Origin of the sequence: Paenibacillus polymyxa (assembly GCF_001719045.1) — a bacterium.
Lineage (GTDB): Bacteria > Bacillota > Bacilli > Paenibacillales > Paenibacillaceae > Paenibacillus > Paenibacillus polymyxa_B.
Map to the genome: position 1 here is coordinate 4,887,970 of NZ_CP015423.1, position 57,671 is coordinate 4,945,640.

Annotated in this window: 49 protein-coding genes (2 of these 49 only partly in view); 29 read left to right on the top strand and 20 right to left on the bottom strand. The window is 44.6% G+C overall.

The genetic code is table 11. The features are described from left to right. Together AOU00_RS22145 and AOU00_RS22150 are read left to right on the top strand one after the other, a co-directional pair. A protein-coding gene (locus AOU00_RS22145; protein WP_069291666.1) for an ABC transporter substrate-binding protein crosses the window boundary here: on the top strand, nucleotides 1-831 show its 3' portion. The gene continues 444 nt to the left of window position 1, outside the view; 831 of the gene's 1,275 nt are visible here — the last part of the coding sequence; the start codon falls outside the window, past its left edge; the stop codon is at nucleotides 829-831. A 33-nt stretch (nucleotides 832-864) separates the two neighbouring features. Continuing rightward, the gene (locus AOU00_RS22150; RefSeq protein WP_069291667.1) at nucleotides 865-2,568 is read left to right on the top strand and encodes a methyl-accepting chemotaxis protein; all 1,704 of its coding nucleotides are present in this window, start codon (nucleotides 865-867) and stop codon (nucleotides 2,566-2,568) included. 94 nt (nucleotides 2,569-2,662) lie between these two features. On the opposite strand, the gene AOU00_RS22155 is transcribed toward AOU00_RS22150, so the two are convergent. Beyond that, nucleotides 2,663-3,937, bottom strand: a complete 1,275-nt coding sequence (locus AOU00_RS22155) for an oligosaccharide MFS transporter (RefSeq protein ID WP_069291668.1) — start codon at nucleotides 3,935-3,937, stop codon at nucleotides 2,663-2,665. Between the two features lie 484 nt (nucleotides 3,938-4,421). Between AOU00_RS22155 and brnQ the strand changes: the two genes are divergently transcribed. Further along, nucleotides 4,422-5,780, top strand: a complete 1,359-nt coding sequence (brnQ, locus tag AOU00_RS22160; RefSeq protein ID WP_061831307.1) for a branched-chain amino acid transport system II carrier protein — start codon at nucleotides 4,422-4,424, stop codon at nucleotides 5,778-5,780. Nucleotides 5,781-5,796: 16 nt separating this feature from the next. Here the strand turns inward: brnQ and AOU00_RS22165 are convergent, their stop codons facing one another. Then, nucleotides 5,797-6,717 carry an AraC family transcriptional regulator gene (locus tag AOU00_RS22165; RefSeq protein WP_069291669.1) on the bottom strand — a complete coding sequence of 307 codons (921 nt, stop codon included), beginning with the start codon at nucleotides 6,715-6,717 and terminating at the stop codon, nucleotides 5,797-5,799. Nucleotides 6,718-6,897: 180 nt separating this feature from the next. Here AOU00_RS22165 and yicI point away from each other — a divergent pair, with 180 nt between their 5' ends. Continuing rightward, complete coding sequence (yicI, locus tag AOU00_RS22170) at nucleotides 6,898-9,222, top strand: alpha-xylosidase (protein ID WP_069291670.1); 2,325 nt, start codon at nucleotides 6,898-6,900, stop codon at nucleotides 9,220-9,222. Between the two features lie 125 nt (nucleotides 9,223-9,347). Here the strand turns inward: yicI and AOU00_RS22175 are convergent, their stop codons facing one another. Continuing rightward, on the bottom strand, nucleotides 9,348-10,319 hold the full coding sequence (locus tag AOU00_RS22175) for a serine hydrolase domain-containing protein (protein WP_069291671.1): 972 nt from the start codon (nucleotides 10,317-10,319) through the stop codon (nucleotides 9,348-9,350). Nucleotides 10,320-10,590: 271 nt separating this feature from the next. Between AOU00_RS22175 and AOU00_RS22180 the strand changes: the two genes are divergently transcribed. After that, the gene (locus AOU00_RS22180; protein WP_069291672.1) at nucleotides 10,591-12,309 is read left to right on the top strand and encodes a methyl-accepting chemotaxis protein; all 1,719 of its coding nucleotides are present in this window, start codon (nucleotides 10,591-10,593) and stop codon (nucleotides 12,307-12,309) included. Nucleotides 12,310-12,399: 90 nt separating this feature from the next. Beyond that, entirely contained in the window at nucleotides 12,400-13,710 is a 1,311-nt protein-coding gene (locus tag AOU00_RS22185; protein WP_069291673.1) for an MFS transporter, read from the top strand. Between the two features lie 91 nt (nucleotides 13,711-13,801). Here the strand turns inward: AOU00_RS22185 and AOU00_RS22190 are convergent, their stop codons facing one another. The 3 genes from AOU00_RS22190 to fsa all read right to left on the bottom strand — a co-directional run bounded on the left by AOU00_RS22190 (nucleotide 13,802) and on the right by fsa (nucleotide 16,309). Then, nucleotides 13,802-15,001 carry an MFS transporter gene (locus AOU00_RS22190; RefSeq protein ID WP_069291674.1) on the bottom strand — a complete coding sequence of 400 codons (1,200 nt, stop codon included), beginning with the start codon at nucleotides 14,999-15,001 and terminating at the stop codon, nucleotides 13,802-13,804. 1 nt (nucleotide 15,002) lies between these two features. Further along, the gene (locus tag AOU00_RS22195; protein ID WP_069291675.1) at nucleotides 15,003-15,458 is read right to left on the bottom strand and encodes a MarR family winged helix-turn-helix transcriptional regulator; all 456 of its coding nucleotides are present in this window, start codon (nucleotides 15,456-15,458) and stop codon (nucleotides 15,003-15,005) included. Between the two features lie 203 nt (nucleotides 15,459-15,661). After that, nucleotides 15,662-16,309: a fructose-6-phosphate aldolase gene (fsa, locus tag AOU00_RS22200; protein ID WP_013309811.1), complete on the bottom strand. Its 648-nt coding sequence runs from the start codon at nucleotides 16,307-16,309 to the stop codon at nucleotides 15,662-15,664. Between the two features lie 218 nt (nucleotides 16,310-16,527). Between fsa and AOU00_RS22205 the strand changes: the two genes are divergently transcribed. Both AOU00_RS22205 and AOU00_RS22210 read left to right on the top strand, forming a co-directional pair. Continuing rightward, nucleotides 16,528-17,205 carry a CBS domain-containing protein gene (locus AOU00_RS22205; RefSeq protein ID WP_069291676.1) on the top strand — a complete coding sequence of 226 codons (678 nt, stop codon included), beginning with the start codon at nucleotides 16,528-16,530 and terminating at the stop codon, nucleotides 17,203-17,205. 23 nt (nucleotides 17,206-17,228) lie between these two features. Beyond that, nucleotides 17,229-17,849, top strand: a complete 621-nt coding sequence (locus tag AOU00_RS22210) for a TraX family protein (protein WP_069291677.1) — start codon at nucleotides 17,229-17,231, stop codon at nucleotides 17,847-17,849. A 90-nt stretch (nucleotides 17,850-17,939) separates the two neighbouring features. Here the strand turns inward: AOU00_RS22210 and AOU00_RS22215 are convergent, their stop codons facing one another. The 3 genes from AOU00_RS22215 to AOU00_RS22225 form a co-directional block, all read right to left on the bottom strand. Next, nucleotides 17,940-18,938: a polysaccharide deacetylase family protein gene (locus AOU00_RS22215; protein ID WP_069291678.1), complete on the bottom strand. Its 999-nt coding sequence runs from the start codon at nucleotides 18,936-18,938 to the stop codon at nucleotides 17,940-17,942. Between the two features lie 119 nt (nucleotides 18,939-19,057). After that, a complete protein-coding gene (locus tag AOU00_RS22220) occupies nucleotides 19,058-22,753 on the bottom strand; it encodes a non-ribosomal peptide synthetase family protein (protein WP_069291679.1) in 3,696 nt (1,231 codons plus the stop codon). A 138-nt stretch (nucleotides 22,754-22,891) separates the two neighbouring features. Next, complete coding sequence (locus AOU00_RS22225) at nucleotides 22,892-24,661, bottom strand: methyl-accepting chemotaxis protein (RefSeq protein WP_061831317.1); 1,770 nt, start codon at nucleotides 24,659-24,661, stop codon at nucleotides 22,892-22,894. Nucleotides 24,662-25,128: 467 nt separating this feature from the next. Here AOU00_RS22225 and AOU00_RS22230 point away from each other — a divergent pair, with 467 nt between their 5' ends. The 10 genes from AOU00_RS22230 to AOU00_RS22275 all read left to right on the top strand — a co-directional run bounded on the left by AOU00_RS22230 (nucleotide 25,129) and on the right by AOU00_RS22275 (nucleotide 33,518). Continuing rightward, nucleotides 25,129-25,599: a GNAT family N-acetyltransferase gene (locus AOU00_RS22230; protein ID WP_061831318.1), complete on the top strand. Its 471-nt coding sequence runs from the start codon at nucleotides 25,129-25,131 to the stop codon at nucleotides 25,597-25,599. Between the two features lie 60 nt (nucleotides 25,600-25,659). Then, nucleotides 25,660-26,328 (top strand): ribose-5-phosphate isomerase RpiA, encoded by a 669-nt coding sequence (gene rpiA / locus AOU00_RS22235; protein WP_069291680.1) that lies wholly within the window; start codon nucleotides 25,660-25,662, stop codon nucleotides 26,326-26,328. Beyond that, nucleotides 26,328-26,777: a VanZ family protein gene (locus AOU00_RS22240; RefSeq protein ID WP_069291681.1), complete on the top strand. Its 450-nt coding sequence runs from the start codon at nucleotides 26,328-26,330 to the stop codon at nucleotides 26,775-26,777. Before rpiA ends, AOU00_RS22240 begins: the two co-directional genes overlap by 1 nt. A 200-nt stretch (nucleotides 26,778-26,977) precedes the next feature. Continuing rightward, nucleotides 26,978-27,439, top strand: a complete 462-nt coding sequence (locus AOU00_RS22245; protein ID WP_013309820.1) for a MarR family winged helix-turn-helix transcriptional regulator — start codon at nucleotides 26,978-26,980, stop codon at nucleotides 27,437-27,439. A gap of 192 nt (nucleotides 27,440-27,631) precedes the next feature. Then, the gene (locus AOU00_RS22250) at nucleotides 27,632-28,696 is read left to right on the top strand and encodes a cobalamin B12-binding domain-containing protein (protein WP_069291682.1); all 1,065 of its coding nucleotides are present in this window, start codon (nucleotides 27,632-27,634) and stop codon (nucleotides 28,694-28,696) included. A gap of 48 nt (nucleotides 28,697-28,744) precedes the next feature. Then, a complete protein-coding gene (locus tag AOU00_RS22255) occupies nucleotides 28,745-30,460 on the top strand; it encodes an ATP-binding protein (protein WP_069291683.1) in 1,716 nt (571 codons plus the stop codon). A 54-nt stretch (nucleotides 30,461-30,514) separates the two neighbouring features. Continuing rightward, complete coding sequence (locus AOU00_RS22260; protein ID WP_069291684.1) at nucleotides 30,515-31,768, top strand: MDR family MFS transporter; 1,254 nt, start codon at nucleotides 30,515-30,517, stop codon at nucleotides 31,766-31,768. Nucleotides 31,769-31,787: 19 nt separating this feature from the next. Beyond that, nucleotides 31,788-32,342 carry a nucleotidyltransferase family protein gene (locus AOU00_RS22265; protein WP_069291685.1) on the top strand — a complete coding sequence of 185 codons (555 nt, stop codon included), beginning with the start codon at nucleotides 31,788-31,790 and terminating at the stop codon, nucleotides 32,340-32,342. A 43-nt stretch (nucleotides 32,343-32,385) separates the two neighbouring features. Further along, complete coding sequence (locus AOU00_RS22270) at nucleotides 32,386-32,808, top strand: GNAT family N-acetyltransferase (RefSeq protein WP_069291686.1); 423 nt, start codon at nucleotides 32,386-32,388, stop codon at nucleotides 32,806-32,808. Between the two features lie 71 nt (nucleotides 32,809-32,879). Beyond that, nucleotides 32,880-33,518 (top strand): GDSL-type esterase/lipase family protein, encoded by a 639-nt coding sequence (locus tag AOU00_RS22275; RefSeq protein ID WP_069291687.1) that lies wholly within the window; start codon nucleotides 32,880-32,882, stop codon nucleotides 33,516-33,518. A 104-nt stretch (nucleotides 33,519-33,622) separates the two neighbouring features. Here the strand turns inward: AOU00_RS22275 and AOU00_RS22280 are convergent, their stop codons facing one another. From AOU00_RS22280 to AOU00_RS22310, 7 genes are all read right to left on the bottom strand, one after another. After that, a complete protein-coding gene (locus AOU00_RS22280; RefSeq protein ID WP_069291688.1) occupies nucleotides 33,623-34,504 on the bottom strand; it encodes a TetR/AcrR family transcriptional regulator in 882 nt (293 codons plus the stop codon). Continuing rightward, nucleotides 34,501-37,581: an efflux RND transporter permease subunit gene (locus AOU00_RS22285; RefSeq protein ID WP_069291689.1), complete on the bottom strand. Its 3,081-nt coding sequence runs from the start codon at nucleotides 37,579-37,581 to the stop codon at nucleotides 34,501-34,503. Before AOU00_RS22285 ends, AOU00_RS22280 begins: the two co-directional genes overlap by 4 nt. Continuing rightward, nucleotides 37,578-38,990, bottom strand: coding sequence for an efflux RND transporter periplasmic adaptor subunit (locus AOU00_RS22290; protein WP_069291690.1), 1,413 nt, complete (start codon nucleotides 38,988-38,990; stop codon nucleotides 37,578-37,580). The genes AOU00_RS22285 and AOU00_RS22290 overlap by 4 nt, the downstream gene beginning before the upstream one ends. Nucleotides 38,991-39,216: 226 nt before the next feature. Then, nucleotides 39,217-39,894, bottom strand: coding sequence for a tetratricopeptide repeat protein (locus tag AOU00_RS22295; RefSeq protein WP_069291691.1), 678 nt, complete (start codon nucleotides 39,892-39,894; stop codon nucleotides 39,217-39,219). A gap of 170 nt (nucleotides 39,895-40,064) precedes the next feature. After that, nucleotides 40,065-40,436, bottom strand: coding sequence for an iron chaperone (locus AOU00_RS22300; protein ID WP_069291692.1), 372 nt, complete (start codon nucleotides 40,434-40,436; stop codon nucleotides 40,065-40,067). A gap of 242 nt (nucleotides 40,437-40,678) precedes the next feature. Beyond that, nucleotides 40,679-41,209, bottom strand: coding sequence for a GNAT family N-acetyltransferase (locus AOU00_RS22305; protein ID WP_069291693.1), 531 nt, complete (start codon nucleotides 41,207-41,209; stop codon nucleotides 40,679-40,681). Nucleotides 41,210-41,443: 234 nt separating this feature from the next. Continuing rightward, nucleotides 41,444-42,478 (bottom strand): C40 family peptidase, encoded by a 1,035-nt coding sequence (locus tag AOU00_RS22310; protein WP_069291694.1) that lies wholly within the window; start codon nucleotides 42,476-42,478, stop codon nucleotides 41,444-41,446. A gap of 251 nt (nucleotides 42,479-42,729) precedes the next feature. On the opposite strand from AOU00_RS22310, the gene AOU00_RS22315 reads away from it, so the two are divergent. Beyond that, a complete protein-coding gene (locus AOU00_RS22315) occupies nucleotides 42,730-43,881 on the top strand; it encodes an iron-containing alcohol dehydrogenase (RefSeq protein WP_069291695.1) in 1,152 nt (383 codons plus the stop codon). A gap of 95 nt (nucleotides 43,882-43,976) precedes the next feature. On the opposite strand, the gene AOU00_RS22320 is transcribed toward AOU00_RS22315, so the two are convergent. Further along, nucleotides 43,977-44,639 carry a TetR/AcrR family transcriptional regulator C-terminal domain-containing protein gene (locus tag AOU00_RS22320; protein WP_081330745.1) on the bottom strand — a complete coding sequence of 221 codons (663 nt, stop codon included), beginning with the start codon at nucleotides 44,637-44,639 and terminating at the stop codon, nucleotides 43,977-43,979. Between the two features lie 180 nt (nucleotides 44,640-44,819). On the opposite strand from AOU00_RS22320, the gene AOU00_RS22325 reads away from it, so the two are divergent. The 5 genes from AOU00_RS22325 (at nucleotide 44,820) to AOU00_RS22345 (ending at nucleotide 48,917) form a co-directional block, all read left to right on the top strand. Then, the gene (locus AOU00_RS22325) at nucleotides 44,820-45,941 is read left to right on the top strand and encodes an NADH:flavin oxidoreductase (RefSeq protein ID WP_061831336.1); all 1,122 of its coding nucleotides are present in this window, start codon (nucleotides 44,820-44,822) and stop codon (nucleotides 45,939-45,941) included. A 262-nt stretch (nucleotides 45,942-46,203) separates the two neighbouring features. After that, the gene (locus AOU00_RS22330) at nucleotides 46,204-46,626 is read left to right on the top strand and encodes a MarR family winged helix-turn-helix transcriptional regulator (protein WP_061831337.1); all 423 of its coding nucleotides are present in this window, start codon (nucleotides 46,204-46,206) and stop codon (nucleotides 46,624-46,626) included. Nucleotides 46,627-46,698: 72 nt separating this feature from the next. Then, nucleotides 46,699-47,280 carry an NAD(P)H-dependent oxidoreductase gene (locus AOU00_RS22335; protein WP_061831338.1) on the top strand — a complete coding sequence of 194 codons (582 nt, stop codon included), beginning with the start codon at nucleotides 46,699-46,701 and terminating at the stop codon, nucleotides 47,278-47,280. Nucleotides 47,281-47,627: 347 nt separating this feature from the next. Continuing rightward, the gene (locus tag AOU00_RS22340; RefSeq protein ID WP_061831339.1) at nucleotides 47,628-48,065 is read left to right on the top strand and encodes a MarR family winged helix-turn-helix transcriptional regulator; all 438 of its coding nucleotides are present in this window, start codon (nucleotides 47,628-47,630) and stop codon (nucleotides 48,063-48,065) included. 21 nt (nucleotides 48,066-48,086) lie between these two features. Then, nucleotides 48,087-48,917, top strand: coding sequence for a DegV family protein (locus AOU00_RS22345; protein ID WP_025718529.1), 831 nt, complete (start codon nucleotides 48,087-48,089; stop codon nucleotides 48,915-48,917). A gap of 73 nt (nucleotides 48,918-48,990) precedes the next feature. On the opposite strand, the gene AOU00_RS22350 is transcribed toward AOU00_RS22345, so the two are convergent. The 3 genes from AOU00_RS22350 to AOU00_RS22360 all read right to left on the bottom strand — a co-directional run bounded on the left by AOU00_RS22350 (nucleotide 48,991) and on the right by AOU00_RS22360 (nucleotide 53,159). Further along, on the bottom strand, nucleotides 48,991-49,626 hold the full coding sequence (locus AOU00_RS22350) for a hypothetical protein (protein ID WP_069291696.1): 636 nt from the start codon (nucleotides 49,624-49,626) through the stop codon (nucleotides 48,991-48,993). A gap of 210 nt (nucleotides 49,627-49,836) precedes the next feature. Next, nucleotides 49,837-51,063 (bottom strand): MFS transporter, encoded by a 1,227-nt coding sequence (locus AOU00_RS22355; RefSeq protein WP_069291697.1) that lies wholly within the window; start codon nucleotides 51,061-51,063, stop codon nucleotides 49,837-49,839. A 68-nt stretch (nucleotides 51,064-51,131) separates the two neighbouring features. Then, the gene (locus AOU00_RS22360; protein ID WP_069291698.1) at nucleotides 51,132-53,159 is read right to left on the bottom strand and encodes a beta-galactosidase; all 2,028 of its coding nucleotides are present in this window, start codon (nucleotides 53,157-53,159) and stop codon (nucleotides 51,132-51,134) included. 138 nt (nucleotides 53,160-53,297) lie between these two features. Between AOU00_RS22360 and AOU00_RS22365 the strand changes: the two genes are divergently transcribed. The 5 genes from AOU00_RS22365 to AOU00_RS22380 form a co-directional block, all read left to right on the top strand. Next, nucleotides 53,298-54,134: an AraC family transcriptional regulator gene (locus AOU00_RS22365; protein ID WP_069291699.1), complete on the top strand. Its 837-nt coding sequence runs from the start codon at nucleotides 53,298-53,300 to the stop codon at nucleotides 54,132-54,134. A gap of 193 nt (nucleotides 54,135-54,327) precedes the next feature. Beyond that, nucleotides 54,328-56,145, top strand: a complete 1,818-nt coding sequence (locus AOU00_RS22370) for an APC family permease (protein WP_061831344.1) — start codon at nucleotides 54,328-54,330, stop codon at nucleotides 56,143-56,145. 139 nt (nucleotides 56,146-56,284) lie between these two features. After that, complete coding sequence (locus AOU00_RS27765) at nucleotides 56,285-56,356, top strand: hypothetical protein (protein ID WP_367987578.1); 72 nt, start codon at nucleotides 56,285-56,287, stop codon at nucleotides 56,354-56,356. Further along, the gene (locus AOU00_RS22375; RefSeq protein ID WP_069291700.1) at nucleotides 56,325-57,443 is read left to right on the top strand and encodes an acyltransferase family protein; all 1,119 of its coding nucleotides are present in this window, start codon (nucleotides 56,325-56,327) and stop codon (nucleotides 57,441-57,443) included. Before AOU00_RS27765 ends, AOU00_RS22375 begins: the two co-directional genes overlap by 32 nt. A gap of 171 nt (nucleotides 57,444-57,614) precedes the next feature. Continuing rightward, on the top strand, nucleotides 57,615-57,671 hold the 5' end (the start) of the coding sequence (locus tag AOU00_RS22380; protein WP_061831346.1) for a hypothetical protein. Its footprint extends 576 nt past the window's final position; the window shows 57 of its 633 coding nt (coding positions 1-57); the start codon lies at nucleotides 57,615-57,617; its stop codon lies off the right edge, out of view.

Consider the following 57,671-nt stretch of genomic DNA (forward strand, 5'->3'; position numbering starts at 1 on the left):
GACAAGGCAACAGGGGGTTCTTTTGATCCTTCTTCGGTGAAAAGTAGAAGCAACCTGAACTCATTAATGGCTAAGATTCAGAAGACGGGAGTAGCACCGGTCATGCTTTCACCAATGGACTGGTCTCTCGGCTCTCATCTTTTAGCTCTGTCTTATTCTGTTCAACCTGTGGGTTTTCCAGAGTTTGTTAAAGGTATGCAGGATAACTCCATAGACATGTCCCAAAATAATGTAATGTCTGGATGGGTACAAACTTTAGATCTGCTCAAGAATAACAGCATCAATAAGAATTCACCTTTGGACAGCACGTATGACGATGGAGTCAAAGCATTAGGAGAGGGAAAAGTGGGGCTTTGGTTTATGGGCAACTGGGCTTGGGCTGGGATTAAGAGCAATGATACAGCAAATGAGGAATACGGTTTTTTGCCCCTTCCGTTAAGCGATAATACGGATGACCCTAACAATGCTAAGATTACAGTCGGTGTAACAAAGTATATTTTCATTGACTCCACAGCTACCACACCTCAGGAGCAAGAGGAAGCAAAGAAATTTCTGAACTGGATGGTATACGACAAGTCCGGACAAGATTTTCTGGTAAACAAGGCTAATATGGTACCTGCGTTCAAAAATATTGATTTAGAGCCTGCCGATCCTTTGGGACGATCAATCAAGTCGTATATCTCGACCGGAAAGACACTGCCGTTTATGGCAACCCTTCCACCTGATCATGGGGGTATCACAGGAGCATCTATCCAAAGCTATATCAGTGGAAAGATAGATAAGACTGAGCTGTTGCGCCAAATACGCATATACTGGAAAGCTCAGCAGTGATGATACGAGACCAGTTACGGGAGGAAGATAAAGATGTTTAAATTAACGTTAAAGAAAAAAATAATTAGTGCAGCGCTCATACTGGTTATCGTACTGTCCCTTTCAAGTGTTATAGGCGTCATTAAGATGTCGGAAATGGGTGAGGCTTCTAACAAGGTAAATAACAGGTCTTTACCCGCGGTTATTCTTCTTCAAGGTATGGATAAGCAGATTACAGAAATTGATAGACTCACCGTTCGATTGATACTTGAAGAGGATGCGGCTGTTCGCAGTACTTATCAAGAAGAACTAACCAAAGCTACAGCTTCAATGGATAAGAGTGTAAATGAATATCAAAGTTTAGCCTCTACGGCAGAGGAAAAAGAACTGTTCACCAACTTTTATGGTCAGTGGGCAATGTATCTTCGCCATCTAAAAGTGGTTTCCGCTGCCATGGAAGAAAACGACAAAGTGATGGCCTACATGATCATTCATGGAAATTCTTCTATTTATAAGGCAGCATTAGAAGATGTAAATAAACTGAAGCTACTTAATGAGCAATACGCAACGGATGCGGCTAATCAATCGAGTCAATCTTACCATTCAGGTAGAATTTTGATGATTTCTCTGACTATCATATGTACGATCCTTGGCATTATCGGTTCTTTTTTACTGGCTCAATCGTTCACTAAGCCCATATTAAAGATAGCGGAACAGATGAAGCTGGTAACCAGGGGGAATCTGCAAGTGGAACCCCTCAGGGTCAGATCAAAAGATGAGGTCGGGGAACTGGCGTCCGATTTTAATGAAATGTGCGATTCACTGCGCAACCTTTTAAAGGAAGTTGTGGATAATTCCTTACTGGTTGCCTCTACGGCTGAACAGTTAACGGCCAGTGCGGAACAGACAAGCATCGCTACCGAGCAGATAGCTATAAGTGCCACTCAAGTCGCAGAGGGATCTCAGACACAGCTTGCAGATATAGCTGAAACGCTGAATTACACGGTGGACGTTTCTAAAAGTGTAGACAACATAACCAATCGCTTTGTTCATGTGGCTAATCTCACAACCCAAGCACAAGAAAAAGCAAACAACGGGAAAACCCAAATGTCTTCGACTGTCTTCCAAATAAGAGATGTGCATACCAAGGTAACTCAATCCGCTGAAGTGGTAAATATTCTAGGAGAAAAGTCTGCGGAGATTAAACAGATCACAGCTATGATCAGCGATATAGCAGCCCGAACCAACTTGCTTTCACTAAATGCGAGTATAGAAGCTGCAAGAGCGGGAGAGCAGGGAAAAGGGTTTGCGGTTGTCGCTTATGAAGTACGCAATCTGTCGGCACAAGCAAGTGAAGCAACAGGCAAGATCTCTTCGCTTGTCAACGAAATTACCTTAAGAACAGATGAAGTTGTGATTTCAATGAATGAAGGTGTTCAATCTCTGAATGAAGGCATGATGCTTGTCGAAGGTGTAGGTAACGTTTTTTCTGAGATTGTAGGTGCCGTTGAAGAAGTGAGCGGTGAGGTGGACACGGCGGCTTTAGAAGCAAGATCCGTAAATGAAGGAACCGTTTCTATGGTGGAATCGATGAAGAAAATTGCTGAAATCTCCGAACGTGCAGCAGATTCTACTCAAACAGTCGCAAGCGTAGTCGAGGAAACTACCGCATCCATGCAGGAAGTGTCTGCAGGTGCTAACATGCTTGCCAAGAGAGCGGAAGAGATGAATCAAACGGTGTCGGTATTCAAGATTTAAAATAAGCTTCAAACCAACTGGAGTTAAGAGCGGCAGCCTTGGACGAGAAAAAAGTCCTAGACTGCCGCTGTTTTGTTAAGCTCAAACCATTAGATTACGAATGAACGGCTTCTGCTTTTTTGGCTGCTCTTTTCAGATCCTGTTTACGACGTTCCTCCAGATACCGCTCCCCATTCTTCTTGTCTGCTGTCAGTGTAAAGCAGGATATGATGGTGAACAGGCCTGCAATGGAACCCAGAATTACATAAGTTATCGGGAAATTCAATACTTCATACATATGTCCCACAATGGGTGAGAAAATGGAAACCACCAGGGAGCCCATAAACAAATACAGCAGGTACATGGTGGAGGACAAGCGCTGGTCAAAGTTAACGGTAATGTATTTGAAGATGGCTACCAGAATAAGCGGTTTCTCCAGGGAGTGAATCATCTTCATTGCAGCTACCCATATGGAACCGAACGGCAATGAAGAGCCGATAATACGCAGAGACATAATCGACCCGGCAATAATTAATGCCCATTTGGCGGTCGTTTTGTTCACAAACCAAGGGGTAACGAAAAGGAACACAAATTCCAGAAAAACCTGCACAGCGCTTAAATCACCGAGGAATTGATTTCCTTCCGCTTTGGAACTGAACTGCGATACGAAGTATGTGGCAAACTGCTGGTCATATACCTCATAGATTTGGGTCACGCCAACCATGAATAGCATAAGAAACCAGAACTTTTTGGTACGCACGAGATGCAGCACATCGATTAGCTTCAACGATTCTGTTTTCTGCTGCTCCTGTCCGGAAATTTCGACTTTGGTCAGAAAGATGCAGATCATGGCAACAACGGCAGATACCGAGGCAATCCAGAAGGTCAGGTTTACATTGATATTGATGACCCGTCCTGCAACAAAAGTAGCCGCCGCCCACCCAAGTGAACCCCACATACGAACCCGTCCGTATTCAAAGCCGTATTTACGCGAAACTTTGTCCATATACGAATCGACGACACCGTTACCTGCATTAAATACCAGGCCGATAAATAGCGCACCAACAATGGCACCAATGACGAACTGCGTTTGTAGTAATGGACCGTACACATAAATAAAAAAGGGTCCGACGAGCAAAAGAATCGTAAAGAGTATGTACAGCAGATGTTTTCTCAGACCCAGCTTATCGGATAAGTAACCGAACAGGGGCTGCATGATCAAGGCCACGATTGAGTTAGCCGCATATAGAAATCCCGTGTAGGTTTCTGAAATTCCCAAGCTTTGTCCCAGCCAAATGACAAAAAAAGACATGGCAGCAGACCATGTAAACAGATAAGCGAAGTTAAAAATACTCAGAGACCAATAGTTGCGTTTTGCCAAATTCATCATGTTTAAGCACCCCTTCAAATTGTAGCCGCTCAATGTGTTGCCAACGTCAATATGTATTGTCTTGTACTATTAATTGTAAGGATTATTCACTCGCTTCCATAGGGCATTTTCCCAAGATTTCCTGTGCTTATTTCAATCAGTTGAGAATTCGGATAAAACAGCAGATCCTGATATGGATTAAATGGGGGCTCAAACTATTTTAAATATGTTGAAGAAGAATAGTACTATATCTACATCTTGTAAGAAATAAGTCCTAAGTGTAAAATTCTCTTATAGTTCATTAAGCTCACTAATTTCATTCTGCAAGTACAAAGTTACTTGAAATACTGATCGTATATAGAGTATTGTGTAACGATGAGTTAAGACGAAACCCACTCATCCTAAAGGCACAGGTTATCACTAGGCTCTATTAACATATATTTTATAAATTAAAAAGAAAACGAATAAAACAAAATGTTGTGAGTTCGTAGTTGGAGGATTTATTATGTCGAAAAGTGTTTCTTCGTCCTTTATTATCATTATAGGCTCAATGCTATTTGCCTTATTTTTTGGTGCAGGGAATCTAATCTTTCCACCTATGCTTGGGCAAATGGCTGGAAAGAATGTATGGGTAGCCAATGCGGGTTTCTTGGTTACCGGAGTTGGCTTACCATTACTAGCCGTCACAGCCTTTGTTTTTTCAGGCAAAAGCAATTTGCAAACTTTAGCGAGTCGTGTACATCCTGTATTCGGTCTAGTCTTTACAACAATTCTTTATCTGGCCATCGGGCCTTTATATGCAATTCCTAGAACCGGTAGTGTGTCATTTGAAATTGGAGTAAAACCTTTTTTTTCTAACAATGCAGATCATCCTGTCGCACTTGTTGTATTTACTATTCTTTTTTTTGGAGTTGCATGCTTGTTATCACTTAATCCTACAAAAATTATTGATGTTATCGGAAAGTTCTTAACACCCATTAAATTGACATTCATTGGATTACTTGTGATTGTAGCTATTATTCACCCAATAGGAAAATTCCAAGAACCTGCGGAAGGTTATACATCGAATGTCTTTTTCAAAGGCTTTCAAGAGGGTTATTTAACATTGGACGCTCTTGTAGCCTTTATTTTTGGAATTATCATTGTGAATGCAATTAAGGATAGAGGAGTCACTACAAAAAAAGAGTTGATGATCATTTGTGCCAAAGCGATAGCAATTGCGGTTATACTCTTAGCTTTTATCTATACGTCTCTTTCATACATGGGAGCTTCTAGCGTTGAAAAATTGGGTGTTTTGGGAAATGGCGCTGAGGTGCTAGCTAAGGTTTCCTCCTATTATTTTGGATCTTATGGTTCTATTCTATTAGGCTTAATGATTACAGTAGCGTGTTTAACGACAAGTGTGGGGCTTATTACTTCCTGCTCTTCTTTTTTTCATGGATTATTTCCGAAAGTCTCATACAAAAGAGTTGCTCTCATGTTATCTATATTTAGTGCTCTTGTAGCCAACATAGGTTTAACACAGCTTATTAAGGTTTCAACGCCAGTATTAATGGCAATATATCCTATTGCTATTTCTCTTATATTTTTAACTTTTTTACATCCCGTATTTAAAGGAAAATCAGAAGTATATCAAGGCAGTTTGATATTAACCTTTATCGTTAGTTTATTTGATGGCTTGAATGCTGCTGGAATAAAAATTAATGTAATTAATGACTTTTTCAATCATCTTCTTCCATTATATAATGTAGGGTTAGGGTGGTTAATTCCCTCTGTTTTAGGAGGTGTAGCTGGCTACATATTTACTAAGTTAAGAGGAAGAAAAATAATTTTAGTACTTATGAAGCCCAAAAAAAATAAATGATTTATCCTATGGCATATTAGTCTGTTATATAAGGGACAGCAAGCGCCTGATCTGCTTCGTGCTGCTTACGGTACTGCGAAGGGGTCAGGCCGTTCCATTTTTTAAAGGTCGCAATAAAATAGCTTAAATTGTCAAAACCAACATCCAGCGCAATATCAACCACTTTGCGATCACTTTGCTCCAGCAACCTGCAAGCCTTCTGAATCCGATGATAGTTGATATATTCTACCGGGCTTTTCTGAACCATCTGCTTAAAAAAACGGCAAAAATGCCCCTCACTCATTCCAATCTCATCTGCGATCTCCCGTAAACGTATAGGTTCATGAGCATGACTGTTGATATACGCCAGCGCTTTTTTGATCCGTTCAACTTTGTTGCGTTGCCCCGCCATAATCACATCCTCTCCGTTAGCAGGGGTCATGTGTGGATACAGGCAGGCAATCATGCTATAGAGCTGCGCCTTGGTCGCCAATTCACGGGCAGGCGTATTCTGCTCATGGCTGGTGATAATGTGTCGCAATGCAGCCAGCACCTCTTGCTCCCAGGGCTGCACGCCTCGAATGTGAGGGGGAGGGACAAGCTTTTTACTGATAAATGGGTCAATAAACTGCGTCTGCACCGTATCCTGCGTGCGGCTGTACAGCATGTCTGGATGAAACACCACCGCAGAAAATATGCAGCGAGGGCTTTTTTGTAAATAACCGGCGTGAAGCTCGCCGCTGTTGACAAAAAGGGCTTCACCTTTGTTAACCTCCGTATAGACCATATCCGTCTGAAAAATGGCGCTTCCCTGCTCCACTACGATAAACTCCATCTCTTCATGCCAATGAGATTCCAGTATACTATTTCCGTTCAACTGCTCTACGCTCGGATATACGCTGACTGGGTACATGGGATTGCCGTGAATGCGGTTTTCCCGCAACATTTCCCTTTGCATTTCAACGACTCCTCTTCTGCAAACTGATTTATATAGAAAACATCAAAATATTGATACAATACGTCAAAATAAACGAAGTAAACCCTTACATAAATCAATATTATTATAGTAAGGATTTCGCAAAAATCCAACAAGCGATTTGGGATCAAGAAATAAAGATTGAAGCGGAGGAAGTAACAGATGAAATTTACTGATGGCTATTGGATGGTTCGCAAGGGCTATGAAATACAAAATCCTGCTGATATCCGTGATATTGTGACGGACGATGCTTCCATGACGGTATATGCAGCGACCCACCGGATCGAGCACAAAGGAGATACACTGAACGGAGCGTTGCTGAAAGCGACCTACAGCTCGCCCATGCCGAATGTCATTCGGGTGCGTCTGAACCACCATAAGGGACGGGTGCATCAGGGTCCGAATTTTGAAATTCACACCTTGCCAACAGAGGTAGATATTACAGTGGATGAGGACGCAGCGGTACTGAAAAGTGGCGATCTGAGTGTGCGAGTCGGTCGTGGGAAGAGCTGGGATGTAGGATTTTATGTCGAGGATCGTAAAGTCACAGGCAGCGGACATCGGGGACCAGGCTATATTACAGACCCGCAGGATCAGCCTTTTTTCCGAGAACAGCTGGAGTTGGGCATCGGTGAGTACGTATACGGACTCGGAGAGCGTTTCACCCCGTTCGTAAAAAATGGCCAAGTGGTCGATATCTGGAATGAAGATGGCGGGACTAGCAGTGAGCAGGCCTATAAAAACATTCCATTTTATCTATCGAATAAAGGGTATGGTGTGTTCGTCAACCATCCGGAAAAGGTATCCTATGAGATTGCATCGGAAAATGTATCAAAGGTTCAGTTTAGCGTCTCCGGCGAATCGTTAGAGTATTTTATTATTGGTGGAGCTAACCCTAAAGAGGTACTGGACAATTACACCAAGCTGACGGGTAAGCCTGCATTACCACCAGCCTGGACCTTTGGTTTGTGGCTGACCACTTCGTTCACAACAGATTATGATGAAGCGACCGTGAACCATTTTGTGGACGGGATGGCTGAGCGGGATCTACCACTCTCGGTATTCCATTTTGACTGCTTCTGGATGAAGGAATACCAATGGTGTGATTTCCAGTGGGATCAAGATATGTTCCCAGATCCAGAAGGCATGCTGCGGAGATTGAAGGCTAAGGGCCTCAAAATCTGCGCATGGATCAACCCGTATATTGCAGAAAAGTCCATTTTGTTCGATGAAGGCATGGAGAATGGCTACCTGGTCAAAACAGCTGATGGCAGCGTTTGGCAATGGGACCTGTGGCAGGCAGGAATGGGGCTGGTTGACTTCACAAATCCGGCTGCTGTCGCATGGTATCAGGATAAGCTGAAGGTGCTGATCGATCAGGGCGTGGACTGTTTCAAAACCGACTTTGGTGAGCGTATTCCAACACATGTAGTTTATCATGATGGCTCTGACCCAATGAAAATGCATAATTATTATACGCATTTGTATAACAAGGCAGTGTTTGAAGTGCTGGAGGAAAAGCTGGGTAAAAATGAAGCAGCGTTATTTGCACGTTCTGCTACGGCTGGGGGGCAACAGTTCCCGGTTCACTGGGGCGGAGACTGCTCGTCGACGTATGAGTCGATGGCAGAATCATTGCGGGGCGGATTATCACTTGGCTTGAGTGGGTTTGGCTTTTGGAGCCATGATATTAGCGGCTTTGAACTAACGGCTGCGCCGGACTTATACAAACGGTGGGTGCAGTTTGGACTTTTATCCTCCCATAGCCGACTACACGGAAACGTGTCGTACCGTGTTCCTTGGCTGTTTGACGAAGAGTCAGTCGACGTGGTACGCAGCTTTACCAAACTCAAATGCTCGCTGATGCCACACCTGTATGCTTCTGCTGTGGAATCCTCGGTGAAGGGACTGCCGATGATGCGGGCTATGGTGTTGGAATTCCCGCAGGACCCAACCTGTGCAACGCTCGATCGACAATACATGCTAGGAGATTCCATTTTGGTAGCTCCGATCTTTAATAAAGAAGGCAGTGTACAGTATTATGTACCAGAGGGTCAGTGGACGAATTTACTTACGAATGAGAGAGTGTCAGGTGGTCGTTGGGTTAACGAGCATCATGATTTTGCAACTTTGCCTGTGCTCGTGAAGCCGAACACACTGTTGGCAATCGGTCATGAGGACAGTCGTCCGGATTATGATTATGCTGATCAAGTGGCGCTTCATTTGTTTGAGCTTGGAGAGGGGCAACAAGCTCGAACGGTAATCGTGAATACGTCAGGTGAAGAAGAGCTAACGGTTACTGCCAGCCGCAAGGATTCTGTTATTACGGTGAAGGCTGAAGGTGCTGTTAAACCATGGTCGATAGTCCTGCGCGGTATCCATGAGGCTGTTCAAGTGGAGGAAGGCAGCAGCCAGTCGGGAGAACAGGGTGTAATCATTACACCAGCTTCCAGCGGACAGCAAGAGCTTACGATTCACTTGGGCTAGGTAAGGCTCTAGATAGTGGATGAAGTATGTCATAATGTAGCGATTATATGCAAAAAAAGGGCTTGCCTGATCCAACAGGCAAGCCCTTTTTGATGCAGATTTTTGTTAGAGACCAGTTGCAACTTTTAGCTTCTGTATCTATTCCTACCATTCTGCTGGAGTAGCAGCGGTACAATATACTGCCGGAAAATATCCACAGGAGCCCGTTTCTTTTTGAATTTATCAGCGGTAACGACAACAACCATGTCATACGACGGGACGACAACAATGTATTGCCCACCGAAGCCGAGAGCGTAAAAATATTCTCTTTCATTTCCTGTCTCTGTTTCATCTGAAAAGGAAGAAGTCCACCAGTGCCAGCCGTAAAATGCTTTTTGTGGTTTGGCAGCAGGAAGAAACGGACGGGTTGAATATCGGACTGTCTCTGTTTGGATGATCTGCCGTCCTTCCCAGCCTCCTTCGTTCAGATAAAGCCGCCCGAATTTGAGCATGTCCATCGGCCTGAGATGCAGTCCGAATCCACCCGTATGCGTGCCCTGAGGATCGGTCTCCCAATGGTAGCTTTCGATACCGAGCGGTTGGAATAATTGCTGCTCGGCAAATTCAGCAACTGTTTGTCCAGAAACATTACGTAGTATGGTGGCCAAAAGTTGAGAACAGCCAGAACTGTATTCCATTCGCGTCCCTGGCACATCCGATAATGGCTGTGAAAGCACAAATTGCACCCAGTCTGACGTTTTGCTCATGGTAGGAAAAGAATTTTGCCCGCCAAATTCCGTCCAGTTAAAGCCTGCGGACATCGTCAGCAGATGTTCAATCGTAATATCACGCTTTCGAGAATCACTATCTGTGGCCAACTGGGGAAAGAATTCGAGGATTGGCGTCTCCGGTTTCGGTCCTCGTTGCTGGTCCATAGCGATACAAACTAATGCAGAAATCACGCTTTTGGTACAGGAATTTATTTTATAGAGTTCGTTAGCAATTTGAGGTTCACGATAATAATTCATGATCATGTTACCCTGCTGCTCAATAAGGCAGCTGCGGGTTTCCAACTCGTTAAGCACGTGAATAAGCGGATTGAGTTCCAGACTTTTCATGCAGATCCTCCTTGAGGCTTATGGCATACCAATACATAGTATATCATTTAAATAGTCTGAAATTCGAAGGGTACAAACTGAAAACAGTTCATTTACCTAATTTTGAATTTTTTTGTTTTTTGATATTAAAAAAGATATATATGTTCACTGAATAGACACAAATATATTTTAAAATCTATACACTTTTTCTGTTTCATTCAAAAAAACAGTCAAATAAAACGATATATAGTAAGTTGGACATTTTATTCAGAAATAACTGGGGGACCGATTCATGAATTTAACCATTAAGGCCAAAATGATTCTTAGCGCGATACTGATCCCGAGTGTGATTGCAGCCATGCTGCTGACCAATTACATTTTAAGCGTACATAGTGAGAATGAGTACAAGGATATTATGAATCGTGAAGAGGCTATTGCGTATAACTCGAAGTCTCTTCAATTTTTGTTAAACGGTATATCTAATGATGAGCGGGCATATTTGCTAACTCGTGACGAACAGTACGGGCGAGAGATCGGAAACAAGCAGAGTGAAGTTGCAAAGTTGCTACAGGAGACAGAAGCTCTGCTTAGTGCAGGTAATGAGGATTCTAAGAAAAAGATGACTGATCTCAAGACGGGAATTAATACCTATATGAATCAAGTTCATCGTTTACTGACTACAGCGGGGTATCAGAGTACAAGAGATGATGCTTTCCCGCCATTTTCTGATTTGCTCGATGATTTTGAAAACGAACGGGTGTTGCGCAAGCAACTTGATACTAAGGTAGTAGCCTTTGTCAAAGCTCAAGAAGATATGGTGACGGTGAAAGTACAGCAAGCGCACCAAACGATGACGAATACATCCTTGATTACGAGTGTTGTAGGACTTCTAGTTATCATTTACAGTATTTTTCAATCCATCGTGCTGATTCGTTCCATTCGCCCATTGCACCATATGAATGAGCAGCTGTTGGAAATGTCTGAAGGTGGGGGAGATTTGCGTAGCCGACTGGATATTACGTCCAAAGACGAAATCGGTATGATTGCAAGCTCCTACAACAAGCTTATTGAGGGATTCCGCAGTATTATAGTGGATGCGCAGGATACGGCGCGTACATTAACCGTAACCGCAGAGCGGGTTAGCGTAAGTACAGAGGAAATGAATCAGGCCAATCGTCATACTTCCGGTGTAATGGAAGAGCTAGCGGCTGGTATGGAGCATCAGGTCGATGATATTACACAAACTACAGATACCGTGAAAGAGCTAGCCCACGAACTGGAGCATATTGCAGCTACGAGCCAGCAGGTGTACGAGTTATCTGATACAGCCGCTAAAGATGCAGAAGCAGGAGAACAATCTATAGGTCAGGCTATGCGTCAGATGGAGAAGGTAAGCGAAAGTGTAGACAGCTCTGCACGTGCTGTGCGTTCACTTAGTGAACAGGCCGAACAGATTGGCATGATTGGAGCGGTCATTACCGGAATAGCCAAACAGACAGGGATGCTGGCGCTCAACGCGTCGATTGAAGCGGCAAGAGCCGGAGAGCAGGGCAAAGGATTTGCTGTTGTAGCCTCTGAGGTAAGAAGATTGGCCGAGCAGGTATCAGTTTCAGCAGCAGAAATCACACAATTTGTGCAAAATATTCAGGAGCATGTTGGAAATGTCGCTTCCAGTATGCAGACCGGTACGGTTGAAGTGCAGTCTGGCGTAAAGGTCATGCAATCTGCAGAAACCGCATTTCGTCAGATTGGAAGTTCCATTCAACAGGTCAGCGAACAGATTCACAGTGTAAACCGGTCCGTAGAACAAATGTCCGGCGGTTCCGAGCGAATGGTGGAAGCAGTAGAACGTATTCGTGAAGTAGCAGAGCAGTCGGCAGGGGGAACCCAGAGTGTCAGTGCGGCGGCTGAAGAGCAACTGGCTTCCATGGAGGAAATTGCGTCTTCCATTCATACACTGGCGGATATGTCGCAACTTCTGAATGCAAGGGTCGGTGGATTTAAAGTGTAGCCGCATAAATTCCCACCAATGTAAACACAATAACATCTGTTGAACGAATTAGAACAGCTGTGTTATTACTTTTGCAAAGGTGGTAACGGGATGCAACAAAATAAAGGGAATCTGCTTGCGTTAGGTTCCATCCCGCTGATGATGACGCTGGGTAATTCCATGCTGATTCCAGTTTTACCGGAAATCGGACGTAAGCTACATGTAAGCTCTTTTCGGATTAGTATGTTGATTACAGTATATGCGGTGGTGGCCATTTTACTGATACCGATTGCGGGCTATCTTTCCGACCGATTTGGCCGTAAGGCGGTGATTGTTCCCTGTCTGATTCTGACTGTGATTGGAGGGGGGATTTCTGCGGTGGGAGCATGGCTGCTTCACGATTTGGCAGCTTACTGGACCATTATTGCAGGCCGTCTACTTCAGGGTGCGGGAGCGGCAGGGGCTTTTCCTATAGTCATTCCGCTTGTGGGCGATCTGTACGAAAATGAGGATGAGGCCAGCAAAAACCTAGGGGTAGTTGAGACCTACAACACATTTGGTAAAGTGCTAAGTCCGATACTCGGTGCTGCGTTGGGAGCTGTTCTATGGTTTTTGCCATTGGCGGTGATTCCGGGCCTCTGTCTGATTTCGCTCATTTTAGTGCTTTGGCTGATTCATGTGCCCAAGCGTAAGAACCAACCGATTATGTTTCGAGAATTTGTGGGAAATGTGAAGCAAGTGCTTGCCGAAAAAGGACGCTGGCTCTATGCTATTTTTGCTATGGGCGGTATTTGTATGTTTGTCATTTTTGGCGTCCTGTTTTACTTATCTGACATACTGGAAAGTCGTTACAACCTCCATGGAGTGTGGAAAGGTTTTGTGTTAGCCATTCCGCTGATTTCCCTCTGTCTGTGCTCTTATGTAGGAGGCAAGATCATCGGCAAGCACAAAAAGCGCATGAAGTGGATCGGTTTCAGTGGTTTGGCCATATTGACGATCAGCTTTGCCATTCTCGGATTTTTACAAAATATTTATGCGGTGATCGGACTGTTTACGTTAGGGGGCGGCGGAATTGGGCTCGCACTGCCTTGTTTGGATGCCCTGATTACGAAGGGAATTGAAAAAGAGGAGCGCGGAACCATTACTTCGTTGTATAGCAGCATGCGCTTCGTCGGGGTGTCACTAGGTCCTCCGGTTGTTTCCTTGCTGCTGGGTCGCAGTGGACATGGTCTGCTCTTTGGCGTGATGGCCGCAGTGGGAGGCATTGCAGCTCTGCTGATGCTGTTTGCGGTCAGACCCAAGCAGGATGAACCCACAGATGACAAATCCACTGACCCTATGAATGTGGATAAGGGGCTAACAGATGTGTCCAGAGAAAAGCCTCTTTCTCCCAAGCTAAGACGCAAAGCTCCTGTGAAATAAGAAAAAACACCCGTTGTCCATGAAATCATGGCAACGGGTGTTTTTGAAAACTGAGCAAGTATAAACTAATATTCAATTGTAAATCATAGACTTACCCTTCTAGAGGGACATGTGTCTTAGGCTTACGGCTTGCGACGATTTGTATGACATAGATCAGTAAGAACAGTACAATAAACAGCGAGGAGAGACGGTACATCCACGCATAATCACTTGCTTTGGCGATAATGCCAAGTATAAGCGCTCCGGCTGCAACCCCAAAATCGAGGGAATTGAGAAACATTCCGTTTGCCATACCCCTCTGTTTAGGAGACACGACCTGAATCATCCAGGTTTGCAGGGTCGGCTGCATGACACCAAACCCGATACCGTAGCAAAGAGCAGATATATACATGAAGACATCATTGTGCGCGTAGGAAAGCAGGATCAGACCGCCAATTAAAAACAGAGAGCCGGGGATGAGCAGTGCTTTTGCCCCCTTTTTGTCATAAATACGGCCCGAGAAGGGACGCACGATCAGCACGGATACCGCATTAAACAGAAAAAAGTAGGCCGGGTGCGCCAGATTTGCTTCATCCCCGTAAAGCGCCATAAAGCCGAGTAGCCCACCATATGTGATAGACATTAGCATGTTCAACAAGGCGGGAATCCATAATTTACGGTTAAATGCCGGTTTTCGCCCTTCTTCCAAAGGAACCATAGGTGGTTCGATGTGCCCCTTAGGTAGTGTACGAATCAGCCAGTAAGCCAACGGGAATATCACAACAATTACAGCTGCTGTCGTATAGGCAAGCAGGTTGAAACTCCCGTATTGCAGCATCGAAATGCCGATGGTTGGCCCAATCGACATCGCTAGACTGGTGGACAGACTAAAGAAACCCATTCCTTCACCGAGACGTTTGGGCGGGATGACGTCAGAGGCCATCGTTGGAAAGGCCGTACTACTCATACCGAAGCCGATCCCAAATAACATCCGCATGAGCAGAAGCACTGTAATCGTCGGCGAAACACTGTACCCCAGCGTTCCTGCCAATGCAAATAGCAGGCCCACGAAGATCAGGGTACTGCGGTGTCCTTTTTCCAGCATACGGGCTGAAAAGAGTCGTGCTGCAATCGCACTTAAAGCGAATAAAGTGGTAACGAGACTCACCTGAACGGAACTAGCGTGGAATGTATTTTTCACATAAGAAGGAATGGAAGATAGGATCATCTGTAATTCCAGAAATAAAAATAAATTGGAAACCGTAAGAACGATAAATTCCTTGGTCCAAAGAGGTTGCTTGCCTTGTTGCATATTAATCGTTCTCTCCTTGTTTCTCTGATTCGGTCATGTTGGCGTGAATTTGTAAAAGAGTCTGGCGGAATTGCTTCAGATCGGCCGAGGAAATTCCTTTTACAAAATCGTGATTAGCATCACGTTCGACAGGAAGAGTCTCCTTTACAAGCTGTCGACCTGCTTCAGTCAAATGAAGCAAATAGGCCCGACGATCCTGTGGGCTATTGACACGCCGTACCCAGCCCTTCTTGTCCAACAAATCAATAATTCGAGTCGTGGTAGGCTGGTCCTTCACGGCCTTAGCTGCAATTTCTTTCTGATTTAAACCCTCAGCCTGATAGATTTGGTACAGAACCGACCATTGCTCTGGGGAAATATCATAAGGTTTGAGGCGCTGCAAGAGCTGCTGACTCATTTTGCGGTGAGTAATCCCGAGCAACATCCCAATGGAACAATCGGGAGGCAAGTTATTCATAGATACTCCTTTCTGTTTCCCGTACATAAATTACTTTTAAATTAATTAGTTGTTATAACAATTATATGAACAACAAGTTATTTTGTCAAAAAAAGTTGTTCAGTGTTTTGGGTTCTGCCATCACTAAAGCCAAAATAAAAAAACAGCCCGTAAAATACGGGCTGTTTGGGTTGATAAAGTATCGTTTTGCCATGACTGGCGAATTAAGCTTTAGGTACAGTTTCCCAGTCCTTCAGGAAGCGTTCGATACCGCTGTCTGTCAGCGGGTGTTTCCACAGAGAAGGGAGCAAGGAACCTGGAATGGTGGCAATATGTGCACCAGACAGAGCAGCATCTTCTACATGCTTAATATTACGGATGGATGCGGCGATGATTTCGGATTTCAGACCATGAATGTCCAAAATTTGTCTCAGTTCACGAATCAGCTTCATACCATCAACAGCAATATCATCCAGACGTCCTACGAACGGGCTGATAAAAGTAGCGCCAGCTTTGGCTGCCATCAAACCTTGAGCCGCGGAGAAAATCAGTGTTACATTCGTTTTGATTCCGTTCTTGGTCAGCTCGTTACAAGCGTACAAGCCGTCTTCGGTCATAGGAAGCTTGATAACCACGTTCGGTGCCCACTTGGCGATATCATAAGCTTCTTTGAGCATATCTTCAGCCTTCAGACCAATAACCTCAGCACTTACGGGACCTTCAACGATACTGCAAATCTCCTGAATGACTTCCTTGAACACTCGACCTTCTTTAGCGATCAGTGAAGGGTTCGTTGTTACACCATCAACCAGACCCAAACGTTCAATACGTTTGATTTCTTCAATGTTACCAGTATCCAAGAAAAATTTCATTTGATTTCCTCCTCAGGTTTATATAATACATAATACATATCACATGCGATGTACAATAGTTCATTTAAATGTAGCATATTGCACACGTTAAACTTATAATTAGTATGTATTACATTCTTAATTGTGACACATTTTAAATTCGAAAACAAGCTGTGTATGATTAAAATTTGATGAATTGTCGGAAGAAGCTGAAATTTACCGATCTATGCTCGGCTATAATGTATACTACCCCACTCCATAAGGAGGTAATCACTATTCAACTGTCTGAAAGACAGCGGGAAATTGTTGAAATTGTCCGGCGTCTGGCACCTGTTACGGGGGATAAAATTGCTGAAACACTGGGACTGACGCGTCCGACTCTCCGTTCTGACCTTGCTCTGCTCGTTATGCTCGGGCTGGTGGATGCCAAGCCGAAGGTAGGCTACCTGCCAGGACGTTACCCCAAATATGATAGTCATATCGGCAACATGCTCAAAAAGCTGACTGTGGCAGATATACTTAGCGATCCGATTTTGATTTCCGGTGACACGACCGCCTATGATGCGGTGCTGATGTTGTTTCAGCAAAATACAGGCACGCTGATGGTCACAGGGGAGGAGCAGGAGTTCATTGGGATTGTTACCCGCAAGGATTTGCTGAAGGTCATGCTGGGGCATACCGATCTTCACACCGTCCCGGTGACTATGGCCATGACGCGCCGGGCCCAAATGATGACGCTTGCTCCAGAAGACACTTTACTGGAAGCGATATCGAGACTGATTCGGCATCAGGTCAATTGTCTTCCAGTTTTGGACGAGCAATGTAGCTCCTCAACTCCAATTCGGGGGTTGGTAGGACGGGTTACGAAAACGGATATCATGAACGCCATTCTGAGCTTGACAGAAGAAAAAACGTAAAACATTGAATAAGGGGGGCTTGTATGTACTGGTTGGCCATGCTGACGATGCTGATTGACCATGTCGGACTTGTGTTTTTTCCGACGGATCCGGCTTGGAGAATTGCCGGCAGGCTTGCTTTTCCAATCTACGCGTATGCGCTGTATTTGGGATATATTCATACCCGAGACATACGGAGCTATATGCTCCGTCTACTCGGACTGGCTCTGATATCTCAAGTTCCCTATATGCTAGCGTTTGATGTGCTTAGACCGAACGTAATCTGGACGCTATTGGCCTCGTTGCTCACGCTGGCTGCTGCATCCCGCTTGAAGCACTGGACGGCTGTAACGGTTCTGTACGTCCTTTCAGCTCTGGTTATGGAGCTCAGCCAGATGGATTACGGAGCCTATGGACTGCTGTTGGTTCTCATTTATCGATACACCCGTTCATATATGATGATTGCAGCCCATTTTATTTTGAACGTAGTGTATGATATAGTGCATCACGCGAATCTCCAACACTTTAGTCTGCTGTCCAGCATTCTGATCGTATGTTTTGCAACTGGAGAAAACGGATTTTATAATAGGGTACCGCGCTGGTTGTGGCGTAGCTTTTACCCGGTACATCTGGCTGTTATCGCTGCAATTCGTATCTGGCCCTAATCTACATCTTATATAGCAAAAGAACCTTTAAAACCACGACATAAATGGTTTTAAAGGTTCTTTTGTTTTCTTTATTAAGCTAGCCAATGTTTAGGATACCTTGTTGGGACCTTGGGCAAAAGGAAGTGGGCGAAGGGGAGCACCTTCCTTCATGTATTGCACCAATACTTCTGGAATATTGTGTATTCCACCTGCATTGACGCGATAGCCGTTCGTTTGCCCTGGCGAGTTAATCCCCCGTTTCACCGTGAACGTAACGTCAATTCCCAAGGAACGGCAAATTTCCAGCGTCTCCTTGGTATACCCACCATAAGGGAAGGCAAGTACATTCTGATCATTGTGTAGATGCTTGAACAGCTTCTTGTCAGCCATGCCCAAGTCGGTATAAACCCGCTGTTTGAACTCATTCTCGGTTTCCATTCGCCCCAGCTTTTTCGAATACACCGGACCCATCAGAAGTGGCTTTTGTTGGGTGCGCGCTGTGTTGGAGTATCCGTAAGCATGCTGGTCATTGGTATGGTTGTAAAAATCAATACCCTCGACATGCATCTGATGAATTTGATCCCATGTCAGCTTAGGAATTCCAATATGTTTGGGATTGCTGATCGTGGACGTGATGAGAAAATTGGTTGCCGGTACCTGGTACTTTTTCAACACAGGAAAAGTGTCCGTATAAAAGGACTCATAGCCGTCGTCGAATGTCATAAGTACTGCATTATCAGGAACCTTGGCTTTATGTAAAATAAAGTCCGTATACTCTTTCATCGTGATCCAGTGGAAGCCGTTAGCTTTCATTTCGTCTAACTGCCTCGTTAAATTACTAAGCTTGAGAGCGCCGGGATCAGGTGGAGTCTTGGTCACCTCATGATACATCAGGACAATTACTTTGTTTTGATAATATACTTTATCTGGTGTAGGCGTCAGTGAGAACAAATGGCGTACCAATCGATCTGCATGAGCTGTACGTGTACGATGAGTCCCTTTAACTGTGGGTGTGTGGTATATGCTACGTGCTTCATACACCAAAATCCCTAAAATAGCCAACAAACTTATGATTAGCAACGTTCTTTTAAAAAAAGTGTGTTTCATTGAATGACATCCCCCGCATGCAAAAAAATTCTGAAAGTATAGAGGTTTATACTAAATATGAAACTAGCAAAATCTAGTCTATCATACCGAAAACATGCGGGGGAAATATCACAACTTTGTTACCTCTGTGTTGCTTTTACAGATACCGATGGAGAGGTCGGGAAGTAACCGATCTCGACGGCATGCTGGATCATGTTCCGAATAAAGTTAAGGTCGGTTGCCGGGCATTGAACGCCAGCTTGTTCCAGCAGAGCTGCGGTTACAGAGCATCCGTAACGGTAAGCTGAATCCTTGGCTCCGTCACCTTCCAGTTGTCCCATAGCAAGGTGAAGGGCATCCTCCTGAATGCCGGAAGACGGATTCAGCAGCCAAGCGCTGTAATCGTCAAAAGGCAGGGTTTCTACTGCGTAACCGAGTTGGTTTACCATAGCGATCAGTTCATCATATGGCAGTGGGTTCGGATTGCAGATATGGAAAATGCGGTTTGCGCTTTTTTGATGAACGGACAGCTCTACGATAGCACGGCTGGCGTAATCAATCGGTGTGAAGTCCGTATGCCAATCGGCTTGTGGCGCTTTGCCCAGCACCAGCATCGCTTTCATCATACGATAATAAGCATTGCTGTCGATATTTCGCTGGAAGCGTCCGTTGGCCGAATGGGCTGTCAAATTGCCTGCGCGATAGATCGAGACAGGCGTACCCGTTTGAGCTGCTTGGAACAACAGTTTCTCCGCCGCGAGTTTACTGTTCGTGTACAGGTTGTCCACGTTCAGTTCTTCTGGGAAGGCAGAAAGCTCCAATGCCGACTCCCATTTTCCTTCGTTAGCAAGATCCTCCGGTATTCCCATAGTAGAGACATGATGGAAGGATACTCCTGGCTTGGCTTGAGCGATTTTCAGCAGTTCCAGTGTTCCGGTTACATTCGTGCGATCGAAGGCTGCCGAATCACCAAAATGGCGAACGTCAGCGGCGCTGTGAATGATGCCGTCGATTTGGTGCTCCAGCATATGGCGGTCGACGGAAGAGAGACCCAGATCAGCTTGCTCCAGATCCCCATAGACAGCTTTTACCCGTCCTTCAATCAAGCTGGAGATATCTTGTCCAAAATATCCCGTCAATACGGACTGAATACGCTCGATACCGGATGGACCGTCCTGAGAAGGGCGTACCATCGCGTATACTTTGGCTTCTGTCCGTTGAAGTAGGTCATACAGAATGTGCGAGCCCAGATAGCCTGTAGCACCGGTTAACAAAATCACGTGCAAGTCGCGGACTTCAGCTAAGTCAGAAGCACCAGACAACTCAATAGGATGCTCATTCAAGTCCATTTTTTCTTGAGAAATCGCGAGTGGCTTGCGTTGCGGCGTTTGTTCCGTACCTAATTGTTCCACGTATTCAGCAAGCTCGCGAACGGTTTTGTAGCGGAAAAAATCTCCGATGCGCAGCGCGCCATAACGCGGCTTTAGAATAGCCAGCACATGAATGACACGAAGCGAATCGCCCCCGATCAGGAAGAAATCATCGGTAGCGCCAATGTTATTTTTACCAAGCACTTGAGTCCATGCTTCGGCAATGAGTGTTTCGGTTCCTTCTCGGAGAGGTTCCCCGCCAAATGAAAGATCAGACGCTTCGGGAAGTGGTCGCAGGGCCAGCTTTTTGCGATCGATCTTGCCAGTTGGTGAAATTGGCATGGCTTCCAGATGAACGACATGGCTTGGTACAAAATAAGAAGGCAGCTTGCCCCCAATATAAGACTGAATAACGTCTTGTGGAATGGATTGTCCATCCGAAGTGGTAAAATAGCCAACTAACATGTTCTGATCTGTGTGATCTTTGACGGCTACTACAGCGACGTCCTGAACACCTGGATGTTTGGAAAAATGGTCTTCAATTTCTCCAATTTCAATCCGATTCCCCCGAATTTTGAGCTGTGAATCCTTGCGACTTACGTATTCAATCGTACCGTCTGGCAGCAGCTTGGCGATATCACCCGAACGGTACATTTTTTCACCCGGAACAAAAGGGTTGTCCACAAACGATTGAGCTGTACGTTCTGGCTGATGGAGATAGCCATGGGCCAACGCAGGCGTAGCAATGCATACTTCACCCGGAATATTGACAGGGCAAAGCTTGTTATCATCGTTAACGATATACACTTTGTAATTGTAAATCGGCTTGCCGATCGGAATATTGACGACATGCTCAGGCACGGCACCACGGACTCGATGGGTCGTCGTCGCTACGGTGCATTCGGTCGGTCCGTATACGTTTACGATGTCGGTATCTGTACCGAATTTGCTTTGGAACGCTCGAACTTGTGAGCCGTACAGCGCTTCGCCTGCCACGGTAACGATCCGTACCTTAGCGAGTTTGCGATAGCCTTCGTCTGACAAGTACGTAGATAGCTGATTAAAGAATACGGTCGGCAAAATGGTAATAATCGTCGTGCCTGTACGTGCAATGGCTTCAGCGAATTCTTCAACAGATACACGTTCTTCGGCAGACAGCAAGTACAATTTTGCACCGTAAAACAAGGCTCCAATTGTATCCCAAACGGATGCATCGAAGCTGTAGGTTGCAAATTGGGTCAATACATCCTGAGGTGTAATGTCGCAATCACGTTGCACGACAGCTCCTAGGTTAACGACACCGCGGTGAGCGATCAGGGCACCTTTCGGTTTGCCTGTAGAGCCGGATGTATAGATGACATAAGCTAGATCATCCGGACTTACATTAACGTTTGGATTGCTTGCAGCATAGCCTGCCAGTGGTCCGTTAATTGCTAAAATTTCTTTTACCGTCTCAATGGAACCGCACAGTTCAGTCGCTTGTTTCATGAGTGCGGAAGTTGTTAAGACAAAAGGAGAACGCGTGTCTTCGACAATGTAGCTGCTCCGGTCGGCGGGGTGGGCGGGATCAACAGGCACATACACGCCCCCGGCTTTCAGGATACCCAGAAGGGAAATAACGGTCTCCAAGCTTCGTTCCATGAAGATAGTCACGAATTCACCTTTGGTAAGACCTTTAGATAACAAGACACGTGCGACTTGGTTAGCACGTTCGTTCAACTCACGGTACGTGTACTCTCCAGTGTGGGAAGCAATAGCCGGACGATCAGGGTATTGTGAAGCAGCCTCCTCAAACATTCCATGAATAGTTTGATGCTCAGGATATTTCACGACTGTATTATTTAAAGCTTCGTGAGCAGCTCGATCTGCATCTGATAATATATCAATGGAGTTCACAAGTGCATGGCTGTTGGTTAGCGCGCCACGCAAAAGAGTTTCAAAGTATTCTGCGTATCGGACAACCGTTGTTTCCAGCAAGAGTGATTGATCATATCGGATCTGTATTTGATAAGTGCCATTGTGTTCACTAACAGCCCAGTCCATAATACGGGATTCTACTCCGCTGTCCGTAGGCAGATTTGCCGAAAATGAAGTATCGGCTTGTGGTTCCGCAAGGTATGCATTAGGCTCACGGAGCATCTCCTGAAATAAGTCTGCTAGTTCATGAAAAGTCGTTTCCTTTTCGACTGTCAGCGAAGCTGTAAGCAGACCGGTTTGTGGCACAAATGTAGAAAAAGAAACTTCTTCTTCTGCGGATAGGCGATATACCCATGCAGTATATGCTGATAAAAGCAACGTTTGTTTGTCTTCCGCAGTTTTTTGCTGATTTAATTGTTCCGAGATGGACGCTTCTAACTCTACTTGATAAGTAGAGGATGTATGCTTGCGTTGTATACGTGCACAATCCAAGGGAACTAGGAATGGGGATGGGGTTGTCTGTGTGCTGTTTTGTAGTAATGAAGCCATTACGCTAACCTCCTGAATGTAGATGTCTTAATATAAATGGTAAACTCAGTAAATGCCTCCGATCCCTTCAAATGCATGAACAGGAGGGAGGCATTACCGAATGATTTACTTATAAATTTTGGATCTGATAAATGGTTATTATGATTTGGTACGGTTGGTGTCTGCAATTTTGAAATAAGATGTAATTTCTTGAAGCTCTTCAGACATGGACGTCAATTTATGGGATGAATCAATAATCGAATCCAAAGAAGCTTTTTGCTCCTCCACCGTTTGCACAATGTGAACACTGTTATTGGCTGTTTTGGTTACAGTGGAAGAAAGATCGTCTGCTGTCGCGGTCATTTCCTGTGTACCCGCAGATATTTGCTCAGTAGCGCTGGAAACTTCTTGGATTTGCCATGCTACATTTTTAGTTGCTTGAAGAATATCATTGAACAGCACGCCTGCTTGTCCGGCAACGACGATTCCGTTTTGAACTTCAACGTTTCCTTGCTCCATCGACTTCACAGCTTGTCCGATTTCACTTTGAATTTCTTCAATCAGGGACGTGATTTGTTTGGTTGCATCCGCAGATTGTTCTGCCAGCTTACGTACTTCACTGGCAACAACGGCAAAGCCTTTACCTTCTTCACCAACGCGCGCAGCTTCAATAGAAGCGTTCAAAGCGAGCAGGTTGGTTTGACTGGAGATGCCTGAAATGGTACTGATGATATTGCCAATTTCCTGCGAACGACTGTCCAGCAACTTGATGATACGGGAAGTATTGGTGACTGTATCGGTAATCAAGTGCATTTGGGATGATACCTTGCTTACAATCTCGTTGCCTTCGTTAGAACGTTTCTCTACCGAATTGGCTTCTTCCGCAACATTGGAAGAACTCGTGGCAATATTTTGAATTACCGAAGCCATTTCAGCCATGGCACGTGCACTATCGCCTGTTGCTTTTTCCTGCGAACGGATATTCTCCGTGATTTCACTGATGTTTTGATTGATGATGTTGGAGTTGATTCCGTTTTGTTCGCAGATTGCGAGTAGTTCCTTGGCAGATTCATTGACTTCATCAGTTGTCTGCTTCACTTTGGTCATAATGCTGTTAATATGACTTACCATATCGTTGAAATTCTGATTTACGAGCCCCAAATCATCATGACCTGCATGAATTTGAACATCCAGATTTCCTCTGCTTACTTCACTGATACCGTACATCAGTTGCTTAATCGGGGACAGCGTGCGCTTCACAACCCAATATTGAAGTGCCAGGCAGATCAGTAGGAAAATCACTAAAATGGTAGCGCCGCTAATGAGCAGCTTGGTTAAGCCGGCAGGTACGGCGCCAGCATCTGCATCGACTGCAAAATATGCAAAGATTTTGCCACTTGAATCTTTAATCGGAGTCATCAAAGTCGTCCATGTACCAAAAGAATCATCGTAGAAGCTAGTAAATGTTGGTTTGCCACTGTCCAGCATACCGGTTACGCCGACTGCCACGACATTGGGTTGCTCGTACATAGAGCCAACGAGCAGCTTATCTTTTTCAAATGCTTCTCTGAGATCCGTTGGCATCGCCACAATAGATGTTAGATTGCCGTTTTCGAGCTCCGTCCCGAATATATAGGCATGAGAGATATTCGGATTGGTCGCCATGATGTTATCTAGGTACGTGCGGAGTTTGGTTTGAACGGGTCCATCATAGTTTTTCTCTTGAACCGCTTGGGTTACTTCATCGGAATTAATGCCCTGGGCCCACTTCAATGTGATTTTTTCCACTTGCCCATGCAATTGGTCTATCAAAATCGTACGTTGGATCAAATAACTGGACACAATAAGGACTAGTCCAATCAATACGATGTTGAAGAAGGATAATAATAAGTTTTTGGTGAAGAATGATAAGCTACTCCACTTTTTCAAAATGTTCCACTCCCTGGTTGTATTTTTGTATATGGTGTTGAACCGCTTATCGAATGAGATAATCAAGTCCCCCTTACAAACATAATAATAGAGATAATAGACCCTTGAATTTTATGTAATAGGTCTTAAGTCCTTTTGTAGACAAGTATGATATCCCTATATATATGTCGTACGAAAAGCCCTTGAAATGAATACCTTACACAATAAAAAATTAATTTTTAATAGGTAAACGCTATCTGTGTTTCAGTATATTCCAATTTATACTTCTACTTGAAATTCGAATTTATTACAGTCCATAAGCAACTATTCAACAGAAACCATCATACTTTATAATAGAGTCAAATGCACTTATCAATTTGGGACATTTTTCATATTTAACGTTGGAAATGCTTGATTTATCGCGGTTTTTGTGAATTGTTTGCGAAATGAGTCCTTATATCCATGCAAAGAGAAGAGGGATAAGAAGAATGTCCAAGCTTACGATTTTAAAGGTTGAGAGTCATCACGAGGATCTGCATGAGTTGATTCAAAGGCTGGATGAGGACTTGCTGGAAAGGTATCCTGCCGACGAAATTTACTTGGTTGATTTTTCCAATCCGAAAGTTAAAGAAATGGTTTTCGCTGTTGTGTATGTGGACGAAAAACCGGTGGCTTGTGGAGGGCTTAGGCCTATAGATGCGGAAGAAATGGAGCTCAAAAGATTTTATGTCGATTCATCTTATCGAAGACAAGGAATTGCGGTGAGCCTATTATCTTTTTTGGAAGAGGAAGCCAGCAAACGGGGAGTTGTAAGGATTAAACTGGAGACCGGAGCGGCTCAACCTGAAGCGATTGCTCTCTATACCAAGCGGGGATATGAACCTATTGAACGGTTTGGGGAGTATGAACACGATGAAAACAGCCTTTGTTATGGTAAAAAGCTGTCTCTGTTATTATAAAGCGTTCTCTTATAAAATGGATGATGATCAATACTAGCCTATATAGCGGGAGAGATGATAATGAATTTGAAGCAAAAAGCGGCCGAAAAAGCAGTTGAGGCGATTCAGGACGGCATGAAAGTAGGACTTGGTACAGGCTCGACAGCCTTTTGGGCTATTCAAAAAATTGGTGAGCGTGTAGCGCAAGGATTACATATACAGGCTGTAGCTACATCCCAAGCTTCGGAGGATCAGGCCAGGGAGTTGGGAATTCCCATCATTCCGTTTGATCAGATTGGAAGGCTTGACGTTACCATCGACGGTGCAGACGAGGTGAACGAGCAGCTGGTGCTGGTAAAAGGTGGAGGCGGAGCCCTGCTGAGAGAGAAAATTGTGGAAAGCAATAGCGACCGATTAATTATTATTGTCGATGAGTCCAAGGATGTGAAGGTACTGGGTACATTTCCTTTACCCGTTGAGGTCGTACCCTTTGCCAGTGAATGGACGTTGGAGGCTTTGCGGCAGACAGGCTGTAAGGCGGAGTGGCGTATGAAAGACGGCGAGCGCTTCCTTACGGATAACGGTAATTATATTGCTGATTGTTGCTATGGTACGATTGAGAATCCGCAGGAGTTGGAAATCCGCTTGAATCAAATTCCGGGTGTAGTCGATAACGGACTGTTCATTAATATGGCGGACCAGGTTATTATCGCACGGGCCAATGGACAGATCGACGTCCGTAACAAGTAATGTTTAGGACCCGCCTGCTTAATCATGTGGCGTTGATGTTATTGATTTTATATACAGGGCTTCTATTATATTGGATGTTTCTCGGTTTTGGTCGTACATTACGGCCAGGACCCCCGTATTCGTATAATATTGTTCCGTTTGATACGATCAGGCAATACTGGCGGGCAATGGAGTCGTTTCCTTTTCGGGTATGGGGTGTTAATTTGCTCGGCAATATTGGCGTATTCATTCCCTTCGGTATTCTTGTGCCTATCATTTGGGTGTCCATGCGAAGTATAGGCAGTCTGTTGTTAACGATAGTGATCGCACTGGTCATTCTTGAGGTGTCCCAAATGCTGCTGGGCGCAGGTACAATGGATGTAGATGACATCATATTGAACGTTCTGGGAGTATTATGCGGCCGTGTTGCCTACGTGTTTTTACGTAAGAAGTTAGGGATTACAACATAATCGTCCTGCTCTCTGGATCAGTGCATTAAGACTGACTGAGAGCGGGCTTTTTTTACATAATGAACTGTAACCTTCACATAATAGACGGTAATTCCTCCATTTATAGGCCGTAGGAGCAGGGGAAGTGAACGCTTAAACTTGACAAAAGTGCACAATTAAGATATCTTGGAATAAAGATATGAGTAACGGAGGCTGTTAATATGTCTGTAAAACCAGATGATCAGGACTTAGCGCTTAATTTGTTCGTTGTTCTGGCTCGTGCTTATAATTCGGTCACATCCCGTACGAATCGGGACATTCATAGTCATGGATTAAATACAACAGAATTTGGTGTGCTTGATCTGCTGTATTATCGGGGACCACAGCCTTTGCAGAAGATTGGAGAAAAGGTACTAATCTCTAGTGGGAATATTACGTATGTGGTAGATAAACTTCAGAAAAAAAACTTGCTTACCCGTCGTGCATCACAAGATGATCGGCGTGTGATTTATGCAGAATTGACTGATGATGGACGTCATTTCTTTGAGCAAATATTCCCGCAGCATCATCGTGTCATTATGGAGACCGTGGATGGCTTATCCGTGGAAGAGAAGGAGCAGGCTATTCATCTGTTAAAAAAGCTTGGACTCACGGCTGAGGGGCAGAAGAGTAACGGATCATAAATTGTGCGTGTGAAGGTTAAAACTGCTTTTAGATAAAATACCGACTTCTCGGTATTTTATTTTTTTGTCGTATTTTGGGGAGTAGGGTTAATGTAGAGACGCAAATCAGGTATAATTGTCTAATAGTCACGTCTGGAACAAATCCCCAGTATCTGTTTCGAATACAATACCTTGTCGGGGAAGGAGCTGTACATGAGTATACAGCAATATACCGCAGGTGAATCGCTCTTGATGCAAGCAGGAGCTTTGGCTGAATTAGTTACCCATAAGCAATACGAATTACAGCCCGATCTTTTGCAGCGTTTTGGGGATAACGGTAAAATAAAGACAAAACAGGATTCTATATATAGTTTGAACTATTTAGCTGAAAGTGTAATCATGAACAGCCCTATTTTATTTACACAGTATGTTTCTTGGTTAAAAAAGCTTCTGGAGGGTTTCGGCATAACCCAAGAAGATTTGAGCATCAATTTCAGATTAATCCAGGAGACGTTGGTAGAGCATTTCGATCATACAGATAAAGTTATGGTGCTGGAGCATCTGGATTTGGGGATACAGCAAATAGGGAAGAAAGAGGAGTATGCCTCTTTTATTATAGATGATAATCCCTATGCTGCTGACGTGGCTCAATATTTGGAATATTTACTCTCAGGTAATCGCAGACAGGCTTTGGATTGGATCGTCCGTTTGCTGGATGAGGGTATCTCTATTCAACATACGTATAAATATATTTTTCAAATTTCGCAATATGAAATAGGTCGTCTATGGCATGAAGGCAAAATCACCGTCGGTCAAGAGCATTTTTGCACTGCTGTGACTCAATTTATTATTTCCAGCCTGTACCCCCAATGGATGGGGAATGGAAATAAGGAACGCTGCCTCGTGGCGGCGTGTGTAGGCAGCGAGCAGCATGAAATTGGTCTGCGTATGCTGGCTGATCTATTTGAAATGGATGGTTGGGATACGTATTATTTAGGCGCCAATGTACCTAACCGGAGTCTGCTTCAGGCCATTGTGAGTTACGAGGCGGATGTGGTGGCTATCTCAGCTACCATGGCTTACCATGTCCATCTAGTGAAAGAGTTGATTGCTCTCATTCGGCAAGACCCAACGACTAGCCATGTGAAAATTATGGTCGGAGGCTTGCCTTTTAATCTCGATTCCCACTTGTGGCAGGAAGTAGGGGCGGACGGATACGCACCAGGTGCGGAGGAAGCGCTGGAGGTTGCAGGGGACTTACTTTCGCTCAGGAAATAAGGTTAGTTATGTGAACCTGTAGTCATTTTGTAAAGGGGGCCTTTTAATATGAAGGAACCGACAGCAGAAATGGCTGTCCTGCGGAAAACGGTCGAACAATTAACGGATGAGATTGTGAAAAGCAAGGCTGAGGAAGAAAAGTTGCTGAATGAATTTTCATCAATGAACAACGAGCTGGTCAATCTGCAGCGTCAGCTTGCCAAAAGCAATGCGGAATTAACACGGACGAAGGAAGAAGCGGTACGGGCTAATGACCTAAAGAGCACTTTTCTGGCTGTGGTTAGTCATGAATTCAGAACGCCAATGAACGGAATACTTGGAATGATTGAAATGTTAGGTTCATCCAAACTTTCCCCAGATCAACGGCAGGCCATCGGTGTTATACGTGAGTCAGCCTCTCTGTTGTTGAACATGATTAATAATCTGCTCGATATATCTAAAGTGGAAGCAGGACAGATGGAACTGGAGATCGGAAACGTCAGAGTGCAGGCGATTATGAGCCACGTTGCTCAGTTGTTGGAGCCACAAATCTATCAGATGGGTAACCGTTTGAGTATAGAGACCGATTCCGGTGTGGCAGAGCATCTGGAGGGAGATTCGGCAAGGATCATGCAGATCTTGCTCAATCTGTTGAACAATGCGAATAAATTTACCAGTGAAGGATTGCTCATCATTCGAACAAAATTGGTGGAGGAAACAAAAGATTCCCAACGTGTTCGGTTTGAGGTGCAGGATTCGGGTATTGGTATTTCACCGGAGGATCAGAATAAGCTGTTTCAGCCTTATGTACAAGCCAGTGAAGGCAGCGCCTCCCAATATGGAGGAACGGGTCTAGGGCTATGGATATGCAGTTCATTTGTGGAACTCATGCAGGGAGAAATTGGGGTCGTCAGTAAAGAAGGCCAAGGCTCCACGTTCTGGTTTGAAATTCCCCTCATGAAAGGATCGGAGCAGGCAGACGAAATGGAGAAGCATGAAAATGGTGATTTGAAGGCATTTAGCGAGTTGCTGCGTGAGCATAGTCATTCTCAAACTATTTTGGTGGCTGAGGATAATCGGGTGAATCGGCAGGTGGTGCAATTACAGCTTAACCACTTGGGATTCCAGCATATTGATTTTGCTGAGGATGGACAAGCTGCTGTAAGAGCGGCCTCCGAACGATCCTACGCTTGTATTCTAATGGATCATCATATGCCTCTGCTGAATGGTCATGATGCGGCAAAAGCGATCCGCCAGCGGGAAGCAGAAAACCAGCAACCCCCTGTACCGATCATTTCTTTGACCGGAAATGTATCCGAGGAGGATCAGGCACGGAGCCAGGAGGTTGGAGTGAACGATTACTTGATGAAGCCAGTAACGATTGAAAAGCTCTCTGAAAAGCTTGTAAAATGGCTTCCAAAGCCGGAAACCGAGCCGATTTTGGATGAGGAAGTTATACGTGAAATTATGCTGCTGGACGAGGATGGCAGCACGGGACTACTGGAGTCATTGGTCGAAATGTATACGAGTGATACACTTGCCAAAATCAATAAGTTAAATGAACTGGCTGCTGCGGGCGAAGCCACAAAAGTAGTAGAGGCTGCTCATGAGTTGAAATCAGGCAGCGTGAGTCTGGGTGTCGGACGTTTGTCCTCGTTGCTGTCCGATATTGAACAGCTTGCACGGGAGAACCGACTCGAGAATGCGAAAGCGAAGTTGTCTGCACTCCAATCTGTCTATCAAGCAACGTGTTTAGAACTGGAACGCTATATTCACCAGTGCTAGCCAGGTTTCCCCCTTGTTAGACTTGCATACGGAAGGAGGACGTAAGAGACATATATGAAAGAACAGTTGCGTTCTATTCACCCGCTGGCCTGGACGATTATTGTCGGTACTATTTTTGGGCGGATGGCGACATCCATGAGTATCCCGTTTTTGTCTATTTATCTTACCACCCGTTTAGGGGTGTCCCCCTTTCATACGGGGGTGATCGTATCGGTCAGCTCGTTGGTCGGCATTTTTGCCAGCTTTTACGGTGGATATATTTCAGATCGAATCGGACGGCGTAAGGTGATGCTGGTGTCCATTGCGAGCTGGGCGCTTGTATTCGTTGCTTTTGCGTTGGCGGAAGCGGCCTGGGCCTTTTTTGTCATTAATGCTCTGAATGGACTGTGCAGATCCTTGTTCGAGCCAACCTCACGGGCGCTGTTATCAGATGTAACCCCGAAGGAGAAAAGACTGCTTATCTACAATATGAGATATGCGGCCATTAATGTTGGGGTAGTGGCAGGGCCGTTGCTTGGTTTAATGCTAGGATCTGCATCCACGGGTACGCCGTTTATGGTAGCTGCTGGTGTGTACGCATTGTACGGGGTACTGTTGTTGATCCAATTTACCCGGTATGCATCGGATCTGCATATAGGTACAACAGCGGGAGAGGCCCCACTGCGAATGGGCGAGGCATTCCGCACAGCCAGCCGTGATCCGGTGTTTATGCCAATTTTGCTGGGAACGGTATTTTGTGTGATGGGCTATGCGCATTCCAATTCCACAATGCCTCAATTCTTGTCCGTATCCTTCGCAGAAGGAACCCGATGGTTTACATACATGCTGACGGTCAACGCGGTTTGTGTATTGGCATTTCAATATCCGCTGGTGCGACTGGCAAGCCGATTTTCCCCGGTGAATTCCTTGATTGCAGGGAATATATGTATTACGGTCAGCCTGTTGCTGTGCGGTATGCTAAACTCAGGCTGGATGTTTATACTGGATATGGTGCTGTTTACGGTTGGTGAAGTGTTATTGTTCACGATGCTGGACGTATTGATTGACCAAATTGCAGATGCTCAATATAAAGGGACCTACTTCGGTACAATCGGCTTTAATAATTTGGGAAGCGTGCTGGCTCCTTTATTTGGTGGCTGGTTGCTGGATATCTATGGTCAAACGGCGCCGCTTGCCGTTTTTGTTCCGGTTGCCCTGTCGGTTGTGATTGGTATTCCATTCCTTCTGGTCGCACGCCGCCGTCTGGTGCAGCGTACAGCACGGATCGCGGCTCAAGGAGGAGAATCGGTGCAGCAACTGTCATCATAAAAAGGGAGTTGAGTGCAGGATGAAGTCTGAAGAAAATGTGCTACGAATCATACAATATATGAATGATCCGCAGGTACTGCAAGACTTGCGCTATGTGCGAGAGCTGAAGTTGCCACAAGGATGTATTGCCGCAGGCTATGTACGTAACCGGGTTTGGGACAAGCTCCATGGCTATACAACTGCTACACCTCTAAACGATATTGATGTTATTTATTTTGACCCGAAAAATACGCTAGAGGAACGAGATGAGTATCTAGAATTTTCCTTGAACCGTAAGCAGGCCGGACGTAACTGGTCTGTCAAAAATCAGGCTCGGATGCATAATCGCAACGGTGAGGCTCCGTATTCCTCGGTAGAGGATGCGATGAGCCGCTGGCCAGAGACGGCAACGGCTATAGCGGTTAGATTGAATGACAAGGATCAAATAGAGGTCATTTGTCCGCATGGATTGGAAGATTTACTGGATATGCGGGTACGGCAAAGCCCTTTGTTTCGTCACACAACGGCTTTTCGTCAGCGTGTATTTGAGAAGCAATGGCCTGATAACTGGCCGTTGCTTATTATGGAGAATTAGAGTGTAATCCTAATTTCAGGATATTAAGGAGAGACGACAAACAATGTTTAAAAATATAAAAACAGATTCAGATCGTGAGGAGGTTCTGGAGCTGTTAACCTACGCTGTGCTGGATCACCCTGAACGCGGAGAAGCAGCTTTACGTACCTATCAAGCCTCGGATGACTGGAAGCTGTTCGGTGTAGAAGATGAAGGACTTATTGTAGGTATTGTCGGCTTTGAGGAGCAGGAGGATGGGACAACCGTAATTCGTCATCTGGCCGTGTTGCCTGAAAACCGTCATAGAGGATATGCCAGAGGTATGCTGCTTACGCTCATTCAGGAGCGTAATCCGAAACGGCTTACTGTGGACACGGATGCGGAGGGGGCAGATTTCTTCCGCAACGTGGGCTTTGCCGTCTATGGATCAGAGGATTTGCCAGAGGGTGGGCAATTCCATTGTGTATATGAAATAGACGAAGAATAAGCGAATCTCCGGGTCCCGCGTCCCTCTTTCTACATAAGATATATTATGTAGAAAAAGGGAGGTGGGTTTCATTGGCGTACCACTACACAGCGATTGGAGATTCTTTAACAACAGGTGCAGGGACGTTGCTGAGTGGCGGATTTGTACCTATCTATCGGCGAATGGCAGAAAGACATCTCCGTACGCCAGTCAGTTACGAGAATCTGGGAATCAATGGGCTGACATCGCAGGAGTTGCTGTCAATGGTCCGCAACAATCCGCTTTTTCGGTCGGCGCTCAGCCGGGCTGAACTTATAACCGTAACGATCGGCGGGAATGATCTGCGCCCATACATCAGCGCCCTTGCTGGAGGTTCCGGCTTGTCGGGTTCTTCCATTCCGCAAGCGTTGAATCACACAAAAGAACATGTGCGCCAAATTGTACATGCCCTGTATCAGATAAAGTTCGGTCAGCGTGAGCCATTTATCATCCGAATGGTGGGATTATATAATCCTTTTCCAGGGGTGAGGGAGGCGGGAGTATATGTGCGCCAGTATAACTCGTTTCTCTATACATTGGGCGGACCAAATTACCGGGTGGCGAACATTTATCCCGCATTTGAGGGCTATGAACGGGCACTGCTTTCGTTAGATCGGGTGCATCCGAACAGTCGTGGTTATCGCGTGATTGCGGAAGAGCTGAATCGGCTTGGTTATGCGCCGTTACGGTGAGCGTGAGAGGATGCTTTGGATCGGACAACGTATATTAGAGAAAGAGGTTCATGATGGCAGTAGAAACTGACCATCATGAACCTCTTTTTCTGCATTTCGGCGTGCTAAACTTCCAATATAGCCTTCAGCTTGGTGCAGTCTTCCAGTAACTCGGGCAGCTGACCCAAAAATAGAAGGAGGGCTTTCACGTGAGCTATTTCCACGTTTTCTTCCGAGAGTTCACCCTTTAATCTGCTTAGGATTTGCACATATTCATTCCGGGCAGCTTCATTTAATTTAGTTTGTTTCAGAACCGTATCCATACGTTGCAGTGCATAGGAGATTTGTTTTCCCTTGGTCCAGATTTGATCAGAATCTTCATGGAATACGGAATCGCGGCCCCACATGATTTGATGTTGAACATCAGGGCTCAGCATTCCTTGTGCCAGCATATCCGTAATGCTGAGCATAAATTCAGCCAGTGTTTGCTGCTCCGTCCAGGACAGCTCTGAATCGCTCAATCGGAGGGAATTGACAATCATGCTTTTGACGACAAACTCAATATCATACGCATAGTCACGTATAGATTGTCCATAAGCATCAATTAAGAAATCAACCATCACGTTAGACAAATAAAGTTCAACACGATCAATGGCTTGTGCGATTTTTTCTTCCTTAGAACCGATTAAAGGGACGGAGTATACCAGTAAATGAACTTTATTCTTATAAATCCGGCCCAGCGCAATCAAATACAGTTGTCTCAACTTTTCACGGGAAGGTAGCTGGTGCTTCAAATAAAGTTCTTTAATATCTGCATCAAGAAGTTTTTCAATCAGGACGATTGTCCCCAGCAGCAACTCTTCTTTACTTTGAAAGTATTTATAAAAGGAAGCCTTCACCATCCCGCTTTCGCGGGCAATTTCATCGACCGAGGTGGTATCGTATCCCTTTTCTGAAAATAGGGAAAGGGCAGCATATATGATATCTTCACTTGTTATTTTTTTCATTGTACCCCCAATTTTTTGCTCTGACTTTTTAATTTCCAGCGGGCAATAACCATATACAGGGACGGAACCACAAACATCGTAAGAATGGTCGAGTACATCAATCCAAACATAATGGTATACGCCAGAGGTCTAAACATAAGTTCCCCAATAAGAGCAATCGGAATCAGACCGACAATGGCTGTCAGTGAAGTAAGCAATATGGGGCGGAAACGCGCTTTGGTCGCTGCAACAACGGCCTCCTTCAGTTCGATCCCTTCACGTCTTGCATCCTCAATAAACTCAATCAGCACAATGCCGTTACGTACGACAATACCTGCCAAGGTCATTAAGCCCAACACGCCCATAAAACTAACCGGCATATTTAGAATGAACAAGCCAAGAAATCCGCCTGCTGCTGCCATATACACGGTAGTCAATATGATGAGTGGAGTCGAGAAAGAATAAAATTGCAAAAAGATCAGCATGAAGATTAATAGTATGACGACAACATATAACCATCCTATTTCTGATAAAATGTCATCTTGTCCTGAAATCTCGCCCCCAATTTCCCAAGTGTAGCCTGGAGGAAATTTAATATCCTGCAATTTAAGCTTGACATCCTTCATGACTTCGGAAGCTGTACGCCCGTGAACTTCAGCTTCAACAGTAATCGAACGTTTTAAATTATAATGGTTAATTTTTTGTGTTGCAAAGGATGGTTTCAACTCAGCCAATTGAGATAAAGGGATTTGAATACCATTGGCATTGGTCACATTCAATTGCTGAAACAAAATTTCAGGATTTTGATCGGTTTGGCTTAGCTTCAGCTTAATATTGATCAAATCTTTCCCCGTATCAAATCGGCTAAAGCTCACGCCATTACCCATTAACAAGAGTGTACGTGTCAGATCATTATTGCTTACCTGATATTGATCCATCGCTTGTTTGTTGATTTGGAAATCTAACGTATATCCTTCATTTTCCATATTATCTTGTATGTCCTGTGTTCCTCTGGTAGCCATAATGCCTTCTTTTAACTGCTGTGACAACGAACGCAACTGATCTACATCATTGCCTAAAATCCGAATGGAGATCGGCTTACCGAGAGGCACCCCTACTTTGGCTATTTTCAAGGAAATAGATTGACCCGGATAACGATCCTTTAAGATGGAGGGCCATTTGTCTGCCATTTCATCGGGATCAAATGCACCTTCTTCCCCAATAATAGCAATTTGACCCACGGTTGTGCCTGTTTTGGCGTCAGCGGTCATATCTTGAAACAACCGGGGAGCGTCGCCGCCAGCCGCATAACTGATCGTCTCCACATGAGGTTGCTGCTTCACCCATTTGGCAATATCCTCGGTGACCCGCTTGGTTTCTTCTATAGAAGTACCTGTAGGCATACGCACATTAATGCTTAATTCCGGATCGTTGGTTCTGGGGAACAGGTCGATCGGAATCAGAGCAAGTATGCCGTACAGCGTGGTACTGATCAATAATCCTAATGCAGCATATAATCCAGGTTGCTTAATGACTCTCGGAATCAGCTTGCTGGTATATACGTTACGAAGAGCATCAATTTGTTTTCCCAGCAGTCCCGACGGCTTCATGGTGGAGTTGGGCGTTTTTTGATTTCGTTGTCCATACCATTCTCTAAAGATTGGGATGACGGTAAAGGACATAAGCATGGAAGCCAATAACGTAAAGATAACAGCAAACGGTAGTGGTTTGATAAGGGAGCCTGCATCGCCTGATAAAAAGAACAGCGGGGCAAAGGAGGCTACAGTTGCCAGGGTTGCGGTCAAAATGGAAATGGAAACTTCTTTCGTTCCATTTAATGCTGCTATCTTGGGACTCTCGCCCAAGGTCATCATTCTGCGTTCAATATTATCATTAACCACCACAGCATCATCGACTAGAATCCCCATTACAATAATTAAGCCAATGACCGTAACCTGATTCAATGTTATTCCGAGCATAGGGAGAATAATGAGACCTATGGCGATTGAAATAGGAATAGCCAGTGCCACAAAAGAGGATGTAATCAGATTCAAGCCCAATGTACATACGATCACAACCGCCGCAATGGCAAACAGCAATTCACGGGTCAAGCCATGAAAAATATGATCAATCCGCTCGGTCTGTGAAAATAACGTATTCAGTTGAAACGTATTAGGCAGATCTGGTTTTAACAACTGCATTTCTTTATTTACTTTGCTATAAATCGTGTCTACGTCAGAGCCGGTATTACCGTTAATCGTCAGCGTAATAGCTGGTTTACCGTTAAAAAAGGCCATATAGCTGCTGGTGTTATGTGTAAGCAATACGGTGCCCACATCACTGAGATACACAGGAGCGCCGCTGTCCGTTCTGGAAATAATGACTTTACTCAAATCCTGAGCATCCTTGGACTGCTTTACATTCAAGCGATAGGTACGTTCATTGTAATCCAGATTGCCTATCGGATATTGCTCATTTTCCTTCTGCACTGCACTCATGAGCTGTTCCCAACTGATATGGTACTGCTGGAGCTTTTGAGCATCAATCTGAATCTGAACCTCTTGATCCGGTAATCCCTTGATTGTTACTTCCGATACACCGGGAATGGTTTTTAATTGATCCTTCCATGATATCACCATATCATTTAGTTGATACAATTGCTCCACAGAGTCCCCCGTGATGGCGTAGGAATGGATAAATACTTTATTCAAATCATCGTTAACGACAGGCTTTTGAGCATCTGTGGGCAGAAAAGATTGGGCATCGTTCATTTTTTTGCGTAATGTATCCCAGACTTCTGCGGCATTGGCGTTGCCTTCTGTCTCAATGATAATCGTCGAAAGTCCATTTTCGGATGTAGAAGAAATCTTTTTAATATGATTGATTTCTTTCATTTTTTGTTCCAGAGGCTTCGTGACCGTTTGTTCTACCTTTTGGGGTGTAGCTCCAGGGTAGAGGGTCGTGACCACAGCGGTTTTCTTGATAATATCCGGCGTTTCCTGCCGGGGAAGTTGAGAGACACTATATAGCCCGGCAACAATCGCCATGATAAAAATAAAAAGGGTCAGTTTTTTCTTTTTGATAAAATATGCAATCATTTGCTCGTTCCCCCCATGATCTGAACGAGCAGCCCATCGTAGATCAGGTTTACTCCGGTGGTAACGATACGATCCCCGACATTCAGTCCCTTGGTAATTTCGAGCTTATTGTTGGACATCTGACCGACATTCACGATCGTCTTGACCGCTTTGTTGTTCACCACTTTATAGACAAAAGTATCTGTACCGTTATTAATGACAGCTTTGGCTGGGAGCAAAATTTGCTCACTCTGAGTCAGTTGGCGGCCTGCCTTTATGACTTGTCCCGGGGCCCAATCATGCTGGGGGTTAGGAACAATCACTTCCACGTTGATACTGCCCGTATTGGTGTTGGTGGCAGGATAAATTTTACTGACCGTTCCTTCTCTGTTCTCATCGTACAGTTGAAGCTGGACTATCTGACCTTGCTTCCAGTTCGTGATTTCATGATCGGGAACAGGGAGCAGCACCTTGAGCTTGTCGATTTGTCCGATACGATATACCGGCTGTCCAGCGCTCGCCAATTGTCCCACCGTTGCTTTTTTCTCCAGAATAACGCCGGAAATGGGGGCTTTTAAAGCTGTCTTGGAGAGGGAAAGTTCGGCTTGCTTTTTGGCAATGACCGCTTGCTGATATGCCGCAGTTGAGTTATCTCGGGAGGCTCCAGCCTGTTCCTTCGCAGCGATAGCAGCTTCTTTCCCAGCTTGGGCTTGCTGTAGGCTGGATTCTGCCGATTGCCGATCTTCCAATGTTGCCCCCTCCTGGATTAAGGAGAGGGCTTCTTGTGTATCCTCCAGGTCCTTGGTGGCATTGGTCAAAGCGAGCTGCGCATTTTCATAATCGTTTTTGGTTGCAGCTCCCTGATCATATAAAAGCTTGGTGCGTTCAGCGGTAGCCTGTGCTTTAGTCAAAGCGGACTGTGCTCTTTGCACTTTGGTACGGACCTGTGCCCTTTCCTGCTCACGGGCACCCTTGTTCACTTTGTTAACTCCAGCTTGAGCTGCTGCCTTTTGCGCGTCGGCGGATTGAATGGAGGCATCTGCACTTGAAATGGCAGCTGTAGCATTTTTGATACCTGCCTGTGCTTCAAGAATAGCTGTACTAGCCTGCTCCAGTTGTAGCTGGTAGCTGGATGAATCAAGCATCGTCAAGATCTGCCCCTGGGATACGGAGTCTCCCACATTGACTACTGTGTCGCGAATCAGTCCGGATAACTCAAAAGATACGGAGGTATCCTCATAGGGCTGTAGTGTGCCTGAAAGGTCAAAAGAAGCAGACAGCGGTTCTTTTTTAACAACCATCGCTTCCACCTTTTGCTTTTGTTGTTCTGCTGCTTCATTATTACTCGATCCTGTAGATGAGCAAGCTGAGGTGAACAGAAGAATGAATATAGCAGATATGTAGAGACTGGGTTTTAACAAGATGATCATCCTTTCTGTCTTTTTGTACTTTGAAGTTTATTTATAAACTCATTAGTTCATAAGCGGATTATATGACCTGATTTGTGGCATGTCAACAACTGATTACAAAAAAATGTCCCAAATTCAGGATGCGAAAGGGAGCAGATTCAGGTCCGTGGAAGTACATGGTAGACAAACGTAAAAACGACCTTTCTCAAAAGAAGAGAAAGGTCGTTAAGAAAATAAATATAGCTGTTTAGCCGACTAATTTACGGAATAAGCTGCGTACAGCCCACTTGCGCTCACTTCGTTTGCGGTATTTGGGCAGAGAGCGATAGACGGCAATGGACTGGTTAAAGGCTACAGTGGCTTCATCCTTGCGTCCCAGCATACGGTACATCAGGCCTGTCAGATAATAGCTCTCACTGGAGGAAAACTGAATTTCCTGAAATTGCTGCAGATAATGAAGTGACTTATTTACGTCGCGTTCCTTGAAAGCAGCGGCTAAATGCAAATAAGGCTCACCGTATTGCACTCGTGGGTTAATGTCCAGTGCTTTCAATAAATGCTGTTCTCCAACCTCCAGATGGTTTGTGTGTACTTCAGCCGTTCCCCGTGCGTTCCAATAGTCTGCTGATTCTTCATAACGGGATTGAATTTCCAATAACAGCTCCAAAGCCTGAGGATATTTCTTGCTTTCGATCCAGATACGAGCCAAATCGAACTTGGCAGCCACATCGTTGGCGTTTAGCGTAATCTGTTGGCGCAATCGAGCGGCATTGCGTCTTCTTTTCCATGGTTTGCTGATGCTGGGCAATACACCGACAAAGCTGCGATCCAATATGTAGATCACGATTAGGAGTACGAGCATTGCCAAAAACGGGTTGCCGAGCAAACTCCATAGTAGAGAGAAAATTAAAAATTTCCCAATCATTTTGCTCCAATCCTCCTGTGCATGTAACAATCCATACTTTCCACATTATAGCATAGTGTTACTTTAAGGGTCATTAGCATGATAGATTTGGAAGGATGGTAGAGGAGCGAGAAGAAACATACTTATTTGTGATGCTCGATGTATAGTTTTACGAGAAAAGGAACCTTTTTTTATCCCCGCCAAAAGGTTGAACAGTCTGCCTTATCCAAAATATTAAACTCGATCATTTTCTCAAGTAATGAGAAATCAACTGGACTATCCCACTGGATACGTACCAACTGCTTGGTGTGATCATAGCCAGCCTGCACAATTAACTCAGAAAAATGATTAATCCCTGCCTTTTCAGGGGCAACGGCCAAATGATGTTTGGCTACGCTAAAGCCAATAATAAATGTGCCGTGATCCGTAAACATAGGCTGACTCCACGCAATTTTTGCCATTAAATTTGGAAACTTCTTGGTTACCCAAGCCAAAACTTCTTGCGTTCGAGCCCGATGTTGGGGGTTAAGAATATGCGCTAAATATTCTGCAAAAGCTTCCATGTTGTTCCCTCCTTAATTAAAAATTATATCGTTCAGAAAAGTTCCTCAAACCTATTTGTCGTTAAAACTCCTCACAGAATGGCTCAGACAGATTCTTAACAACACCTATTTCCAACTATATATATTTTCAAACTAGATAGTCAAAAGGGTTTAACTATCATTTTATCGCAGCAACATATTTCTTAAGGAGTAATGGTCTGTTGAAAAATATAAAAATATATTTAGATATAAAAAAACACCTTTTATGTCCTGTTACATTCCTCAGCAAGAATAGAGTACAAATATGAATCATGAAACTCGCCTTTGTAGTACCAGTGTTCACGCATCAAACCTTCACGTTGCATTCCGATCTGTTGCATAACCTTCTCAGAAGCCTTGTTTTCTGGACGACATGTTGCATAAATACGGTGGACAGCAAGTGTGCTAAATCCAAAGTCTAGTAACGCTAGTGCTGCCTCTGCTGCATAACCCTTCCCTTGATAATCTGGATTCAAAACGTAACCCAATTCTGCATTAGTATCTTTGACATGAATACCCATACCGCCGATCAGGATTCCATTATTTTTCAGACAAACGGCTAGTTCGTAGTCTTGTCGTGGCTGTTCCTGCTGTGAAGCTAGAACTTGTTCTATATATGCCTTTGTATCTTCTTCTGTATTCGGTCCCCAGGCTGTATATCTAGTAACTTCAGGCAATGACGTGTACGTATGTATACTTTCCCAATCAGATCTGACAATATCACGAATGATGAGCCGGTTTGTCTCAAATTGCATAACGATTCCTCCTGTCTATAATCAACAGACTCTACTTAGTATTTTAAAACGATTAACATCTCAATCCAATCTTTTATGCGTTCGTAGCCTTTAAACGTTAGACCTCCATTTAACAATGAACCCAGACCTTTTGCCGCCTGAACGCAAACCGCAAGGGAGGCGTCCGGCAAAAGGCAATCAGAAGATAATGAATGTGGTACTGGAATCCTCCTGTTATTGGCTATCTGGTTCGTCCTAAAACAGTCTGCGCGCTGTGACGAAACGTTTCTGCCATTTATCGTCAAGCGTGTCAAAATGAACGCCGCGTTCTTTGGAGAAGGTATGCAGCAACTTGTTGTTCCCTGCATAGATAGCCACATGGCCGATCTCCAGGCCGCGTGCGCTGAAGAACAGCAGATCGCCTTTGCGCAGCTCGTTCAGCCCGACTTTCCGGCCTTCTTTAGCCTGATCGTAAGAGACACGGGGGAGGTCGATAGAGAGCGTGTGCCGGAACACTTCCTTCACAAATGAAGAACAATCAAAGGTCGATGTCTGGCCGCCTGCTGCTCCGAATTCATAAGGAGTACCAAGGAATTTCTCTCCATAGGCGATCAGTTCATCTCCTTGTCGTTCCACCAGGGATGGGCTGGTATAATCGCTGTATTTTGGTTTAGCCGATATGTATCCGGTCAGGTTGTCTTTAGTGCGCACTTCCAGCCAGAGAGCATTGACCTCGCGAATGACATGAACCTTTTCGTCGGCTGGAATAAGCCGTAGGGAAGAGGAAGCTATCGATGAATCCGGTTTGCTGCGCAGGTTGACCCCGAAAAGAACCGTTGTGAAAAAATCGCCCCTGGAGGCAATTCGGATGGTCCGGGTCAAGGCCTCCCACTTTACTGTGCTCCCAAGTGCTTCGCTTACAAAACGCAGTGGAATCATCGTGTTGCCCTCAACAATCTGTCCTGGAACATTCAGGGACAGCGTATCGCCGTTTAAGGTGGCAGCGAGTTCCCCGATGCGATAGGTCAGCACAGTGTCGTTTTTGGTTGCCGTTACGGTTTTGCCGGATCCATCCCAGGAAAGCCTGGCTCCTTGCGCCTCAAACAACTGGCGCATGGGGATGAGCGTTGTCCCGTCTAGCAGCAGCGGCTGGACGGCAAGCTGAAGCGGGCGGTCATCTACATAAACGGTTGTCACCGGAGTCGTCCGTACCGACTTTGCATAAGAGGGGGGAGCTTGGAGCAGTGATACCGCCAGCAGAGCCAGCAATACTTTCTTGTTGATTGTCATGCTGTTATCACCTCATTGTGAATGTGTTCATCTAAGTTGTACGAGACTGCCTCCGATTAGTTGTGCACCAAATATTGGATTTATTCAAAAAAACAAAACAAACAAAAATAAAACAAAAAAATATCTGTGTTTTATTATTGACATCAAAATAAAGTAAAGATAAAATTATATTTGTGAAATATTTCACTTTAGAGATTGATTCCATAATTAGAGAGGCATCAAGAAGTGAATCCTTAGGAGGCCGATTTTTTATGAGTGCACATGTATTTTTTGTACCATCTATCAATCTTATGGGAACGGGATGTTTGCATGAAGTTGGGCCGTATATAAAAGAACTGAATTTAAACAAAGCTCTAGTCGTTACGGATAAATTTTTGATGAAGAGTGGCATTGCAGGCAAGGTTACATCTTTGCTGGATGATATTGGACTGAACTATACGGTATACGATGAAGTAAAACCAAATCCGACCTGTAAAAATGTACATGATGGTGTTCAGTTTCTGCAAGAAAACGGATGTGACTTTTTAATTTCGATTGGCGGAGGATCACCACAGGATACGGCTAAGGGAATCGGCATTATTGCTACCAATGGGGGACATATAACCGAGTATGAGGGCGTTCATAAATCCACGCATAAATCGCTTCCTATTGTGGCTATTAATACCACAGCAGGAACATCGGCTGAAATCACGATTAATTATGTCATTACGGACGAAGAGCGCAAGGTCAAGATGGTTATGGTTGATAAGAATAGTGTAGCTACGATTTCGGTCAACGACCCTGAACTGATGGTAGATAAACCCGCCGCATTAACGGCAGCTACAGGACTAGATGCTTTGACTCACGCTATTGAAGCTTTGGTTACGCCAGGCTCCTATCCTGTAACGGATGCGACTGCGTTGGCAGCAGTAGAGATTATTTTTAATCATTTGGCTCGTACGGTGAGCAACGGTCATGATATAGAAGCACGTGAGCAAATGGTATACGCTATTTTTTTGGGAGGACTTGCATTTAATAATGCTGGATTGGGTTACGTTCATGCGATGGCGCATCAGCTTGGCGGCGTATACGATTTGCCTCATGGTGTTTGCAATGCCATGCTGCTGCCGATTGTGGAGGAGGAGAACGCCAAGCATGTACCAGAGAAATTTCGTGCCATCGCTAAGGTCATCGGTTTTGAAGATAAGGGGAAAACGGATAAGGAATGCGCAGACTATGTAATCCAAAGAATCAAAGACCTGTCGAAGGAAGTTGGGATTCCTTCCAAACTTTCTGAACTGGGTGTAAATGAAGTGGATTTGGATCTGCTTGCCGAGAACTCAATGAAGGATGCTTGCGCTCCGGGCAATCCGTTCATACCTAGCAAAGAACAAGTTATCGAGATGTTTAAGAAAATTCTTTAAATAAAAGGTACAATTATTTTACTAAATACTATAAGGGCTGTCCCAGGAAATGATCGAAGAATACTGGGAACGGCCCTTTTTATTTGCATTTTCTACTAAGAGATTTGTGAGACTAGAGATAAGACAGCCCCATTGAAGATTAATGGCACAGCTCTCTCGGCTAAAGCTGTAGGAGACTCTTTTTTCCCTTCCGCATTCCAACGAAAGGTTACACCATAAATGGACCAGCTTAATATGTTCGCGGCAAGTTCTAACGTTCTTTGGTCTGTATTATTGGCTTCTCTTGTTATGAGTTGAAGTATGAATTGCTCTAATTGATTCTTAATATGTTCTTCCAGGATCGGTGCCACTGAATTATATTTATGAACGCATTGATTACTTGAGTCGTGATAGTCACATAACGAAAGAATAAGTTTCTGAATGGTCTCCTCCGACAAACGTGCCTCAGCATCAATCCTCTTGATAACATACTCCAAAAATGCGTCTGACAAAAGGGTTTCAAGCAGTGCATATTTATCTTGAAAATGTGCATAGAACGTGGCACGGTTAATGGTGGCTTTTTGGGTAATGTCATTGATCGTAATCGTGTAGAAGTCTTTCTTATTTAATTGGTCAACGAATGCGTCGAGAATTAATCTACGTGTTCGAATGACGCGCGGATCGTTTGGGTTGGGTGAAGTTACACCAGGCATCCTCAAGACACTCCTTTCAGGTAAATCAAATGATTTCCCCATTATAAACATGTGTTGTTTTGTCAACAAGTGAATTTAGATATACAACAATTTCATAACCCTTTTGGTTAAGCAACAGAATGAACATTTTGTCGGTTGAATGATAAATTAAACATTGCTAACATTTTACTTGCACCCCGTTTGATGATGCACGAGCCTTATATATAATCCTTTAAAACGATAAAAGAAAATGAGGAGGTACAATCCTTGAGTAATCAACCGCAAAATGTCCATTCAACAGAATCTTTATTTCAACCTTATACTATTCATAATCTGACCTTACAGACTCGTATTGTAATGCCTGCAATGGGCCGCGCTTTTTCACCAAATGGTGTGCCAGGACCGGATGTAGCCGCTTATTATCGCCGTCGTGCAGAGAATGATGTAGGCCTTATTATTACTGAAGGTGCAGTGATTGACCATCCGGCTGGAACAAGTGAGCCGAGGATACCTAATTTTTATGGGGAAGCGGCTTTAAACGGTTGGGCTGAAGTGGTCAGACAGGTTCATGAAGCTGGTAGTAAAATTTTCCCACAGCTTTGGCATATGGGGATGGCTCGTCCTTTGGGATCTCAGCCGAATCCCGAAGCGCTATCGATTGGTCCATCGGGGCTGGATCTGGAAGGCAATAAAGTGACCGAGCCGATGACAGAAGAAGAAATTGCCAAGGTCATTGGCGCCTATGTCGATGCAGCGGCGAATGCAAAACGACTGGGCTTTGACGGCGTTGAAATTCACGGAGCACACGGCTATCTGGTTGATCAATTCTTTTGGGAGAGAACGAACCAACGTACGGATCGCTATGGTGGTGATATCATAAAACGTGCTCAATTCGCCATTGAGCTTGTGGAAGCTATTCGTGCTGAGGTTGGCCCTGACTACCCTATTGCCATGCGTCTATCCCAATGGAAAATGAATGATTACAATGCAAAGCCGTTCGATACACCGGATAAACTGGGGCAGCTCCTGAATGTGTTAGTACAAGCGGGCGTGGACATCTTCCATTGCTCGACACGTCGCTTTTGGGTACCTGAATTTGAAGGCTCCGATTTGAGCTTTGCCGGATGGGTGAAGAAGCTGACTGGAAAAACCACGATTACGGTTGGCTCTGTAGGTCTGGATGAGGATTTTGTAAGTTATACGGAAGGAAAAGGGGCAGGACACCAAGATATTAATGAACTTCTGGAACGGCTGGACAACAATGAATTTGATCTGGTAGCTGTTGGGCGTGCGCTTCTGGGAGATCCTGCTTGGGCTACGAAAATACGTGAAGGCCGAATTCATGATCTTCAAACCTTTACACCTGAGTTACTTCAAACGCTCAACTAAAACATATCATACTTTGAACACCTCTTCATTTCATAAATAACACTGTAAGCCAAAATACTCAAAGTCAGGTAAGGAACTTTGGTATTTTGGCTTTTTTATGCGTCTGCGATAGTAGTCCATCATGAACCATCAAGCTCCTATCTAATTTAGAACTCATTATAACAGACTTAATCCTAGTTCTTTCAAATCATTCATATACTAATACCAGATCAGACTGACATCAATACTTGATATATATAGATGTCTATGTAATAATGCTTGTATGTTAAAAAATAATGCAGCTGCACTGATAGGAACCATTAGAGACTCAATCAATAAATTGATTGTGTCTGAGCTTGAAGCGAATGGAATTGAAGGGATTGTTCCTACTCATGGTGGAATTCTAATGTTCCTTTATCAAAAGGACGGGCTTTCCATTAAGGAATTGACGCAAAAAATTTCTCGTCAGCAACCCACTGTCACTGTTTTGATCGACAAGCTAGTGAAGTTGGGGTATGTCGAAAGAAAAAAAGAAAGGGAGGATAGTCGAGTTACCCTGATATTTCTGACCGATAAGGGAAGAGAGATAGAGCCTATATTTGAGATGATCTCCAACAGATTACAAGAAACCATCTATGGTGGTCTCAAAGATGAAGAAAAAGAACAGCTGGAATATCTGCTGGAGCATGTCAAAAACAGATTATAAATTTTTTTAAGTAAATGTATAGATATCTATATTAATATCAAAATAACAATAAAACATCGGGAGGTTATTAAAATGAAACATCTTATCATCTATGCTCACTCTAACGCAGAAAGCTTTAATCATGCGATACTCGAAACGGTTGTAAATACCTTGAAAGAAAAAGGTGACGAAGTCGTTGTACGCGATCTGTATGCCCTTGATTTTCAACCTGTATTAAAACCTGAGGATACTGCCGCTATGAGAGCAGGGCAAACCCCGGCTGATATCAAAGTGGAGCAGGAATACATCTCACAATCGGATACGATTACTTTTATTTCTCCCATCTGGTGGACAGGTCTTCCGGCTATCCTGAAAGGTTACGTTGACCGTGTATTTGCATACGGCTTTGCATATACGGCTGGTGTAGAAGGGATTAATAAGCTGCTTACAGGTAAAAAAGGTTTTATCGTGAATACACACGGTACTCCCAACGCGATCTACGATGAAATCGGTATGACCGCAGGATTGAAGATCACATCAGATACGGGAATTTTTGATTTCGTTGGAATTGAATCCGTCGGTCACTTACTGCTTGGAAGTATTGGTTACCTTGATGAAGATGGCTATAAAGGACTGCTGAAGCAAGTCCAAGACACGGTTAAAACGGTTCTGTAAAGTCAGTTTATGTTCTCTTAGAAACGTAAGACATTCTTTTAAATGATGAGGTCAACCCGTATTTAGTGGTTGGCCTTTTCTTGTAAATGCTTATATTTCTCCAACATCCCGGTCCATAGATCTTTTGAATTTGTAATAGCATCTAAACCGTTTCATCTTATGTAACAACTCCTTTACCGTAAACTGGCAAGAGGTGATCAAGCGTATTTTTTCTTATTCGACGCTGAGCTCATTAACCCTTGTATTAAAATTCACAAATATTTCATTGTTATTATCGTGGGCAATTCATTATAGTACATAGTATTAATAGTTAACTGTATGTATTATGTGTGTGGCGGAGGTTCACTATGAAAGATTATGAACTAAGGGACGAATTGAGAGAATCCGTTAACCGGATTTATGGCATGGAATTATTCAGTAGCCTGACGGAGCTTGTTCAGGGGGAAAACCATGTGCTTCAATATTTAGTTCAGCATCGGGATGATGAAATTAATCCTTCCTTGCTCAGCGATCATCTGCATGTATCCAGATCAAGAATTACGGCAGCGCTTACGGGATTAAGAAAAAAAGGCTATGTGACTATGGAAATGTCTGAGCATGACAGACGACGAATGTGTGTAAGGCTCACAGTAGATGGTGAATCCTTGATCAAACAGAAGCAAGAGGGAATTGAAGGTTATTTTGAAGCGCTTGTGGTTGGTTTGGGTGAGAAGAATGTGAAGGAATTTATACGGTTAATTGAGCTTTCTTTGAGTATTATGAATGCGCGTTCTATTGAAAAATAACATAATGTGAGGGTGTACCGTGTGAGATATAAAATAATAGCGGATAGCTGCTGTGATTTAACGAGAGAGCTTAGAGAAGAGATGCAAGTTACTACGATTCCGTTGAATATGACGCTGGGAGATAAATGCTTTGTAGATGATGACACATTGGACTTGCCTCAGTTTATGGAAGAAATGAAAGCCTGTACAACCAAAATTGGATCCGCATCACCGTCACCTATGCTGTATAAGGAAGCCTTTCAAGGTGCGCATACTTCTTTTGCCATTACATTATCCAGCAACCTGTCCAGTTCGTATTCCAGTGCATTGGTAGGAAAAGATATGGCGGAAGAAGAAGGGGCGGATGTTCATGTATTTGATTCGAAAAGCGCTTCGGCTGGACAGCTCTTGTTAGCTCTAAAACTACGCAAGTTGATTGACGAGGGATACCATAAAAGCGAAATTATTTCTTCCCTGGAGAGCTTTATTAGCAAGATGAAAACCTACTTTGTTTTAGAAAATCTGGATAATTTGGTTAAGAACGGACGAATGAATAAAATCACTGGAAAGATACTTTCACTCTTGCATATCAGGCCTATTTTAGGCTCGGATGGTGACGGGAATATCGCATTTTTTACTCAAGCACGCGGTCAGAATCAAATTATCGAAAAGCTGGCAGATACTATTGAAAAAAGTGGCCGGGCTACCGAAGGAGAAAGCATCGTCATTACTCACTGCAATAATCCTGGGCTGGCGGAAAAATTAATGAATGCGCTGAAGAAACGCTATCAATTTAAAGATATTCATATTGTGTCCACCAGAGGGATTAGTTCAATGTACGCCAATGACAAAGGGATCATTATGGCCTTTTAAAAATATTCAGGGTTTATCCTCGCTGTATGGATAAACCCTTTTTAGTACACTGAGACTTTGCGGGAGTTCAAGCCTATCTCAATTTTCTAATGAGGACAGAAGCGTTTATGCTGGCTTGAGTTCCTCCGGCTTGTGTTTGCAGGGTAACAGCAGTAGTAGAGCTATGGTTTCGCAAAGTAAGGACGTCACCGCATGCCAGAGCGAGGATGGCTTGCCCTGTGTTCTGTTGTGTCCCGGCTCCTGAGCCGTATACAGTTCCCTCAGACAGTGCGCCATTAATAAAGAGGGCGAATTGGTTAGGTTCCACACCGGACACCGAAAAGTGAACTTCATATTTTCCAGCATCGGATACAGCAATCTGTGTAGTTCCTGGAACATGAGCAATTCCAGGTGTAAGTATACCGTTTGTATCCAAAATGACATCCCTTTCAATCGGAACAACTTGGGGCTTCACATTATAAATATAACCGAACTGCGCTAAATCACCTATAGTTCCAGAATCCCCTTCAGGCCCTAAAGCGCCATGATTAATATTCACGCTTACAAGTTGCTTTTTGACGATGATGTCTTTCCCGAACCCTTTCCGTTTCGAGCGGCCTTTTCTCTTTGGGGGCTTTTCCTCAAACTTTTTTTCTAACTTATCAAACCAGGCACGGACAAAAACATTTTTTTTACGGCCTTTTTTTCGTTTTAATTCAGGATGACCCAATACAAACACCTCCATATGGTTTGTTGTATACTACTCCATTCATCTAGAGGAGGCATGGATATCTGTCCTGTGACCTATAGGAAACGATCTATTTTGACTAAAAACAGGCTGCTGTACAAGGTACATTCGTCTAGTATGTAAAAAAGCACCTTTGAATGTGCACTTGGATGATAACCAAGGAACAGACAAAGGCGCCAGTAGAGACGTGTATCATGATGAAGCGGTTTGAAGCCGCTTTTTGCGCACATATAGGGCGTACAAGATGCCCCCAAGCAGACACAGGATGCAGGCGAAGCCTGCCAGCAACCACGCCGATGAGACTGCTCCACCACGATCCATGCTATTTCCGAGCCATAAAGGCAGCAGAGCTCCTCCAACTCCACCTGCGCCTATAAGTAGGCTGGTGGTGGATTCTTCGGTGCCTGGCATCATTTTGCTGGCAAAAACAAGTGCGATGGAGAAGATCCCGGACATGCCCAGCCCCAGCAGTACAATAAGGATAAAGGCGCCGGCAGTGCCTTTGATCAGCGGGAACACGCATAGCAGCAAAGTCGCTGCCAGCGAGCTCAGGGCGACAAAGACACCGTAGCCGTATCGATCGGCAATGTAGCCTGTGAATAACCGGCCGGTAGCCATTGCTAACCAGAAGCAGGTGACACTCAGTGCTGCTTCGGCTTGTGTGAGACCCAAACGTTCGATGAACATGGAGGGCAGGAAATTAGCCAGGCTCATCTCTGTTCCTACATAGATAAAGAAAAAGACGATAAATAGTGCAAGTAGCTTCCAATTGCCTATAGGGCTACCTTTAGAAGCCTCCACCGTGGGGGATTTGGGTGAGTTGGTGGAACGCGCATGGTTGTCACCTCGGTGTTCCTGTTGGTCTAATAAAGCGTCCAGCGTGCCGAAGGACCCACGCAGCCAAGCTATGACGGTCATGGCTGCAAACATGGAAATGATGGGAAAGGCCAATCGCCACCAACCGAGAGCAATGAGCTGGCTGGCGATAGCGGGCATAGCCAACGCGCCGATCCCAAAAAAGACTTCCAGACGGCTCATCGCCGCGCCCGTTCCTTGAGTAATACCGCTGATAATAATAGTGCCAATGAGTGTTTCTACCATGCCGAAGCCAAACCCGGCTGCTGCCCCGACGGCATATAGCCAACCCCAAGGCAGCAGCAATGAGTACAGCACTTCAGCCGCGCACAGCAGGAGCAGGGCGAATACTAGACTTCGGCGTTTGCCGAAACGCCGGGCAAGCCACGGCGACAGCAGGACTCCACCCAGAAAACCGGAAAATTGAGCGAAGATTAGGCTTCCGCCGTCCGTATAGTTTCTACCGTAATGCTCTAACAACACAGGCAGTAGGGAGCCTACAACCACGTGTGCCAGGCCGATTAAAAAATAAGACAAGCTGCCGATCCATAGCAGTCGTTTCATGATGAACTCCTTTGATACCTAGATTTGACTCATGCAGCAATCTGACTGCATGAGTCAAATCTGAGTGATTATGATAGCTCCAGTACTTGAAAGCCGTAACCTTCAATAGAAATATCTCCTTCTAGGTATTTACCGCTGATCAGCTCGTTCCCTTTCTGATCATCCAGATGATATTGCTGCGTCTGGGCGTTATGATTCAGAACGAATAGATATGATTTTCCATCTTTGGTCCGTACAGTGGCTTCTACACCCGCAGGAGCGCGCAGTAGGGATGAAATCCCTTTTTGCTCACAAATGTAGCCCAGTAGGCCATCAAGGAAAGTCTCTTCAGGATCTGAAGCAACGTACCATGCCTCACCTTGACCGAAACGATTACGTGTCAGCACTGGCATGCCCTGATAGAAATCATCGCCGTATTCGGCCAGCACCTCGGCGCCTTCGCTATGCAACAAGTCGCAGAGCAGACCGCATTTATATTCACCTTGTAATACGCCCACCTTATCTTTCAATACAATGCGATTGTGTGATTCCGGCAGAAGCGCGTCTATTTCTTCCACCCAGATCCCAAGCAAGTTACGCAGTTTACCAGGATATCCTCCGGTTGTGACCAGATCATTTTCATTAACAATGCCACTGAAAAAGGTCGTTACGAAGGTGCCACCATGCTCTGTGAATTGTTCTAGCTTCTCGGCGGTACCCGGCTTGACCATGTAGAGTACAGGCGCGATAATGAGATCATATTTCTGGAAATCTGCATCAACAGAAACCAGATCTACCTGTACATTCCGCCGGAAGAGGGGAGCATAATACTTGTGCACCTGATCCACATATTTCAAGGCGACAGAAGGGCCGCTTGATTTTTCCAAAGCCCACCAATTGTCCCAATCGAATAAAATGGCTACTTTGGCATTAACGGTTGCGTCAAGTAGCGTGTTGCCTAATGCGCCAAGCTCACTGCCAAGCTGTGCCACCTCGCGAAATACACGTGTGTTCTCATGCCCGGCATGTTCAATGACGGCCCCGTGGAATTTCTCACAAGCGCCGATCGAGCGGCGAAGCTGGAAGAACATGACCGTGTCCGCGCCATGCGCGACCGCCTGATAACTCCATAACCGCATAACGCCAGGCCGTTTAAGCGAATTATACGCCTGCCAGTTCTGCTGGCTCGGTGTTTGCTCCATCAGCATAAAGGGTTGCCCATCCTTCAAGCCGCGCATCAGATCGTGCGCCATCGCTGTATAGCTTATCGGAGTATTGGCCCCGGGATAGCTGTCCCAAGATACAATATCCATGTGCTTAGCCCATTTAAAATAGTCCAGTTGTTTAAAAAAGCCCATCAGATTGGTCGTTATCACGGCATCGGGAACATGTTTTTTAATCGCGTTATACTCCAGCAGATAACAATCAAGCATACTGTCTGAATTAAAGCGTGCATAATCGAGGGATATGCCCTGAAAGGTCGAGTGATTTTCTCCCCAATGCTCGCTCAGATTATTTGGTGGTACAATTTCATCCCAATCATAGAAGGTGTGACCCCAGAAGGAAGTATTCCACACCCGGTTTAGTTCTTCCAGTGATCCGTATTTTTGCTTGAGCCACACCCGAAATGCGGCTGCACAGTTATCACAATAGCAATCCCCGCCGTACTCATTGGACACGTGCCACACGAGGATCGCGGGATGGTTATTGTATCGTTCTGCAAGTCGATCAGCCATCTGCTCCGCATATTTTCGATACGTTGGACTGTTCGGACAGGAGTTGTGGCGGCCACCGAATTTCCGCTTACGCCCGTCAGCATCGACTCGCAGAATGTCGGGATAACGCGTAGCCATCCAGGCTGGATGCGCTGCCGTGCTAGTAGCTAAACAAACGAAGATATCGCTTTCATAAAGACTGTCAATCAATTGATCCAGCCATTCAAAATGATATGTGATTTCGTCGGATTGAATTTTGGCCCATGAGAATACGTTGACCGTGGCGATATCAATCCCTGCCTGCCTGAACATCCGTAAATCTTCCTGATGCGTGGCCTCATCCCATTGCTCAGGATTATAATCTCCACCGTAAAATACTTTAGGAAGTTTGCTGCTTATCATGCCAATCACCTCTGTATATAAGAATAATCCTATCTTATAATACAAATAACTGCTTTTAAATATAATAAAATGAACGTGTATATAACAATATGGATCTACATGTGAAATACATACCCGCATACGCCGGAGGTGCTTTTTATGATTTTAACTCCCCATCATTTAAGATTTTTCCTAACTACGCGTGAGCATTCTTTACCCCTTTTTATTGAAAGTATCGGATTTAACAGCAGGCAGGAAGATGTGTCCCGTCCAGAGGGTTATCCGTGCTTTCACTGGATTCAGACGGTGTCTGGTGAAGGGATGTTTACATTTAAAGGGGGGAGTTTCCGTCTGGGAGAGCAGTCCGGGGTTCTGCTGCTGCCCGGGGAATCCCATGCATACAGACGGGCGACCAAGGTATGGCGAACGTTATACATTACATTTGACGGCCCCATCGCCGCTGCTGTATTGACTGCACTGGGATTGAAGCATACGCGTGGGTATCATTGGGACCCGGATAGCGAGCTACACAGCTTTGGGGAAACTATGCTCCATTCCATGGTTAGTGAACGTGATTTGTCTGGATTAGATGCTTCGGCCAATATGTATCGTTTTCTGACTCTACTGCGTAAACATGGACAACATAGCTCGATGCCTTCCCTATCCCATAATGTTGAACGTTTAACCCCTGTACTGGCCTTTATGGAGCAAAATTATGCCAGTCCAGATGTGGGCCTAGGTGATATGGCAGTTATGATGAATGTCAGTTCCCGTCATTTAAATACATTATTTAAGCAAGCGTTTGGTGTGACTTCTTATGCTTATCTGATTGTAATTCGGCTGCGGAAGGCCAAGGAAATGATGACGGAATATCCACAATTAACAGTAAAGGAGATTTCGGAGCGAGTAGGATTCCGAGATGCCAGTCATTTTGTGGCAACTTTCCGCCGAGCTGAAGGAATTACGCCTGAAAGGTTCAAATTACTGTATACATAAGGGTATTTTATCGAAATACTCTTTCTTACTCGGGAATGCTCTTTTTAGGGAGCATTCCTTATTGTTTTTTTCAGGATGAGGGAGTATAAAATAATAGTTCATTTGTTTCATCAATCTGATGTTCAGGTGACATAATAAACATAAGATCCATAGTCCTTTTGCAAAACCCTCATCTAAAGAAGGAGTCAACGAAATGCTGAGTAAAGTCAAAAGATTATTAATCGGTCGTCCGCGAAAGTCGACGGCCCTTGAAGATGAGAAACTGAACAAGCTCAAGGCACTGGCCATTCTGTCCTCAGATGCTTTGTCCTCTGTAGCTTACGGAACGGAGCAAATTCTGCTGGTTTTAATTACAGCCGGCTTCGCTGCCCTATGGTATTCCATTCCTATATCCATTGCGGTATTGGGATTGCTGATCATTCTGATCCTGTCCTATAGACAGACCATATTTTCCTATCCTGGTGGCGGAGGAGCGTACATTGTTGCACAGGACAATTTGGGGAAAAGTCCGAGTCTGATTGCAGGCGGATCTCTGCTGGTCGATTATATTCTAACGGTAGCAGTTAGCTCATCAGCAGGTACAGATGCCATTACATCGGCGTTCCCATCGTTACATGATCATCGGATCGCCATTGCTCTGATTATGATTATCTTTTTAACTATTATGAACTTGCGCGGGGTGACAGAATCTGCCTCGGTGCTGGCTGTACCGATTTATTTATTTGTTGTTGCCATTTTTGTTTTGATTATTAGCGGTATCATTCATTACGTGGCAGGGGGAGCTCATGCTGCAGCACCGCAATTTGGAGCTACGGTATCCAACGTCAGCCTGTTTCTCTTACTAAAGGCATTTAGCTCGGGCTGTTCGGCGCTAACTGGGGTAGAAGCTGTCTCGAATGCCATTCCGAACTTCCGCAAGCCTGCTGCCAAAAATGCAGCAACTACACTAATGATGATGGGTTTGATTCTCGGGTGTATGTTTATCGGAATTAGTTTGCTGGCTTATTGGTACGGTGTTCGTCCTAATCCGCATGAAACGGTCATCTCGCAAATTGCGAACGCCACTTTCGGGCGCGGTGTGATGTATTACATCATTCAAGGCGTAACGGCGCTCATCTTGTTTTTGGCGGCGAATACAGCCTATTCGGCCTTTCCATTGCTTGCTTTTATGCTCGCGAAGGACAAATACATGCCGCACATGTTCATGGTCCGTGGAGATCGGCTCGGATACTCTAATGGTATCCTGTTTCTGAGTATCTTCTCGGCATTGCTGGTCATCGTATTTGGCGGCAACACAGAAAATCTGATTCCGCTTTATGCGGTAGGGGTATTTATTCCGTTTACCCTTTCACAGCTTGGTATGATGATTCGCTGGATCAAGCTCAAACCGCCAGGCTGGATCGTCAAACTTGCTATTAATACGGTTGGGATGCTGACCACGCTGTCGATTACGCTTATCTTTATCTTCACCAAGTTTAGCCAGGTGTGGGTAATCTTTATCTTCCTGCCTTTGGTTCTGTATTTCTTTATGAAGATCAATAGGCATTACAAAAATACGGCTGAACAACTGCGCATTGATATTACCAAGGATAAACCTATGGTGAAAGGAAATACGATTATTATTCCGGTGGCAGGTATTACGCGAGTCGTTATGAATACGATCAGCTATGCCAAAACCTTGTCGGACAATGTGGTTGCCGTATATGTGGGTGTGGATGATGAAGCGATTCGCAAAATGGAACAGAAATGGGAAGAGTGGGATGTCGGTATACGTTTGGTGGTACTGAAATCCCGTTATCGCAGCATTATTAATCCGCTTCGCAAGTTCATCGATACAGTAGAGTGGAAAAAAGCAGACGAGGACCATATCACTGTTCTCATTCCACAATTCATCACCAAACACTGGTGGGAAAATATTCTGCATAATCAGACCAGCTTACTGATGAGAGCTTATTTGATTAATTATAAAGACGTGATAGTAACGACCGTTCCTTTTCATTTAAACAAATAAAGTCACTGCCAATTGTAGGGTACAGCTGAATATAGCATGACCAAAATGAACATCTTTTGGCCGCATTTCTTGCGGTCGGAGGGTGTTTTTTTTGCATAACGGAGATATTTACTTTGGTGATACATTTTGTGTATTATAGATACGAAATGTATCATTTAAGACTGTTATGGAGGGATACGATGCCCGAAGCCACGGGGAAAATGGAAGATGACAAGCTGCAATTTGTAGATACGCTGAGGGCGCTGGCTATTATTGGAGTTTTACTTGTGCATGTCAGCCAGCATGTAGACGGATTAAACGGATGGTTGCAAAAAGGCTTGAGTATAGGAGCTAAAGGAGTCGCTTTATTTTATATGGCCAGCGCTTTTACACTATTTCTGTCCTTGAGCAGACGTTCAGGTGACAAGAGGGAAAGAATTTCAGCTTACCTGTTGCGTCGTTTTTTTCGGATTGCTCCTTTGTATTACGTGATGTTAGGAATCTATTTGGCTGTGAACGGGACAGGTCCAAGATTTTGGCTTGGAGATCAGGTGGGAGTCACTGCCGCCAATATCGCTGCTCATGTCCTGTTTTTGAATGGTCTGAATCCGTACTGGATCAACAGCATTATTGGTGTGGAATGGTCCATTGCGGTGGAATGTATGTTTTATCTGTTTATCCCCCTATTATTTAAGCTGATCCGATCAGTCCGCCATGCGACCTGGTTTGTCGTGATGCTGCTTGTGGTAAGCTTCGGTCTAAATACGGTATTTGCTCAATATCCATGGATTAGTAATCACTCTTTATGGGGTCACTATCTGTATTTATGGTTTCCGAATCAATTGCCTGTCTTTGGGCTAGGTATATTGTTGTTTTTCATTTGGAAAGACGAGCGGCATTGGAAAAGTATAGACCGAGTCAGTGGAGGTTTGCTGCTTGTTTCTGTGCTATTTGCATTTTTTGGAGGCATGACCGATTATCTCATAGGTTTCGGGTTGCTACTGGGAGCGTATGCTTTGTATCACTGGCAGCCGATATGGCTGCTTAATCGGGTATGGTCATGGATCGGCCGCCTTAGCTACAGCATGTATTTGACGCATATGCTGGCTCTGGGACTAATCGTACAGGTTAAAATACCTTTTGCTCCCCTAGTCAGCCTCACACTTATGTTTATCATGACGTTGCTAGTCACCATCGGACTATCTTGGTTTACCTACTCGTGGATTGAACAGCCCGGCATCCTTTGGGGGAAAAAGCTTATATCACGTATGAAGCCTGTGCGCAAGCAGGGAGATTCGGTCAAAGAAAGTGTTGCCTAAGCTACAACTTGAAGCAGCATCCGATAACATTTGGTTGAAGTGCTTGAATTAATCTATGAAATAATTGAAAAGACCTCTTGAAAAGTAGCTCCCAGCCCTTTATATTCGATGTACATCCAAGTTTTTGAATACACCGATGAGGTTGGTTGGAATTGTAAAGGAGATGCGCGCATGCTTTTGAAGCCAATCGGCTTTTTGCTTTTCTCCACGCTTGAGGGAGTAGCTGTT

Bases quoted from the DNA above. Each gene is read 5' to 3' on its own strand.
- AOU00_RS22265 (WP_069291685.1), top strand. From the start codon at position 31,788: ATGAAGTCTGAAGAAAATGTGCTACGAATCATACAATATATGAATGAT.
- brnQ (WP_061831307.1), top strand. From the start codon at position 4,422: ATGTCGAAAAGTGTTTCTTCGTCCTTTATTATCATTATAGGCTCAATG.
- AOU00_RS22305 (WP_069291693.1), bottom strand. From the start codon at position 41,209: ATGCAATTTGAGACAAACCGGCTCATCATTCGTGATATTGTCAGATCT.
- AOU00_RS22270 (WP_069291686.1), top strand. From the start codon at position 32,386: ATGTTTAAAAATATAAAAACAGATTCAGATCGTGAGGAGGTTCTGGAG.
- AOU00_RS22355 (WP_069291697.1), bottom strand. From the start codon at position 51,063: ATGAAACGACTGCTATGGATCGGCAGCTTGTCTTATTTTTTAATCGGC.
- AOU00_RS22330 (WP_061831337.1), top strand. From the start codon at position 46,204: ATGTTAAAAAATAATGCAGCTGCACTGATAGGAACCATTAGAGACTCA.
- AOU00_RS22195 (WP_069291675.1), bottom strand. From the start codon at position 15,458: ATGAATAACTTGCCTCCCGATTGTTCCATTGGGATGTTGCTCGGGATT.
- AOU00_RS22210 (WP_069291677.1), top strand. From the start codon at position 17,229: ATGTACTGGTTGGCCATGCTGACGATGCTGATTGACCATGTCGGACTT.
- AOU00_RS22150 (WP_069291667.1), top strand. From the start codon at position 865: ATGTTTAAATTAACGTTAAAGAAAAAAATAATTAGTGCAGCGCTCATA.
- yicI (WP_069291670.1), top strand. From the start codon at position 6,898: ATGAAATTTACTGATGGCTATTGGATGGTTCGCAAGGGCTATGAAATA.
- AOU00_RS22300 (WP_069291692.1), bottom strand. From the start codon at position 40,436: ATGGAAGCTTTTGCAGAATATTTAGCGCATATTCTTAACCCCCAACAT.
- AOU00_RS22280 (WP_069291688.1), bottom strand. From the start codon at position 34,504: ATGAAAAAAATAACAAGTGAAGATATCATATATGCTGCCCTTTCCCTA.
- AOU00_RS22370 (WP_061831344.1), top strand. From the start codon at position 54,328: ATGCTGAGTAAAGTCAAAAGATTATTAATCGGTCGTCCGCGAAAGTCG.
- AOU00_RS22285 (WP_069291689.1), bottom strand. From the start codon at position 37,581: ATGATTGCATATTTTATCAAAAAGAAAAAACTGACCCTTTTTATTTTT.
- AOU00_RS22365 (WP_069291699.1), top strand. From the start codon at position 53,298: ATGATTTTAACTCCCCATCATTTAAGATTTTTCCTAACTACGCGTGAG.
- AOU00_RS22180 (WP_069291672.1), top strand. From the start codon at position 10,591: ATGAATTTAACCATTAAGGCCAAAATGATTCTTAGCGCGATACTGATC.
- AOU00_RS22255 (WP_069291683.1), top strand. From the start codon at position 28,745: ATGAAGGAACCGACAGCAGAAATGGCTGTCCTGCGGAAAACGGTCGAA.
- AOU00_RS22335 (WP_061831338.1), top strand. From the start codon at position 46,699: ATGAAACATCTTATCATCTATGCTCACTCTAACGCAGAAAGCTTTAAT.
- AOU00_RS22315 (WP_069291695.1), top strand. From the start codon at position 42,730: ATGAGTGCACATGTATTTTTTGTACCATCTATCAATCTTATGGGAACG.
- AOU00_RS22175 (WP_069291671.1), bottom strand. From the start codon at position 10,319: ATGAAAAGTCTGGAACTCAATCCGCTTATTCACGTGCTTAACGAGTTG.
- AOU00_RS22375 (WP_069291700.1), top strand. From the start codon at position 56,325: ATGCCCGAAGCCACGGGGAAAATGGAAGATGACAAGCTGCAATTTGTA.
- fsa (WP_013309811.1), bottom strand. From the start codon at position 16,309: ATGAAATTTTTCTTGGATACTGGTAACATTGAAGAAATCAAACGTATT.
- AOU00_RS22185 (WP_069291673.1), top strand. From the start codon at position 12,400: ATGCAACAAAATAAAGGGAATCTGCTTGCGTTAGGTTCCATCCCGCTG.
- AOU00_RS22295 (WP_069291691.1), bottom strand. From the start codon at position 39,894: ATGATTGGGAAATTTTTAATTTTCTCTCTACTATGGAGTTTGCTCGGC.
- AOU00_RS22190 (WP_069291674.1), bottom strand. From the start codon at position 15,001: ATGCAACAAGGCAAGCAACCTCTTTGGACCAAGGAATTTATCGTTCTT.
- AOU00_RS22215 (WP_069291678.1), bottom strand. From the start codon at position 18,938: ATGAAACACACTTTTTTTAAAAGAACGTTGCTAATCATAAGTTTGTTG.
- AOU00_RS22245 (WP_013309820.1), top strand. From the start codon at position 26,978: ATGTCTGTAAAACCAGATGATCAGGACTTAGCGCTTAATTTGTTCGTT.
- AOU00_RS22240 (WP_069291681.1), top strand. From the start codon at position 26,328: ATGTTTAGGACCCGCCTGCTTAATCATGTGGCGTTGATGTTATTGATT.
- AOU00_RS22250 (WP_069291682.1), top strand. From the start codon at position 27,632: ATGAGTATACAGCAATATACCGCAGGTGAATCGCTCTTGATGCAAGCA.
- AOU00_RS22220 (WP_069291679.1), bottom strand. From the start codon at position 22,753: ATGGCTTCATTACTACAAAACAGCACACAGACAACCCCATCCCCATTC.
- rpiA (WP_069291680.1), top strand. From the start codon at position 25,660: ATGAATTTGAAGCAAAAAGCGGCCGAAAAAGCAGTTGAGGCGATTCAG.
- AOU00_RS22310 (WP_069291694.1), bottom strand. From the start codon at position 42,478: ATGACAATCAACAAGAAAGTATTGCTGGCTCTGCTGGCGGTATCACTG.
- AOU00_RS22155 (WP_069291668.1), bottom strand. From the start codon at position 3,937: ATGATGAATTTGGCAAAACGCAACTATTGGTCTCTGAGTATTTTTAAC.
- AOU00_RS22360 (WP_069291698.1), bottom strand. From the start codon at position 53,159: ATGATAAGCAGCAAACTTCCTAAAGTATTTTACGGTGGAGATTATAAT.
- AOU00_RS22290 (WP_069291690.1), bottom strand. From the start codon at position 38,990: ATGATCATCTTGTTAAAACCCAGTCTCTACATATCTGCTATATTCATT.
- AOU00_RS22205 (WP_069291676.1), top strand. From the start codon at position 16,528: ATGTATACTACCCCACTCCATAAGGAGGTAATCACTATTCAACTGTCT.
- AOU00_RS22230 (WP_061831318.1), top strand. From the start codon at position 25,129: ATGTCCAAGCTTACGATTTTAAAGGTTGAGAGTCATCACGAGGATCTG.
- AOU00_RS22260 (WP_069291684.1), top strand. From the start codon at position 30,515: ATGAAAGAACAGTTGCGTTCTATTCACCCGCTGGCCTGGACGATTATT.
- AOU00_RS22165 (WP_069291669.1), bottom strand. From the start codon at position 6,717: ATGCAAAGGGAAATGTTGCGGGAAAACCGCATTCACGGCAATCCCATG.
- AOU00_RS22340 (WP_061831339.1), top strand. From the start codon at position 47,628: ATGAAAGATTATGAACTAAGGGACGAATTGAGAGAATCCGTTAACCGG.